Here is a 56,008-nt window from a genome sequence, read left to right on the forward strand (position 1 = left end):
ACCGCTTCGGACTTTCCGTAGCGGTAGATGTCGGCGTGGTCGAAGGTGGTGATCCCGATCTCCAGGGCAGCAGTGACTGCCGCCTCCGCCGCCTTAATCTCCGCGGCACCGTAGGGTTCCGGCTCCCAGGTGCCACCCAGGCCCATACACCCGTACAGCGGTCGGCTCGCCCTCTCATTCATCACGCCCTGACCTTACGACGTGCCGCAGGCGAACCAAAGTTGCGCCTGCCTCGGTCGTTCCCTGCCGGAGGAGCAGCAGCGTATCCATCGATGCACGCCCTCCCCCACGGTCAACTCCACTGCGGGTCGACCGGGGGTGGTTACAGCACGCAATGGGCCGCGGGGGCAGGCCGGTGGTGGAGCTGGGGTGCCAGGTGCGGTTCGGGGGGGCGTACCTGGACGGTGGGGGCTCTTGCTGGCGGTCAGGTGCGGCTGGTCGCCGAGGACGGTGCCCTGGAGGTGTTGGAGCCCCGCTCCGAGACGGCCCTGACACCGGCCAGTGCCCCTGGTCGAAGTCGAAGTCGACGGTGAAGTAGGAGGGTGACAGGGCCGGGCGCTGTCCACGGAATGGAGCACACAAGGGACGCATGGCCGGCCGCCGGCCGGCTGGACGGCGTGCCAGCGGTCGGCAGCGAGCGACCATCCCGTTCGTTCCGGCCACAAGACCACGCTCTGACTGCTTGCCCCACCGCACCGTGCATACAACGGCAGGGGTGGTGCCGATCAGAGCGGCCCTGGCGGTGGCCTCCTGGTGGCGGCCGAGGAGCGCCAGTGTACGGATCCGGGGGACGAGGGTGGAGAAGGCGGGACGGAGCGCAGGTCCTCCGTCAGAAGGTCTGTTTCTGTCCGTCGGATTCCGGTCGAGGACGCCGCTGAGTCGTGCTTCCACGCAGTCGGTCCCCCAGTGCTCTTGCTCCGCGTCCGCCGAGGCCCCCGCCGCAGCGTCGCCGATCTGCTGGCGGCGCCGTGGGCGGAGGCGGAGTAGCGGGGACCGGACGGGTCAGAAGTGCTCGGCCGCCCCCGGCGCCAGCGCGGTCCGTCGGGGCGCCTTGAACGGCGCCCGCCAGTCGCCCGTACCGATGTAGAAGGAGTCGCCGGTGCCGTCGGAGGCGAGGAGGTCCTGCCGTCCGTCGTCGTTCGCGTCGCCGATGGCGGTGAACTGGCGGAAGGCCCCCCAGCCGCCGCCGACCCGCACGCGCTGCGCGAAGGTGCCGTCGCCCTTGCCGAGGTACAGCCACAGCACGCCGTACCGGTCCCGGGCGACCAGGTCGCCGGCCCTGGCGCCGCCGAGGTTCCCGGTGGCGGTGAGGTCGTTGTAGGCCCCCCAGCCGCCGCCGATCCGCTGGCGCGCCGTGAACGGCGCCGCGGCGTTCCCGGTGCCCGCGTAGAGCCAGAGCACGCCCGTCCGGTCGGCGGCGACGACGTCCGCCCGGCCGTCGCCGGTCAGGTCCGAGCCGCCGGTGATCCGGTCGTACGCGTTCCACCCGCCGCCGACCCGGACGCGCGAGCGGAGCGGCTGGCGCAGGTCGCCCGCGCCCTGGTGCAGCCAGAGCACGCCGCTGCGGTCCCGGGCGACGACGTCGGGGAGCGGGGAGCCGGCGACGTCGCCGACCGACTCCAGGCGGTCGTATGCCGCCCAGTCGAGGTCGCCGCCGAAGGCCGCCTCCTGGAAAGCGGACGGGGCCCTGGTGGCCGGGTCGAGGACGAGGTCCACGGCCTTCGCGCGCCCGCCGGTCCGCGTCAGCAGCTCGGGCATGCCGTTGCCGTCGAAGTCGTGCAGCCCGAGGGTGCGGCGGACGGTGAACGTCCCGGAGTCGCCGACCGGCGCGCCGAGTCCGCTGAACTGCGTCGCCTCGAACTTCCAGCTGTATCGGCCGGCTTCGGCGGGACGGCCCGGGGTGTTGAAGTCCTCACCATTCCACGTGAAACCGATCGCGTCCTTCCCCATCGGCACCAGGTGGCGGATCACGACCGGCTCGTCGTGGCGGGGGCCGTCCGTGCGGGTGATCGTGACGCGCGCGGTCCCGATCCGCCCGGCCAGCTTCCATCTGAGGAGTTCCGTCCTCGTCCGGCTCAGGTCGATCGTGGCGGGCACCTCGGCGCCCCCGTACATCAGGACGGTCGGCTCGCCCGTGGCCGCGACGAGCTCCGCGACGGGCAGCTCCTCCGCGTCCAGGGTGAGCCGGTACAGTCCCTCGCCGTGCTCGACCGAGCCGCCCCGCGCCATCAGGGAGCCGTCCGGCCCCGGCACCAGCCAGGCCATCGTGTCGAGGACCCGCACGGGCGTCCCGGTGCCGTCCGCGCGCTCCGCCATCAGCGGACCGCCGCTGCCGAGCGTCTGGGGCCGGGTGGTCCCGCCGTGCACCAGCCAGCCGCCGAGCAGGGCGTACGGGCTGTGGGCCGGGACGCCGGTGCTCCGGACCGGTCCCGTCCCGCCGGTCCCCCGGGTGGCGACGGCCACGTGGGCCGGGTCCGTCTCGTCGGGCCACGCGACGTGCGACGCCGAGACGGAAACGGGCGCGCTGTTGTAGGGGTTCGACCGGGGGAAGTCGTCGGTGACCGCGCCCGAGGCGACGTCCAGGACGCTCCGCGTGTACCGGGGGGCGCCCTCCGGCCCGGCCACGACAACGAGGGCGGCCGTGCCGGCGGTGGTTTCGGTGACCCGGAAACCGCCGAGATCGGCGGGGAGCCCCGTCACCGGGCGCTGCTCCGGGCCGTTCGCGCCCGGGGTGACCAGCCGCCCCTCCACGGTCCCGTCCGCCTTCTTGACGTTGACGACGAGCGTGCCGCCCACGGCCCCCCGGTAGATGAGCTCTTCGCCGTCCTTCTCCAGCGCGTCGAGGTCCACGACGTACGGCCCCGACCCCGAGGCCAGGTCGCGGACGGTGAGCACCCGGACGTCCGCCACCGAGAGCGCGGGGGTCCAGGTCACCACGGTGTCCGAGGCGCCGATGGCGTACTGGTGACCGCCCGGCTCGTTCTCCACCACCTGCGAGGCGCCCGTCGCGTAAGAGGTCCAGCGCAGTTCGTACACGAGCTTGGTGAAGAAGCCCTTCTCCCCGCCCCCCAGAAGCTCCGCGTACCCCTTCGGGTACGGCACCGCCGTACCCTGCTCGGCCTGGGCGGCGAGCGGCGCGGACGACGCGGCGAACGCCGGGGCGGTCCCGCCCGCGGCGGCGAGGGCGACGGTGACGGCGGCGGCGGCGATCCTGCTGCCGCGTGGACGTGCGTAGATCATGTGTGTGGGTTCCCCTCCCCTGATGAAGATCGAGAGAGTACCGCTTTCGGCCGTTCAGACACGGCGGCGTTTCCGGGACGAGACGCAGAAGGAGTGGCCCGCCGGGTCGAACAGCACGCGCCACAGATCGGGACCTGGCGGCCCTTGCCGTGGGCCATCCCCGTGAACGCGGGCAGCAGTTGGCGTACGCGCTCACGGTAGTCGGGAGGAGGAGACCATTCCCGCGCGTGCGGGGAGCAGTTGTCGTACTTCTTGTTGGTCCAGAACACGGGGGGACCATCCCCGTGCGTGCGGAGAGCAGGCCCAATGACCTGCAGTTTTACCTGACGTGCAGCATCATTTGAACCACTCTCCCGGAAACCGGCAAACCGGACACCACTCCCTGGTACTGAATCCCTGCCGGCGCCCTCACCCGACCAGATCGCCCAAGAGGACCAATCTCACGAGGGCCAGGAGCGGACATAGCACCCCGATGACCCTCGCTCCCTCCTCTCGGCACACCTCTGAGGCACGGGGGATCACTGCCGTTGTCGCCGCCGTACTCCTCCCCGCCGGACTCACGCCCGCCGCGACCGCCGCCCCCGCACCGGTCCAGGACACCGCCTCCAGTTGGCCGTCGAGCGCGCCGAGAGCGGCCAGGGCACTCTCGGTGTCGTCTGGCTCGACTGTCCTGACAGCGGGCGCCTCGCCCACCCGCACCGGGCCGGGGCCTGCGCGGACCCGGGGGTCGCCGGCAGCGACTTCGACCGCCTTCCCGGCCGGGACAGCGCCGTCTGCTCGAACGACTCCAGCCCCGTCACCGTGACCGCGGACGGCATCTACCGCGGCGGTGAAGTCCGCTGGGAGCACGCGTACGAAAACGACTGCGAGCGTCAGCTCGCGATCGGCGACGTCTTCGAGTTCTCACGGATCTTCCGGCCCGAACACGGGCAGGACGCCTGCGCGCTGAGCGTGAGACAGGTGTCCTGCCCGCTGTTCGCAGCACCTTCAGCGGGGCCTGGCCTGCGTGGTCGTAGGGGTGGTGGCCTCGTCCGTCAGGCCCGAGACCACCACCCCTGTCGCCGTCTACCCGATCTCATGCTGTCGATAGCTCCGGCAACGCGCCGATGATCACCCGTTCGCCATGAAAGGCTCGTTGACCTGTGGAACCACATGTGCACGAGCGGGGACACAAGCCGGGATACAGAGCGGGACACGGGGACACAACTGCTGCAGCGGCCCCCGGACACGCAAGGGTGCACGAGGCGCGTCGACCGGGTCCCCGGGCTGCCACCTGCGCACCTACGGTGTCGGCGCTCTTCAAGCACCCGCATCTTGCCGTTCCCGGATCGTTTCCAGCACGTCCTGGAGGGTGAGCCGCCAGTGGCACCACTGAATGCGGTAGCCGACGTGGGTCTCGCGGTGCTGGTAGGCGATGCGCGTTCCGTGCGGCTGCGGCGGTACGCCGGGCGGCACCTGCGGGGCCATACCCGGCCACAAGCTCTTGTTGCACAGAGGCCTTCGGTGCGGATGGCGTGAGTCTCGGCCGCCCATGCTTCCTCGTGGGCGGTGTACCAGGTGAGGTGCTTGTCGGTGACCTCCCGCCATCAGAACATCTCCTTGCGGTGGTCCTTCCACCGGGACGGAGGGGTGCGGGGCACGCCGATGTAGAGGAGTGCCCCGTGCTCGTCGTAGAGCCGGTAGACCGGGATTTCTTCACCTCGTCCGTCCTCCGATGGTGTCGAAGGACGCTGACGCAGTCGGCCGGTCCCAGGCGCTGAGGCGGGGTGGCTGAGATCGCTGCCCGAGCGCCCGCCCCGTCTCTCGGTCCGCTCGGGGTCGGTGGCGCCCATGGCCCAGGTGTATTGATCAGGAGCGTTGTCAACGCCGGCAGGTCTTCGTGCCCCACCGCAAGGAACCGCCGGGCGGTGACTTCACCCGACCCCGCGCCCTCGGAGGCAGGCCCGGAAGCTGCGGGTGGAGCAGCCCTTGTCCGTGATCCCGTGGCCGGGCCGGGTGCGGGGCCTGCCCGAGCCGGGACACGGACGCGGATGCGGCCGATGACCGCTTCGGTTGGCGTGCGGTCGTTGCGGTCGCCAGCGGTGACGAGGAAGCTGAGCGGCCGACCTGCCCTGTCGCACGCAAGGCGGATCTTGTCGGCCGGCCAGCGTTTTTCGAGCTCCCTTTGGCGGCCGTGTGCTGATGAGTCCGTATGAGCGCGGAATCGATCGCGACCAGCCAGTCCCTCTCCGTCCGCGACTGGGCCACTGACAGCAGCCGGCCAAAGGTGTCGTTGGTGGCCCACCGGGCGAAACACCTCTGGACGATCTGCCACGGGCCGAGCAGATCGGTGCGGAACGTGAACACGATGCCCTCGCGCGCCTGGCTGGCGGTGGTCCCGCCACCGGCCACAGACGCAGCTCACTTGCGGCGCTTGTCAGCTGCAGGTGCGATCCTTCGCGGGGAGTCGGCCTGTCATCAGGTAGCGGGTGACGTCGGCGTCAGCACAGGACGGACGGCCGGTCACCAGCACCCCGTGGCCTTCGCCACCCGCGAGCGTGACCATGCGGGCGCCGTGCAGGGCGCGTCGCATGCCCTTGGCCATAGCCAACGGAGTCTGCGGGTCCCATTCGTTCTGCACGATCAGAGCGTCGACGTCGTTGTCCACCACCGTGGCCGCCTCACGCGGAGCGGACTTCCAAAACGCACAGGGTTGGATGTTGGCGCCGAAGTCGCCCGCCAGGGGGCGGGCGTCGCGGTCCCGGATGGCGTCGCGGCGGTACTGCTCGGGATCACGCGGCCAGGTCCGGCCCTCGCCGCACAGAACGGTCCAGGCGACCGACACCATGTTGTCCACGTCCGGCGCTTCGGCCGCCGCGGGCGCGGCAGTACTCGCCCCGGTCGGGGTCGTGGCGCCCGACGCTGCGGCCTTGAGCGCGGCGATGAACGGCGTGACGGCCTCGACCTGGACGAAGGCCCGGTACTGCGCACGGATCGCGTCGCCGTCGAACGGCTGGCCTTCCAGCATGATCGGCGTGCGGTCAGCACTCGCGACCAGGTCCCAGAACTCCGCGCGCACCGCCTGCGGAGTCGTGCCCAGCCCGTACGTCGCATCGCGGGCTGCGGCCCACACCGTCCAGCGGGTGAAGGCGAGCTCGGCCGCCTCGGTCGCTCCGCGCAGCACGTCCCGCCAGACCAGGGCCGGGTCGAGCGCGCTGTCGAGCACGAAGCGGTCCGTCCGCCGGGGGAACATCTGGGTGTAGACCGCGCCCAGGTAAGTACCGTACGAGTGCCCCAAGTAGGAGATCTTCCGCTCCCCCAGCGCGGCTCGGATCACGTCCATGTCCCGCGCCGTGTTCCGGGTAGTGATGTGCGGCAGCAGGTCCCCGGCCTTGGCCCAGCACTTGTCCGCCATGCTCCGGGCCCGGGCCACGTCCTGCCCGAACGTCCCGGCGGAGTAGGGATGGTTGAGGACCTGCTCGTCCGGGGCCAGACCGCAGTGGACCGGCGTACTGCGTCCGACTCCGCGCGGGTCGAAGCCGATCAGGTCGAAGCGCTCACGCACCTCCGCCGCCAGCAGCGGCGCCATCTCGGCCGGCATCGTCAGCCCCGGACCGCCCGGTCCGCCGGGGTTCATCAGCAATACCCCACGCCGCTTCGCCGCACTGCCCGCCTTCACCCGCGACACCGCTATCCCGATGCTCCGCCCGTGCGGATCGCCGTAGTCCAGCGGCACCCTCACCGTCGTGCACTCCAACGACGCCGGCTGGTCCTGCGCACAGCGCTCCCACCGCAGTTGCTGCCGCCCAAACCCCTCGAGCGGTTCCTGGGCCGCGAACGCGGCCGCCGGCGTGAGCGCCGCCACCACGGCCATCGCCGCCCCGGCAGCCAGGATGGAAGGCCTTCGTCCAGCTCGCAGCACTGCACCGTCCCCGTTTCGTGAAATTCGGTCTCTTCGGATCGCCTTCAGTCTCCGATCCGAAAAGACCCCGCCCCGTCCTGCTCCGGGATGGCTTCATGATCCGACTCAAGTACCGACGAGCACTCCACACCCCTACGGGTCCAGCACCACCAACCCTGAGCCGGGAAGACCAACCACGTCGGTCACCACCGAGCACCCAGCGGCACATCACCGGTGTGGTGGCCCGACTCGCGGGCAGCAGACACTGCGGCAGGCGACGCGTAGGTGGCACGACGCGTGTCGGCGACGAGCCCAACGGGCTCCCGGAAGCGGGGGCGGCCCGCGCGCGGGGACGCAGCGGGACAGACGGCGCAGCCGCCAGGGCCGGCGGCGACCCGGGGACCGGCAAACCCGCAGTGACGCGGCAAAACAACAACTCCGGCAACGCAGGTGGGCACAGCGGCGGACCCGGACACCTCACGTTGCCGTGCTGTCAAGTCACAGCCTCCTGGCCCGTGCAACGTGATCTGCCTATTCGAACGGGTGGGGTGAACGATGGTCGATGTTGTGCGCGTGATGGAGTCGTTGGCCGAGCCAGGTGCCTGCGACGGCCTGTGGCCCCACCGGAACGGCGAGAAGCGGCTCAGCCAAGCGTTCTACCGGGGAGCCATCGGCTACCCGGTGAAAGGCGGGGCTGCTTCCCGCCATTCGCCCAGGTCCATCGGAAGCCGTTCAAGACAACCGGGACCATCCCCGCGCGGAGAGCAGTACGAGACCGGCTGCGCCTGCAGCCCGCTCTGAAGCCACCCCGCGAGCACGGGGAGCAGGACGACTCCGTCGACAACACAAACCACCAGTAGGGACCAGCCTCCGGGCGCCTTCGGAATGCGAGTAGGGGCCGTCCCCGCGGGTGCGGGGAACAGCCGGCCGGGGTCATCTCCGGATCGTCGATGACGGGTCCAAGCTGTCGATGACGGGTCCAAGCTGTCGATGACGGGTCCAGGCTCGCGGGCGGCTGGCGCCGGGGCCGCAACGACAGGGGCGTGCTCCGCTGTCAGCGGCCTGTCTGGAGGCAGGTGGAGAAGGAGAAGTAAGTGATGCCGGTGGTGAGTGTTTAGGGCGGGCTGGGGCGAGTAGGCGGGGGTCACGACCAATCCGGTTACTTCACGAGGAGGTCCCAATGTCGGGCACAGAGAAGAGCAAGGCCCATGCCGAGCAGGCCAAGGGCAAGGTCAAGGAGACCGTGGGCCGCGCCGTCGGCAACGAGCGCATGACCGCCGAAGGCCGCGCCGACCAGAGCGAGGGCCACGCACGCCAGGCCAAGGAAGACATCAAGGACACCTTCCGGCACTGAGCCACCCCACACCCCGTAGGGCCCCGACCACTCCCCCGGTCGGGGCCCTACGGGTTTTGGAGCGCGTCGGCGCGCCTTGACATGAAGAAGTCTCCAGATGCAGCGTCGACCAAGTAGTGGGGAACAGGATGTGAACCTGTGTGGCCAGGCTGGGGCCGTCCCTGCGCGTGCGGGGAGCAGAACACGGCGGCCTCCAGGCGGGCCTGGTCCCGCGGGTCCACGCCGAAGGCGTCGTGGACGACACACCGCCCTGATCGTCGACGCAGGCCTCATCGCACGTCAGGATCAGACCCGATGAGGCCCGCTTCCGCTTGCCCCACCCGCCACGGCGGCTTTGCGGTCTGCCACGGCACGCGTGACCTGGAGCGCCCAAGGCGCCGACTCCCCCGATACGGCCTGACAGCGCCATGCCGGCGTCCGCCAGCGGGCGTCCTGGTCCGCACAGATCAGGGCCGTTCACTCCGTGCGCCGCCGCCTGAATCCCGGTATGAGCGGCACAGTCGAATCAGTCGCCGGCATCCGTACCGCGTTCGTCGTGGAAGTCGTCGACCACGACCGCCGCACCTGGACCTGGCGGGTGCGCCTGGCCCGCATCCAGATCCGGCTCCACCACGAGGCGAAGCCACAGGACCGCGGCAGCGGCACGAGCCCTGACGATGCACGGCCCGCGACGGGTACTACTCGCCTACGCGCCCCTCGCCCGGACCGCTCTGCACCGCCTCGTGCAGGCCTGAAGCCACGGTCGGCTGCCGGGGCCCGTCCGGCCCGGTGCACCGCGCACACCGGCCCCGCAGACAGGAGGAGCAGGGTTCCACTGCTGGGCCTGCGGGGCCGGTGCATCACCCACGTACCCCACGGTGCGCCCGATACACCCGATATCCCCCATCCGGGTGCGCAAAGGTGCTCTTTACGCGAGTGGGGCCCGGCCGTATCCGGCCGGGCCCCACTCACCTCGCGCGCGTGGCGCGCTGCTTGGCATCTGTCGCCTGTCTCCTACCAGCGGTACCAGCGGCCCTTGCGGCCGCCGCTGTCCGCGGTACGGACGACGAAGCCCAGCAGCCACACGACGAGCACGATCACTGCGATCCACCACAGCGCCTTCAACGCGAAACCCGCACCGAACAGGATCAGAGCCAGCAGAAGAACCAGAAGCAGGGGAACCATCGTTATCAACCTCCTGGCCACCGCATGCCCTTACCTCAGGTCGACATGCCCACAAAGAGGGAGTTATTTCCACGGCGCACGGGGCATACTCACGGGTTGCGTGCCATACAGCGCTCCCCCCGGCCCCACCCCCGTACTGTCGCGCGCGGGAAGCAGCCCGAGGTATGGGCCGACATGGCGCAGGCCCAGAGGCCATCCCCGCTCGCGCGGGGAGCAGACGACTGCCCGCATCGAGCGGTGCCGCCAGAAGGGACCATCTCCGCGGGCGCGGGGAGCAGACTCTATGACCTGCAGTTCTACCGTACGAACGGCTTCAGCTGAACCACTTTCACCGAAACCGGCGAACCGACCAAAGCTCCCCTCTCGTCTTGTTCGTTTAACAGGCAGAGCAAGCACACCTCTGTCCGCCTCATGGAAGACCTCACCCGGTCCGTCACCTGCATCTGGTCAGCAACCTCATGACAGGAGAGGACCCCACGCACGGGGCTGCCCCTGGGCGCGGCGCTCGCCTTCGGCCATGCGGCCCACACACCGAACTCGATGCGGTGATCCAAGTCCTCTGCCAGGCACTCGGTGTGCACCGGGCAGCCGGTGTACACCGTCTTCGCGTGGCTCTGCTGCGGGCTGCCCTGGGCGGACAGCTTCTGCGGTTCGGCGATCGGTGTCATGCCCAAGGCTGTGGACCGGCCCAGGCCGCCACCGGCCGTGCTTGTCGTACGCCTTATGCGCCCCTGCCTGCCGGAAGAGGGCACCGCAGGGAAGAGCGCGCTTCGGCCGCCGCCGTCCACGACTCGGGGGATGTCGGCAGACGGCGGCACTGCCGCCCGCATGTCCCCGAAGTCACACATCACAGCAGGTTTTCCTGAAAGCTGCATGGGGCGTGTGAGGGTCGGTATCGAGGGCACACGGAGGTGGAGCGGATGGGACCCGCTCGCCGGGCCTTGGGCCTCCCCCGCCCACCGGGCCCGGCATGGTGAACACCGGCCCGCGCCGATGGTGGTTGCGTGCGGGCCCACCAGGAGCCCCGGCCGTATACGGCCGGGGCTCCTCGGCATCCGCCGCAACACACCCGCTACCTGCGCGCAGTCAGCGGGCAAGACGGCCTGGCCGGCGGCACCCAGGCCACCTCGCTGCACGGATACACGCCGGGGCCGGTGCGGATGCGCCTGATACGCACGGTCAGTGAGCCCTTTCCAACCTGACGGCATGGCTTGGCAGTTGGCGGGCTGTGCGAACCGCTGAAACTCGTGATAGACGGGTTCACGACCAAGATCACCCGTGCCGACCAGGAGCTTCGTGTGCTTGTCCATCCTTCCCCAAGCTCTCGGCTTCGCTCGAGCAGGGGAGACCCCCTTCGATCGGTCTGCCCAGCGCCTACCTGCGCCACCTCGCCGGGCATCTCACGGTTCGCCGTCGCGAGATCGGCACCCGGTGGCGCCGCGTCACGCCGGGCCGTCAGGCTCCGCTGGTCCTGGCCCATCTGCGGTGCGGCGACACCCATGCCCGGCTCGCCGCCGGGTTCGGCACCAGCACCACGACGGTCTACCGCTACGTCACCGAGGCGGTCGGGATCCTGGCCGCTCTCCCCCCGAGCCTTCACCGACGCGGTGCGGACCGCGTCGGTGACGGCGTACCTGATCCTGGGCGGCGCCCTCCTCCCCATCGACCGCATCGCCGCGGACAGGCCGTTCCACTCCGGAAAACACAAGAGACACGGGATGAACGTCCAGGTCATCGCCGCCCCCTTCGGCCGGCTGCTGTAGGCCTCACCGGCCCTGCCCGGCGCCGTCCACGACATCCGGGCAGCCCGCGAACACGGCATCGTCGACGCCCTCGCCGAGGCAGACACCCCGTGCTGGGCCGACAAGGGATACCCGAGGTGCCGACGGCACGGCCCGCATCCAGCGTTGGGGGCGATGGGAGTCCCTCCCCGCAGGCCAACAGGCTGTGAACCGGCCCCACGCGAAGATCCGGGGCTCGTCGAGCAGGCCGTCGCCACTCTCAGATTCTGGCGACTCCTCCGCAAACCGTGGTGCTCGACCACCCAGATCACCAGACTCATCCAGGCCGCCCTCGCTCTTCATGTGCTGCCCAGGGTGAGGATGGAAAAGGCTCACTGCCGTCGGCGCGCTCGCCGTCGCGACCTGCGCCACTCTGATGGCCGGCAGCGCCGGAGCGATTTCACGGAGCGTTATCCGTTCATGGCGTCGATCCCCGAGTCGGTCCCGACGCAAGGGGTGAACGACGGCAATTGCGGGGCGTCGCTGATCGATCCCCAGTGGGTGCTGACAGCGGCTCACTGCGTGACGGGCGAAGGCCTGGTCCTGGAGGGCATCGTCCGGATCGGCAGCGAGGCGCGGAAGTCGGGGCGAACCGTCCGGGCCATCGAGCGGACGGTGGTTCACCCCGGCTTCGTGAGCGGTGACGGAAAGGGAGCCAACAAGCACGACATCGCGCTGGTCCGTCTCGACCGCCCGCTCTCTGAGAAGCCCATCAGGATCGCGGAGCGGGCCGGACGGCCCGGGACCCCGACGCGCACCCTGGGGTTCGGCACCACCGCCGACACCGAGTTCAGGTTCGCGGAGCGCCTGCAGGAGCTCGAGACGCGTACGGGTGCCGTCGGCGAGTGCACGCCCGGCTACGCGGACCGGGCCCGGCTGTGCACGATCAGCCGGGTGCCCGAGGCCATCGCGTGCTTCGGGGACTCCGGCGGGCCGCAGCTCCAGAAGGGCAAGTATGGGCGGTGGGAGCTGGTCGGGGCCACGTCGGGTCCCGGCGCCCCGGGGGTCGCCTGCTCGGCCGGGCCGGGTCTCTACGTCAACGTGCCCGTGTACGCGAACTGGATCCGCGCGACCCTCAGGCACGCCTCCTGACCCCGGTCACGGCTTCCCCTGGGCATGACGCAACCCCGGGCCCCGCCAGACGTCTGTCGAGATGAAGCCATGGTGTAGGGCGTCGGGAGCCGCTCCCGGTGCCCCACACGCACGGCAAACCGTTTCGCTCACGGCTATGGAGACCGACTCTTGAACCACGCCGACACCACGACGGCCGCCCGCCGCCGCCCGATACGAGCCTGCGCTCTCGCCGCGTCCACGGCGGCCCTCCTGGTACCGCAGACCCTGACGGGAAGCCCCGCGACCGCCGCCGCCCCCGACGCCGCTCAGGGCTCGCGGGGCGTCGCCGCCGTCACCTACAACCTGGGTGACCAGGCCTATCGGCTGCCGGGAACCGGCGAGCCGGTCGAGATCGCCGGCACCGTGCACTACCCGACGGATCTCGGAACCACGCCGCGGCCCCTCGTCGTCCAGCTGCACGGCTGGCACGAGACCTGCGCGGACCGGGCGGCAGCGGAGGCCCGCACGGCCGCCGAACTCGCCCAGGACTGGGAGGCGTACGAAGCCGCGAACCTGAAGCTGTTCAGCTGGCCCTGCGCACCCGGCACCCGCCCGATCGCCAATGACCGGGGCTACGACTACCTCGGCGAGGAACTGGCCCGCCGCGGCTTCGTCGTGGTGTCCATCCGCGCCAACGGCATCAACGCCTCCTCGGTATGGGGAGACGAGAACGCCTCCGCACGGGCAGAGCTGATCAACAGGCACCTGGCCCTGTGGCAGCAGCTCGGCACCTCGGGCCGTGGCGGCCTCGTCGGCGCGTTCCGCGACGCGACCACGGGCAAGCCGCGCCGCGTCGACTTCCGGCACCGCGTCGACCTCAACAAGGTCGGCACCATGGGCCACTCCCGTGGCGGCGCGGGCGTGACGTGGCAGGCGGCCGACCGTCACAAGTACCAATGGCCCACCGGAGTCAAGGTCAGGGCGGTCCTGGCACTGGCCCCCGCCTACAACGTCATGACCGAGGACATGACCGCGTACGAGATCACGAAGACTCCCGTGGCCGTGCTGCGCGGGACCTGCGACGGCCAGGTCGGTACTGAGGCCTTCTCCTTCGCCGCCGACGCCACCGCCCGGAGCACCGCCGGCTTCCACCAGGTCGCGATAGACGGGGCGAACCACAACTACTTCAACACGCAGTGGTCGCCGGAGAGCGGAGAGGTCGCCGCCCGCGACGACGCCGGACACGACGCCGACCGGCCCGGCCAGTGCACCGAACCCGGTGGCTCCGCCTACGCACCCCAGCTGACCGAAGCGGGCCAGCGCCGCGTCGGAGCGGCCTACGCGGAGGCGTTCTTCCGGCGGTACCTCACCGACGACACGCGGTCCGAGGACATGCTGAACGGCTAAAGGTTGTGCAGGGCGGCGACGGCCTGGACTGCACGGTGGAGGCCGTCGCCTCTTTGACGGCAGTCGCGCAGGATCTTCCAGTTCTTCATCCGGGCGAGGGTGTGCTCGACACGGGTTCGCACCCTTCGGTGTTCGGCGTTGTCCTCCTCCTGCCCATGCAGGAGGGGCGGCCGGCTCTCTTGCGGTGCGGGACGATCAGGCCGGTGCCGAGGTAGGCACCGGCCGCGATCGCGGTCGTTCCCGCCGCCAGGGCGGGCAGGTCCGACTCGCGCCAGACATGGGCATCGGCCTTGTTGCCCGGCGCCGGCCAGGGCGCTGCGATGACCAGGCGGGTGTCGGCGTCGATGATGACCTGCACGTTCGCGGAGAACCGGTGGTTGTGGGACGAGGCGCCGACCTTGCGGTCGCGGACCGGGATCAGGGTGCCGTCCATGATCCACAGCCGCTCGGTGTCCGCCAACGACCGCGGGGCCCGCTCGAGCGCCAGCAGCGGACGGAGCCGCTGGACGACCCGGCACACCGTGGCGGGCGAGATACCGAACAGCGGGGCGAGCTGCCGCATCGTGAGGTTCGTGCGGTAGTACACGGCCACCAGCAGGACCCGGTCCGCCAGCGGCAGACACCACGGCCGGCCACCGCCCGGCCCTCTGCCCCCTCGCTCCCGGACCACCTTCACCAACTTCACGGACCGGTCCATCCGCAAGCCCGTGAACGTCTCCACCCACACCGGCATGGCCGTCAAAGACCTCGTCGGCCCGCTGCTGACCCTGACCGTGCTGCTGCTCGCCTTCGTCCTGGTCACCGCCAACGGCTCCTACGGCAAGGCCGAAGTCGCCTCCCGCGGCGAGGCCAAAGCCGTCGACCAGCTCGTCGAGGCCGCCGAGTACGCACCCGCCGCACAACGCGCCGCAGTCCAGGCCGACGCCGTCTGCTACGCCCGCGCCGTGCGCACCCAGGAATGGCCCGCCATGGCTGACGGCAACGGCTCGGCCGCCCCAGCGTGTGGTCCACCGACCTGCGCCGCGTCTTTCGCCAGGTGGAGGGCAAGCCCGTCTTCGGCATGCTGGTCGCCGCCGACGACAGGCGCTCCGAGGAACGCGAGGAACGCCTGACCCAGGCCACCGCCAGCATCCCCAGCGCCGTCCTCTGGTTCCTGCTCGCCACCCTGGTCATCACCGTCGTGGCACTCGGCACCCGTCTGCCCCGGCGCAACAACCGCGGCCAGATCATCACCCTCGTGGTCATCACCGCCCTGCCGACCACCACGCTGTGCATCATCCGCGACGTCGACCGGCCCTTCGGCGGCATCATCGACGTCGAACCCACCGCCATCACCGAAATCGAACGCCAGGCCACCCGCGACTTCCTCGCCCACCGCCAAAGCAGCGACCTGCCCTGCGACGACCAGGGCAACCGCCGATCTGCCTGACTCCCGTCGCGTTGTCGGCCCGACCCGGCCGCAATGAGGCCGCCGTCCCATTTGTGCCTGACGGCGGTGAATGTGAGCGCGGCCTCAAGAGGCGAGGCCGACGCGGCCGGGTGTCAGCAGGTCTCGTGGACGACCTCGTTGATCACAATGTTCTCCACGGGGCGCTCGTTGTGCCCGGTCTCGGCACCCGCGATGGCGTCGACGACCTGCTGGCCTGCCTCGTCGGCCACCTCGCCGAAGACGGGGTGTTTGCCGGCGAGCCAGGCGGTCGGTCCCCCCATGATGAAGAACTGCGAGTCATTGGCGCCCGGACCTGCGTTGGCCACGGCCGGCAGACAGGGCTTGGTGAACGCCGGTCGGGGCCGGCCGCCTGGCCCCCCGTACGGCCCTGGAGCAATCGTTCCTGCGGCTTCCCTCGGGGTGAACTCGGCCCGACAGCGCCTGCCCTGTGATCTGCACGGGACATGCTGGGCCGGACCTGCTCACCCTGCTGCAAGGAGCCTCGATGCGCCTTCGTACGACCCTGGCCGCCGTCCTCGGCGCGCTCACTTTCACCCTCGCCCTGCCGACCTCCGCGTCGGCCGCCACCGGTGACTTCTCTTACCAGTACGTCGGCCCCAGTGGCCTGCCGCAGACCGTGACCCTGCACGACCCGCAGAGCCCGGGCTGCGTCCCGCTCGCAGAGGTCGCGGACCCCGGCTCCTCCGAGCCCGCCTTCGCCCCGCACAACGACACCGACGAGTGGGTGACGGTGTTCACCGAGCCCCACTGCACGGGCGACTCCTGGACCCTGCGCCCGCACGGACAGCCCGCATCCGACCGGCTCACGCTGCGCTCGGTGTTCTTCACCGGCCGCCACTAGGACCTGTCCTGGCCACACGCCGCCTCAGCACCGAGGCCGGCGGCCTACCGGACGGCGCGAGCATCGGTGCCGTGACACGACGAGGCCCCGGAGCACTCAGAACTGCTGTAGGAATGACTTCAAGCGTCTCCAGCAGATGAGTGAGCACGCGAGGCTGAGGAACGCTTCGTGGATGTCGCCGCGTACTTCCCGACGGATCCGCAGCCGACGAAACCAGTGCAGGTGGGCAAAGGTCCGCTCGACGACCCATCGATCGCTGCCGAGGCCCGATCCGTGGGGGACTCCGCGGCGGGCGATGACGGGTTTCACGCCCAGGGCCCAGGCCAGGCGCGCCGGTACTTTTCGTGGTCGTGACCACGGTCGCCCAGCACCGTCTCGGGCCGGCGGCGGGGGCGGCCGCGCTTGCCCCGGACCGGCGGGATGGCCTGCAGGAGGGGATGAACTGTGTGACGTCGTTGCGGTTGCCGCCGGTCAGGGTGGCTGCGAGCGGAATGCCCGTGGCGTCGGTGATCAGGTGGTGCTTGCTGCCGTTTCTGCCCCGGTCAACGGGGCTTCGTCCGGCCTTGGCCCCCCTTTCAGCGCCCGTATGTGAGAGCCGTCGACCACGGCGCGGGAGAAATCCAGGGCGTCTGCTTCGCGGAGACGCGCGAGGAGGGTTTCGTGCAGTCGCGGCCAGACGCCGGCTTCGGTCCACTCCGCCAGGCGGCGCCAGCAGGTCATGCCCGACCCGAAGCCGAGTTCCTGCGGCAGGTGTTCCCAGGCGATCCCGGTGTGCAGCACGAACAGGATGCCCTGGAACACCAGCCGGTCCGGATGCCCCTTCCGGCCAGGATGCCGGACCCGCCGCTCCACCTTCGGCAGCAGCGGCTCGATCACCACCCACGACTCGTCGTCGACTTCCCACGGCTTCGGTCGAGCCACCCCACACCCCCGGATCACCGGTTCCGGAGTGATCCAACCACCACGAAGATCATTTCGTTGGGGGTTCCAAGGGGAACAGCGGACAGACACCCGGCACAACCGGTGCACGACGGAACCACCCCCGCGAGCAGGGAGCAGGGTGGTGCGGTTCGTCATGGCGCTGCTCCCCCGGGGCCATCCCCGCATAAGCGGGGAGCAGGCATCGGCGACTGGGTCACATCGCACGGCTCGTCATCGGTTTTCCCCGGTGCTCAGTGCCTCGCGCCGGCGTCAGGAGCGCGCGAGCCGGGCCGCGAGATAGGGCGCGGTGGCGCTGCGGCGGGCTCTCGCCACCTTGGTCGGCGGGCCCGCCGCGACCACCCGCCCGCCTGCGTCGCCGCCGCCCGGGCCGAGGTCGATGACCCAGTCGGCGGTGGCGATGGTGTCCAGGTCGTGTTCGACGAGGACGACCGTGTTGCCGGCGTCGACGAGCCGGTGCAGCTGTCGCAGCAGGAGCGCGATGTCCGAGGGGTGCAGTCCCGCCGTCGGCTCGTCGAGCAGGTAGAGGGCGTGTCCGCGGCGGGCTCGCTGCAGTTCGGTGGCCAGCTTGATGCGTTGTGCCTCGCCGCCGCTGAGTTCCGTGGCGGGCTGGCCCAGTCGGAGGTATCCCAGTCCCACCTCGCGCAAGGTCTCCAGGCTGCGGGAGGCGGCCGGGACGGAGGCCAGGAATTCGGCGGCGTCGTCGACGGACAGTGCCAGTACTTCCGCGATGTTCTTGCCGCGGTGGGTGACTTCCAGCGTTTCGGCGTTGTACCGGGCGCCTTCGCAGGTCGGGCACGGCGCGTAGGTGCCGGGCAGGAACAGCAGTTCCACCGCGACGAACCCTTCGCCCTGGCAGGTCTCGCACCGTCCTTCGGGCACGTTGAAGGAGAATCGCCCGGCTGAGTAGCCGCGCGCCTTGGCTTCGTCCGTCGCCGCGTACAGCTTGCGCACCGCGTCGAACATCCCGGTGTACGTGGCCAGGTTGGACCGGGGGGTCCGGCCGATGGGCCGTTGGTCGACCAGGACCAGACGGTCGAACGACTCGACCCCCGACGCGTCCCGGACGTCGACCTCCAGTTGCGCCTCGTCGGGTTCCTCGGGAACGAGTCCGAGGTGGCCGCGGACGACCTCGGCGAGCACCTGCGTCACCAGCGTCGACTTTCCGGAACCGGACACACCCGTCACCGCTGTCAGTACGCGCAGCGGTACGTCGACGGAGACGTCGTGCAGGTTGTGGCGGGAGACGCCCCGCAGGTGCAGCCAGCCGTGCGGTGCGCGCGGGCGGTGTTCGAGCGGCCGGGCGCGCCCGAACAGGTACTGGCCCGTGGCCGATTCCCCGACCTGCTCAAGACCGGCGACCGGGCCGCTGTACAGCACGCGTCCGCCGCCTTCGCCCGCACCGGGGCCGATGTCGACCACCCAGTCCGCCCGCCGTACGACGTCCATGTCGTGCTCCACGACGAACAGCGAGTTGCCCGCCGCCTTGAGGCGGTCCAGTACGTCCAGCAGCGGTTCCGCGTCAGCCGGGTGCAGGCCCGCGGAGGGTTCGTCGAGGACGTAGACGACGCCGAACAGGCCCGAGCGCAGCTGGGTGGCGATCCGCAGGCGCTGCGCCTCGCCCGGTGACAGGGTCGTCGAGCGGCGTCCGAGGCCGAGGTATCCGAGGCCCAGGTCGAGCAGTACGTCGATCCGTGCGACCAGATCGCCGCAGATCCGGACCGCGGCCTCGGTCGTCTCTCCGGAGCGGGCGGTCGGCGTGGTGGCGTCGGCCTGGGGCCGCCCTGCGACGGGCCGCAGTAGCGCCACGACCTTGGTGAGCGGCATCGCGTTGATCTCGGCGATGGAACGTCCGGCGAAGGTGACGGCGAGCGCCTCGGGCCGCAGTCCGCTGCCGCGGCACTCGGGGCAGGGCACGCTCCTGACGAACCGGAGCGCCCGTTCGCGCATCTTCTCGCTCTTGGAGTCGGCGAGGACGTGCATGACGTGTTTGCGGGCGCTCCAGAACTTGCCCTGGTAGCCGTAGTCGACGCGGTTCTCCTCCGGCTCGATGTACACGGTGGGCTGTTCGTCCGTGTACAGCAGCCAGTCCCGGTGCTTCTTCCTGAGCCTGCGCCACGGTCGGTCGATGTCGATTCCCAGGCCGCTCACGACGCTGCGCAGGTTGGCGCCCTGCCAGGCGCCCGGCCAGGCGGCGATCGCCCCCTCGCGGATGCTCAGCGAGGGGTCCGGGACCAGCAGGTCCTCGGCGACGTCGTGCACGATGCCCAGTCCGTGGCAGTCCGGGCAGGCGCCGGCCGCGGTGTTGGGCGAGAACGACTCGGCTTCCAGCCGTGCGGCCCGGGGCGGATAGGTGCCGGCGCGGGAGTACAGCATGCGCAGCAGATTGGACAGCGTGGTGAGGGTGCCGACCGTCGAGCGCGAACTGGGCGACCCGCGTCGTTGCTGCAGGGCCACGGCCGGTGGCAGTCCGGTGATCTCCTGTACGTGCGGGGCGCCGAGCTGTTGCAGCAGCCTTCGGGCGTACGGTGCCACGGACTCGAAGTAGCGCCGTTGGGCCTCCGCGTAGAGCGTGCCGAACGCGAGTGAGGACTTGCCCGAACCGGAGACGCCGGTGAAGGCGACCATCGCGTCCCGCGGAACGTCGACGTCGATGTTCCGCAGGTTGTTCTCACCGGCACCCCGGACGTGCACGAAGGGGTCGGTCGCGTCCTCGTTCACCCTTCCTGATTACCTGATCGCGCCGGGGTCCGCGCGACAGGCGCCGTCACCGGGCCCGCTCGCACGAGCGCTCGGAGCCGGTACGGGACGCTTCCAGGCCGTATGTCTTCTCCCGCGGGAAGCGTGTCTGCCTGGGGCGCCGTGGAATCCGCAGCGCATCGGTCCTGCCTCGATGGGGGGAAAACGGCTCGCCGCGCGGGCGGGCCAGGTGGCAGGGGGGCGGCGCATGGGGCCCCGTATCGGATTCGTGCCGACCACGACGCTCGCACGGTCGTGGTCCATCAGGCGTACTCGCCTGTCATCGCTGACGCGGCACTGCGGGCGGGCCGCTTCGTCGCACCGTTCTCATTTCACCGGATGACGTGGATCAAGCCGTCGTTCATGTGGCTGATGCACCGCGGCACCTGGGCCCGCAAACCGGGCCAGGAACGTATTCCCGCGGTGCGGATCACCCGGAAGGAGGGGAGGAGGCCCTGTCCCGGGCCTCATGGACGAGCGCCGACCCGGCGGGGGTGGCCCGGGCAGCCGTACACGTCCAGTGGGACCCTGAGCGTTCGCCGCGTGGAGTGGCACTGAACCACTACAGCATCCAGGCCGGCATCGGCCGCCACCTGATCCGCACGTTCACCGACGACCGGGGCGTCAGTCTCACGGACCTCGCCCCTCTGGTCCGCAAAGCCTCGGCGCTGATGCAGGCCGGGCATGCCGCCCAGGCTCAACGGCTGTTTCCCGTCGACCGCGTCGACGGGTGCACCCGTCACCTGGGCAAGTCCTGACGGTCTTCGCCCTCCGCTGGTGCGGAGGGGGCGCTTCGCACGGGGCCGGTACCCGTCCGGTCCCCTGTACGGGGCGGCGCAGGCCGCAGGCGCGGCGCCGGGTGATGATGGAGGCATGTCCGATCGTGACGACTTCCTGAGGTGGGTCAGGACCGCGTTGTACGAAGCGGAGGTCGCGCTGCACAACGGCGACGCCGCTCCCCGACGTGCGCTGTGGTCGCGCACCGAGCCGGTGAGCGTCCTGGGAGCGTGGCGCAGCGCCGCGGGCCGTAAGGAGCTCGACGCCCTTTTCACCAGCCTCGCGAAGACCTTCTCCGATTGCACCTCGCACGCATTCGAGCTGCAGGCCCACGACGTCAGCGGCGACATGGCCTACACCGTCGGCCTGGAACACACCTCCACCTCCGTGGACGGGCAGCCCCGTACGTACACGCTGCGCGTCACCCAGGTGTACCGCAGGGAAGACGGCGCCTGGCGGGTCGTCCACCGGCATGCCGACACAGTGACCGGCTGACGAGGAGCAGCCCGCGGGGCGGGCGCCGGAGCGGGGGTGCGCAGGGGCCCTCCTCGGGAGCGTGGGGCCAGCACGAGGGGCCGGGCCGTGATCCGGTCCGGTCCTGGTGGCGGTGGTGTGACGGGGTGGGTCAGTCGTCGGGCGTGGTGTTGACCGTGCCGCAGTTCCAGCACGTCCATTCGCCGAGCAGCTCGTAGGGGGGCGGTCCAGAGCCCCTTCGGCCGCCCGGTGATGACGTTGATCTCCCGGCAGGTTCCGCAGTGGGACTCGAAGTCCTCCATCGGGTCAGGACGGCGGCGCCCGGGGCCGGCCTCGGAGCGTGGTCGACAGGCCCAAGATGGCGCAGGGCGCAGCGGTCCGGCGGCGAGCAGTCAGTTCTGGCCTGGTCTGGCCAACTGGCGACGCGAGCATGGCCAAGCCTGGAGAAGGGCCGGTCATGGATGCGGGGGCCGCGGCCGTACCGGCTGCCACTGTTGCGGGGCTGGCGAGCGCGATCGGGGTGACGACGAGCGCGCTGATCACCGGTCGTACGGCTGTGGTTCAGGCGTACGAGGCCTCCCGTCCGGAGCGCGAGAAATTGGCCGCGGAGAGTGCTCGGCGTGCGTTCGAAGCCCGTCGTGAGGGCTATGCCCACTTCCACGTGGTCCTCGTGGCGGGGGTCCAGAAGATCATCGCGCTTGCAGAAGGTACCCGGACTCTTGCAGCGGCTACGGCGCCGACCGCCGATGAGACGCGGGAGGCGATGCGGGAGGTGCGGAGGAGCCTGCACAAGGACGTGCTCATGCTGGGCAACACGAGCGTGGCCGACACAGCGCAGTCGGCTCTCCAAGAGCTGGAGAGCGCCTTCCGGGCCGCTTCCGCCCCGGCCTCCCCCCGTGGCGCGGAGGGTGGTGTCGCAGCGCTGGTGTGGGAGGAGCGCTATGTCTGTCTCGAGGATCGGCTCCAGGAGCTCGCCACGTCCATGGGGGAGGTCGTGTTCGGTTTCGCGCCGTCGTAGTCGGAGCAGGGCCGGACTTCCTGCGCACCGGGAAGCGGGCCTGCTGGGAGGGGGCACGGGGCCGGCCGTCGCCATAGGCCGGATACCTGGTGGAACCGATCGATCCGGTCCACCTCGGCGGGTCCGGACTCGTCGTCCTGGACATCACCGGCCCGGCCGAGGCAACCGTGCAGGCCGCCTCGGCCGAGATCACCAGCCGGTGAATGGCCTCGGGCGTCCCGAAGGTCCGGCGTGTCCCCGGGGAGCCCGGAGCGAGAGCGCGGCTGTACGCCGATCGGAGGCGCTCCGGCACCTTCCGATGGCCGCCGGGCCTACTCACCGCTGGAGCCGGCACCGACGACCACGGCGATGAGGACCAGGACGACGGCGGCGAGCTTGATGACGTCCGCGGCCGGCCAACCCTGATTCAGGGCGAGGACCAGGACGGCGGTGAACCCGTACGCCCAGGTGCGGCGGGCCGGACGGGGGGAGTTCGGGGTGGGCACGGGGGCCTCCTGAAGTTCGGTGATCGGGCTGGAGACCCACGGTGCGGGGTGGTGAGATTGTTCGCCTGGGGCGACCTGCGAAAACCCAGGTGACTGGTCATAGATCGCGGACAACGGGGGCGTTGTCCAGGGGACACGGGATGCGAGGGCGGGGATGGGACGACCGTTAAGCGAGCTGAAGGGCCGCACGGGGGAGGCGAACGATCTGGCGCGGTGGCTCCGCAGAGTCACCAACGGCGTCCCGGTCCGGGCTTTGGAGGAGGACTTTCACTATTCCAAGTCGGTGTGGACCGACTACCGCAACGGCAGCAAGCTCATCCCCGACAAGCTCTTGGACCAGGTCGTCGACAAACTCGTTCCCCAGGACATGCGCGAGCGCGTACGGGAGAACGGACACCGGCTCCTGGCCGCCGCGCAGGAAGCGGAGCGGCAGCCGGCCCCGCAGATCGCGCCCGCTGTAGCGGGCGTGCACCACGGCCGGGCACCGATGCCGGTCGCGCTCGCGGACGTCTTCCTCCGTCTCGACGACGCCCGGCTCCAGCAGATGGAGGCGATGCGCAAGCTCGCCGAGTCCGAGAAGCGGTGCACCCAGCTCCAGGACATGGTGTCGTTTCTGCAGGGCCAGTCCATCCAGCTCACCGCGGAGCGGGACCGTGCCCTGCAGGAGGCACGCGAGGCACGCGACCTCCAGCACGCTCTCGAACAGTCGGAGCAGTTCCGCGTGCAGGCGGAGGGCCAGTTGCAGCACGCCCGTCGGGCGGCTCAGGAAGCCTACGATCTGCGCCTGGCCGCCGAGGCGAAGGTAGCGAGGGCGCAGGCTCAGGTGCGCGGAACCACGAACGTGCCCCTCGGCACCGGGGATCTGCTGCCGCAGCCGGCAGGAGGCGGCATGGAGCCGCCGTCCATGGACCGGATCGCCGAAGTCCTGCAGGCGGCCGAGGACCAACTCGCCGCGCAGGACGAGGAGCTGGACGAGCTGCGCTCAGAGCTGGGTCTGGACCAGTCCTCGAAGGTCTCAAACGCCCCCACGGTGGTCGAGGGGCAGGTCGTTGCCAGCCGGCCGGAGGATGACCCGCAGAAGGCCGACGTCGTTGTCCGCCCGCCTGGACCGGACAATGCGAACAACCCTCTGACCAGCGCGGACACCGCGCTTCCAGCGGCGGCGAACGAGATTGTCACCGCGCTGGCCACAGCGTCGTTCCCCGAAGATCTGGGACGACAACTGCAGGTGCTGCGGGACCGGGCCGACGTGATGTGGACGGTGGCGGCCATGACCGACATCGTCAACCGCGCGCAAGAAAGCCACGAACCACCGCTGCCTGCCGGCGCGGTCTTGGGGTGGATCACCGGAGAAGTCCTCCCCCAGACCTCTCGGGGCCTGGGCGAACTGGTGACGGCGATGGGCGCCACACCGGAAGAGACCGCCGCGTTTACCGCTGCCCTCTACAGGTTGACCGTCCAAGGGCAGGTGGACACGTTCACAGAGCCGACTGCCGACGACGGATTGCTGGTCTGGTTCACCGCTGAGGTGGACATGGTGTCCGATCGTCAAGGCTTTGCGGCGAGGCTGCGAGTCATGCAGGCCCGGGTGGGACTTGCAGACGCTGACGGCGAGAGCCGCATCGCCAGACACGTCTTCGGAACCTCTCGCACCCAGGCTGCAATGGCGGTCGACGGGTGGCTGAGAGGATCCTCGGTCCCCGACGAGCACCGGTTGGTTCAGCTGATGACGGCGATGGGGGCCACCCGGAGCGAGACGGAGGCTTTTCTGCGCGCCCGAATCAGAGTGCTGCGTGAAGAAGGCGTCGTTGGAAGCTTGCCCACCTCTGAGGACGCCGAGAGCAAGCTGAGTGCCGCACCACCGACGCTTGCCGGCGCCACCACGTCCCTGGACCCCGCCGACACCGGGACGGTTCCGGTGGCGGATCCGGTGCCCGTCGCGGGTCTCGACCCGATCGAGTCCGGCGCCGACGACGGGAACCTCGACCTGGCTCTCACAGCGCATTCCGAGGCCGTGGGCTGGCGCTGGTACGCGGCGCGTTCGGCGATCCTCGGCGGCGTGGCGACGATATGGGCGGCTTTCACCACGGCTCTCCAGGCGGACCCCGGTCCAGCGATCTGGAAACTGGTCCTCTTCGCCGTCATCACCTTGATCGCCTCCGTCGTGCTCTGGTTCGAGTTCGCGCTGCCGTCGCCCTCTCATCGGACGCGGCTCAGGGTGCACGTGCTCCAAGTCGTCGGTGTGGTTGCCGCCGTCGTCGCCAGCCTCACCATCCCGTGGTTGCCGAGCGGGAACGTCTGGGGCCGTTGGGTGGCCGACCTCATCGGGCTGCTCTAGCCGACGGTGCCGGACGAGCCGAAACAGGCAGGCCCCGCCGAGTCGGCGGGGCCTGCCTGTTTCAGGAGGCGGGTATGTGGTGGGCGATCGATTCCTCGCACGGGCCGTCGGCGTACGGCGCGAGCGTGTCGGCCTCGCCCCGGACCATGGAAGGACCTCGGCGCGGCTTCGTGCCGACCCACTCGGAGACGCACCGGCAAGCGGCTTCCGGGGCCGCAGCACCCACTCCCCGGGGCCCTGGTCGGCCGCGTCCAGATTTTCGGCGAACGCATCGCCGGCCCAGGAGTGCGCTGCGGAGCCGACCCGGCTGCCCCCGCTCGACCGGCAGACGGTGGAGGACCTCGCCGGGCGGCTGCTCGCCGCCCGCACGCCGGTCCTCGTCGTGGACTTCTCCGGCCGCGACCCCGAGACGGTGGCCCCCCCTCGTGGCGATCGCCGAAGCGTTCGGCCTGGCCGTCGTCGACCGCGGCAACCGCCTCAACTTCCCCTCCACGCACCCCCTCAACATCAGCCACACCAGCACCGACGTGGTCGCCGACGCCGACCTCGTCATCGCCCTGGAGGTGCAGGACCTCGTCGGAGCGCTCGGCTCCTTCCTCCCCCTGACCGACCAGGGACTGCCCGCCAACGGCGCCGACGTCGTCACCATCGGCTTCAACGACCTGCTCACCAGCAAGTGGGCCGCCGACTACCAGCAGTTCGTGCCCGTCACCCGGTCCGTCGCCGCCGACACCCGGGCCTCCCTCGACGCCCTGTGCGCCGTGGCCGAGGACCCGGCGGGCCCCTTCACCACCCCCGACTTCACCGAGCGCCGCGACCGGCGCGCCGCCGCCCTCGCCGACGCCCACACACGCGCCCGCGCCGACTGGGCGCGCCAGGCCGAGGAGTTCAAGCAGCGCGAGCACATCCACGTGGCCGGCGCCGTCGACGAGATCCACCGGGCGGTCCGGGACGAGGAGTGGGTCCTCACCAACACCGGCAGCCTGACCGTCGACGGCTGGGTCAAGAAGCTGTGGCCGCTGGAGCGCCCCGGCAGCTACCTCGGACTCAACGGCGGTGGCGGCCTCGGCTACGGCTTGGGCGCCTCCGTCGGAGCCGCGCTCGCCCACCGCGACACCGACGCCCTGTGCATCGACCTCCAGTCGGACGGCGACTTCCTCTACACGCCCAGCGCCCTGTGGACGCTGGCCGCGCAGCAGGCGCCGTTGCTCGTCGTCGTCATGAACAACCGCCTCTACCTCAACTCCACGCAGCACGCCGAGCGCATCGCGGGCAACCGCGACCGCGACATCGACCGCGCGCACATCGCCACCAGCTTCTACGACAACCCCGTCGACTTCGTGACCATGGCCCGGTCGTACGGGATCCACGCGCTGCCCCGCGTCGAGAAGATCGGCGACGCCGCCCCCACCGTCAGTGAGGCGGTCCGGCACCTGAAGGCCCACCGGGGGCCGGTCCTCGTCGAGATCCTCATGGACTGACCCTCCGGCCGCGTCTCCCGCACCCCGTCCCCCCGCTTCCCACCGCCCCACCCGCCCCGACGCCCCAGGAGTTCCCACCGTGACGGTGCTCTTCGAATGCATCCACGACCAGGCCCGCCACATAGGTCTGGGCATCCCCGACGCCGACGCTCCGCTCCGCCTGCACCGCCTGCGCGAGGAGGACGACCTCGCCGCACTGCTCGCGGGCGGCGCCGACGAGGAGGAGCGGACCGCCGCGCTCACCGCTCTCCTGGCCGACCGGCCCGCCGTCGAAGTGGCCGCGGAGGCGCGCCACCTGGTGCGCACCCGTCCGCCCCTGCTGCCCGCTCACATCGGTGACGCCCTGGTCAGCGGCTTCATGATGACCCACAACGTCAAGATCGACACCGACACGCAGGGCCAGCCCAACTGGTTCGTCAAAGGCCTCGGCGACATCCTCCGGATGCCGGGAGAGCCCCTCTCGGTGCCGGCCGACGCCGTCGCCGTGTGCGAGGAGGCCGAGGTCGTCCTCGTGTACGTGGGCGACGCGCAGGGCGTACCGCGCTACGCGGGCCACACCTTCGGCAACGACCTGACCGACATCGGCCGCTTCAAGCAGCACGCCGGCCACCTCTCGTACGCCAAGCTGTGCGACGCGGGCATCACCCCCTGGTTGCACCTGGGCCCCCCGCCGCGCACGGCGACCGGCGAGGTCGTGATCGAGCGCGCCGGCGGCCCGGCGTGGAAGGGATCCTTCACCACCGGCAGCGACGCCATCCACTACGACGTGGCGGCCATGATGGACCGCCTGTTCGCCCACCGCTCCCTGCACCGGCCGGGCCGGGTGCACTACGTGTACATCGGCGCCGACCGCAGCAGTTTCCACGGTGGTTTCCGCACCGCCGACGGCGACCGGGTCACCATCGACGTGACCAGCCACGGGGTCCGGTTCGAGCACCCGCTGGCCTGGGTCGGGCCCGCCGCCGGGAGCGGCGGGCAAGGGTGGGGGCGGTGAGCGCGGCGAGTGCGCCGCGCCGGCTCAGCGACGTCGAGGCGGCGTTCGCGTACACCCACGACCTGATGGCCGGCACCACGCAGGTCACCACCCGGCTGTCCCTGCGGGGGGCCGTGCCGGACGCCGCCCTGGAGCGGGCGGTGCTCCGCTGGGAGCAGGACGTACCCCTGCTCCGGCTGCGGATCGAGGAGCGACCCGACGGGCTGTGGTTCCGGGAGGCGCCGGGAGGGGAGGCGGGCCGGCTGCGGTGCGGGCCGCCCCCCGGGGCCGGGACCCCCGACGACGTCCTGCGGGCGGAGCTGAACGAGATCCTGCCCGCCGGGGGGCCGCTGTGGCGGCTGCGCGCCGTCCGGGCGGCGGGAGAGACCCACCTGTTCTTCACCCGCAACCACGCCGTCTCGGACGGGCATTCGACGGGAGCGGTCCTGCGGGTGCTCCTCGACCACCTGTCCGACCACCCCGGCTTCGATCCCGGCCGGGACCTTGCCGCGGACCCGCGTCCGGCGCCCGCCGGTGCCGGGCCCTTCGAGGACGTGCACCGGCTTCCCCCCGACGCGGACGCGCTGGAGTACCGGCCGCCGTCCGCGCCCGCCCCCGCGGCCGTGCCGTGGGCGGCCGACCCGGCACCCGTGCCGTTCGACGCGGCCGCCCGGTGGGCCGACCGTGCGGCCGACTTCACCGCGCTGGAGCTGTCCGCGCGGCAGACCGCGGAGCTGAGGTCCTGGTGCCGGGCCGAGGGGGTGACGGTCAATCAGTTCCTGGGTGCCGCCTTCGCCGAGTCCTGGACCCGGGTCGCGGGCCGTACGGACGTCCGGCTGCTGACCGCGGTCTCCCTGCGGGGCCGCTACCCGGGCCCGCTGCCCGACGTCGGCTGCTTCATCAGCGTGGTCGGCGTCCCGGTGGTGCCGCACGCCGACGGCACCGCCGAGACCGCCCGGCGGTACGGCGCGGCGCTGCGGGACGCGGACGCGCGGTGGCGGCCGCCCCGGCGCGGGCACGCCGAGATCCGCCGGGCCGTGGCCCGGGCCGCGGACGCGGCCGAGGCCCCCGGGATCTGCCTCACCAACGTCGGTGTCGTCGATCCGGCGCTCGGCGCGCACGCGGGCCGCGTCACCGGGTTCCGTACGGTCGTCAACCGCACCGGCGCCAACTACGGGCTGGTCCTGCACGCCTCGACCTTCGCCGGGGCGCTCTCCCTCGCCCTGGCCCACGGGACCCCGGCCACGGGCTCCGCGACGGCGCGGGCGGTGGCCCGGGACCTGCACGCGCGCCTTCTGCGGCCGGACGCTCGGCTCGGCGTCAGTCCGTCCGCAGCGCCAGCTCCAGCAGGCCGGGGAAGCGCGCGTCGAACTCCGGCCGACGCAGCCGGTTGAGCCGCTTGGGCCCGGCATCGCGCTGCTCCAGGAGCCCGGCGTCCCGCAGGACCGCGAAATGCCTGCTCAGGGTGGCCTTGGTCACCGGGACGTCGAAGCTCCCGCAGGAGCGCTCCCAGTCGCCGGCTTCGGCGAGTTCCCGTACGAGCGTGCGCCGGACCGGGTCGGCGAGCGCGAGCAGGGCCGCCTCCAGCGGTACCTCGGCCGGATCGGTGTGGACCGGCGGGAGCCGGTGGCCCGGGCCCGGGCCGGGGGGTGCGCCCGCTGCCGTCATGGCGGTTCTCCGTCCGTCGGGGTGACCGGATCGCGCCGGTCACCGATTGCAGAGTGTTCGACGGTGTGCGTACACTCCCGAGTGTTCGTCTCGTAACGAACATTCTACGGCTGCCGCCCTGTTCCCGCGCCGCCCGGCCTGACGGACCCGCACCGCGCCCCGTCTCCCCACCCCACCCCACCCCCTCGCTCCCCCAGCCCTCCACGGAAGGACGAGCACGTGACTCGCCATGAACCCCCCGCCGCGACCCGGCCCGGCCCCACCCTCTTCGCCGCCTGCCTGGGCTTCGTGGTCGTCATCCTCGACGTCAGCGTCGTCAACGTCGCCACCAAGGCCCTCACCGCCGAATTCGGCGGCAGCCTCTCCGGCCTGGAATGGGTCATCAACGGCTACACCCTCACCTTCGCCGCCTTCCTCCTCACCGCAGGCGCCCTCGGCGACCGTTTCGCCCCCCGGCGCATCTTCGTCGCGGGCTTCGCGCTCTTCGCCGTGACCTCCCTGGCCTGCGGGGCCGCTCCCACGCTCGTCGCCCTGATCGCGGCCCGCGTCCTCCAGGGAGTCGGCGCCGCCCTGATCGTGCCGTCCTCGCTCTCCCTGGTGAACACCAACTTCCCCGACCCGGCCCGGCGCACCCGCGCCGTCAGCCTCTGGGCCGCCGCCGGCGGCCTCGCACTGGCCCTCGGGCCCGTCGTCGGCGGAGTCCTGGTCGACTCCCTCGGCTGGCGCTCGATCTTCTACGTCAACATTCCCATCGCCGCCGTCGGCATCCTCCTCACCCAGCGCTACGCCCAGGCCGCCCCGCCCCGCGACCCCTCGCGCCGCCGCTCGCTCGACCTGCCCGGCCAGCTGCTCGCCATCGCCGGCCTCGGCGCGCTGACCGCCGCCATCGTCGAGGCCAACACCCGGGGTTGGGGCTCCGCCCTCGTCATCGCCTGCCTGGCCGTGTTCGCCACCGCCCTGATCGGCTTCCTGACCGTCGAGCGCCGCAGCGCCGACCCGATGCTGCCCCTGCACCTCTTCGGCCGCCGGGCGTTCAGCGCCACCTCGCTCATCGGCGTCCTGCTCAACTTCGCCTTCTACGGCCTCATCTTCGTCTTCAGTCTCTTCTTCCAGCAGGTGTGGGACTACTCGCCCATCACCGCCGGACTCGCGTTCCTGCCCATGACCGGCACCATCATGGCCGCCAACCTGGCCTGCGGCCCGCTGGTCAAGCGGTACGGCGCGCGCACCGTACTGCTCACCGGCAACATCCTCGCCGCAGTCGGCTACCTGACCGTCGTCCCGGCCGTCGGATCCGGCTCGTACCCGGCAGTGATCGTCCAGTTCCTCGTCGCAGGATTCGGCATCGGCCTTGTCGTCCCCGCCATGACCAACGCCATGCTCGGCGCGGTGGACCCGACCAACGCCGGCATCGCCTCCGGCGTGCTCAACGCCTCCCGCCAGCTGGGCGGCCTCATCGGCGTCGCCGTCATGGGGCTCCTCGTCGGCCAGGCCGCCTCCGGGCACTTCCTGACCGGGCTGCGCGCCGCCCTCGTCTCCGCCGTCGTCGCGCTGGCCGTGGCCGCCGTACTGAGCGCCACCGGGATCCGCAGGGCCCAGGTCCCCGCGCCCGCCACCCGCGCCGCGGCCCCCGCCACGCGCTGACCCCCGCCATGCGCTGACCACCACCCGACCCGAAAGGCCCGCCGTGCCGCACCTCGTCCTGGAGTACTCGGGCAACGTCCGCGACTCCTTCGACCCCACCGCCGTCCTCGCCGAGATCCACACCGCCCTCTCCGCCGCCGGGGGCTTCCGCCCCCAGGACTTCAAGAGCCGGGCCCTCCGCCTGGACACCTACGCCGTCGGCGACGGCAGCCGCGAGCAGTCCTTCGCCAACCTCGACGTACGGACCTTCGCCGGCAAGTCCCCCGAGAACAGGGCCGCCATCGCCGAAGCGGCACTCGCCGTCCTCACCCGGGCCTTCGCCCGCACCATGAGCGAGACCAGCTGCGACGTCTCCGTCCAGGTCACCGAACTGGACCGCGCCTCCTACGCCCGGGCCCGCTCAGAGCACGCCTGACACCACCCGTCCACCCACCCCACCCGACGCACCCCACCAGGAGTCGAACACCATGACCAGCTACGAGGGCCGGCGCGCCCTGATCGTCGGCGGCACCTCCGGCGTCGGCCTCGCCACCGCCCGCGCGTTCGCCGAGCGCGGAGCCGAGACCGTCATCGCCTCCCGCTCGCCCCACAAGATCCAGGCCGCCCTCGCCGCACTCGCCCCGCTCGCGGGCAAGTCCACCGCCCAGGCCCTCGACATCCGTTCCGACACCCAGGTCGAGGAGTTCGCCGCGGCCGCCGGCACCTTCGACCACGTCGTCGTGTCCGCCGCCGAAACCCCCATGGGGCGCGTCGACGCGCTCCCGCTGGCGGACGCGTACGCGGCCATGGACAGCAAGTTCTGGGGCGCCTACCGCATCGCGCGCTCGGTCACGATCGACCCCGAGGGCTCTTTGACCCTGGTCGCCGGCTACCTCTCACAGCGTCCCGGCAAGGCCTCCGCCCTGCAGAGCGCGGTCAACGCCGCCATGGAGGCCCTCGTCCGCGGCCTGGCCCTGGAGTACGCCCCGCTCCGGGTCAACGCCGTGTCACCCGGTCTGCTGCGCACCCCCCTGTGGGGCGGCCTCACCGCCGAGGCGCGCGACGCCATGTACGAGGCGGCGGCCGGCCGCCTCCCGGTCGGTCGTGTCGGCACCCCGGCCGACGCCGCGGCCGCCGTCCTCTTCCTCGCCGACAACCCGTACACCACGGGCTCGACGGTCTACGTCGACGGCGGCGGCACCATCGCCTGACACCGACGCCCCGGCCCGCGGGCGGGGACGGACGCCCGTTCCGACGCAGGGCGCCGGACGGTGCCGTGGCAGCGGGCTGCCCCGTCGGCACCACGTCGACGGCGTTGCGGAGCGAGCCCCGGGTCGGGCCTTGCCGGCGATCGGTGTCCACCGTCGCGAACGGCCGAGCACGGCACCACCGTGGTCGGGGAGATGGCGGCCGACGTGCTGTGGGAAGACCTCGCTGCTTCGGCATGGTCGGTACCTGCCGGACGTCGGTGTCGGGTCCACTCGATGCACGGTCACCGGAGTGCGTCCGACTGCTCCTCGGCGAGGGCGACGGCCGCCTCCAGCTCGTCGGCGGCTTTCACCACGGTGAGCGGATGGCCGTCGACGAGCCGGTCCAGGTGCTCGTGCACCTGCCACAGCAGGCCGACCAGGCCCTCCGGCAGTGGCACCGCGCGGGCGGCGACCCCGCCCACGTGAGCCTTCCAGTCCAGCTCGGGCCCGGAGGTGTCGTAGGCATCGAGGTCGTCGCGGTCGACGTGCCGCCAGTCGATCGGGAAGGTGCGCCCGCCGCGCCATCCGCAGGTGCACCTGCCCCGCATCGCCGTCGGCGTCGGTCTGCGGAACGATCCGTCGTACGTCCACCAGTCCGTCGACTCGTGGAGGTGGCCGCCGCTGCCCAGATCGAAGTGGACCGGGCCCGGCTCGGTGCTGTCAGCCGGCGGCGCCCCGACCTCGCCCTCGTGCGACTCGAACCCGTCACGCTTCCAGGTCGTCCCGGTTCGCCTCCTCGCCGGCGCAGGGTGCTCCGAGCGGGCCGCCCGCATCCACGGTGGAGCATCGAGGCATCGCCGCGCAGCAGAGTCGGCATATCCCGGAGGCAATCGGTTGCGCGTCCTGCGCGCACGCCTCCCTGGAGGCCGACGCTCGCTACGGCGTCGGGTCGAGCGGGACGATGCCGGTGGTCGCGTACAGGTCGGGCACCAGCGACAGGACGGTGACGGGCTCGCCCTCGCGGACCGCGTTCCAGGCGACGGCCGCGGCATGGGCGACCGGCCACTCCGTATCGGGCCAGGCCATGGCGTCGACGGCGTGGCCGGCGGTGAACGCGACGCTCTCGGAGAAGCGGAGTCCGGTGGCGTGCTTGCCGGCTCCGGGAACCCGGCGCTCGGCGGCGAGCGCGGCCAGGGAGGGGACGAGGATGCGGCCGGTGCCGCGCGATGCCTCGATGTACAGCCCGGTGAAGAACGGGTCCGCCTGGTACAGCGCGGTCAGGGCGGAGTGGTCGAGGACCGCGGTCAGGTTCACGCGGCCCGGCCCTGGTGGGCGCGGATCTTCGCCCAGGCGTCCCGGCCGGCCTGCTTCACCTGTTCGGTGAACTCGACGCCGAGCTCGGCCGCGGCCTCGGCGGCGCGCTGCTCACGCTCGGCGGCGGTGAGCTCCTTCGACGCCAGCTCCTCGATCAGGTCGGTGATCGTCGTGCCACGTTCCTCCGCCAGCAGCCGCAGTCGGTCACGGACGGCCTCGCTGGTCTTGATGCTCGTCGGCTTGCCCATACCGCGATTCTACCGCCGGTAGAACTCGATGGGGCGCCTCCTGCCGTCGGGGACCCGCTGGGATACCGGGGCGGGGCAGGAAGGGGATGCTGCGCAGCTGCATCAGCAGCGAGTACATCGGTTGCCCGGCCACCCCGGCGTGACGAGGGTGATCACTAGCCCCCTCGGCATCCTGGCGCGCCTGTCCGCCAAGGTGTTCGACTGCCCGCGCGCGCTAGAGGTCGGGGCCGCCGCCGTACACGGGCACGTGATCGGCGAGCACGGCGACGTCGGCGTCATCTCCACGGTTGCCCCGCCCCGGCGCCCGTACGACACATACGCGCCGAGTTCGCCGCCCGGCCCCGGCGGATCGGCATCGGCATCGACCCGCACCCGCTCCGGCCCTGCCGGCGCCGCCCTGACCGCCTTCACCCATGCCCGCGGCCTCGCCGACGGCGTCACCGAGGCATCGACGTGCCAGGACGGCGGTCCGGCTCGGCATGCCGGTGCTGCCGTCACGGGTCGGTCCGCACCGCCGGATCCGAGCGGGCGGCGCCACCCCAAGGCGACCGGGGGACGGAGGCCGAGCACACCGCGGCCGCGCAGCTCCTCCTGGTCGGGGAGGCGGAAGCCGGGAGGCTCACCGAGCAGGTCGGCCTGGACGGCACGGATGCGGTCGGGGACCTGCGGCCCGGTGCCGAGGACGCGGCGTGCGGTCACGCGGCCTTCGGACGGCCGGGCCACGTCGCGGCTTCCGCCACGCGGCCCCCGCCGAGGGTTCAAGATCACGGCGGGTGGCCGGTAGGTGACCCGCTGTCAGTGGCGGCCCCTACATTGGTCGATTGCGCGGGAAGCGCGCGCTCGATCAAGGGGAGGGGGCTTCGGCCTTGCCGTTCGTCAAGGGGTACACCAAGCAGGACGGGACAGTGGTGCGGGCGCACTGGAGGGCGCCGGCGGGGACGAGTCAGCAGACTGCGCTGGCGATCGGGATCGTGGCGGTCGTGTTCCTCTTCGGCGGCTCCGGCACGTCGACGGACAGCGGGACGGGCACGGGGCGGTTACCGGCGCCGCGGTCCTCGTCGGCGGTGACGTACCCGATCAAGTGGCCGGGTGGGGAGAAGACGGCGCCCCGCCAGGCCCCGGCGCCGGCCCCGACCGTGTCGTATCCGATCCGCCGGCCGGAGTGGGAACAGACCGCGCCGCGTCCGGTGCCGACGGTGTCGTACCCGATCAAGTGGGACCGGAACGGGGACGGGCGGTGAGCCGGCGCCCGGCCCGGCGGCGGTCGCGGAAGGCCGACGGCACCGAGCAGCTCCTTCTCGCCCTGGGCGGCCTGATCATCGCGGCGGCCGTCATCGCGGCGGTGGTCGACTTCGTGCGCGCGCACCCGTGGGTCCCGATCGTCCTGGTGCTCCTCGCCGGCGGGGCGGTGGCGGCCTGGACGGTCGCCCGGCAGCGGGCCGCACGGTGGGAGCGGGTGCGTTCCCGGGGGCTGCGGTACGCGCTGACGCAGCTGGACGCGCTGCACCACCGGCAGTTCGAGCACGCGGTGCGGGACCTGATGCGGCGCGACGGGTGCGCGAACGCGGTGCAGGTCGGCGGCGCCGGGGACAACGGCGCGGACGTGAAGGCGACCGACCCCTACGGGCGGCGCTGGGTGATCCAGTGCAAGCACCGGCGGGCCGGGCTGTCCGGGGCCGCGGTGGGCACCCCGGACCTGCAGGTCCTCAACGGCACCGGACGGCCGGTGCACAAGGGCGACGTCGTCGTGCTCGTCACCAACGGCCGGTTCTCCAAACCTGCGCTCGACTTCGCCCGCTCCCAGCGGCTGCACCTGGTCGACCGCACCATGCTGGGCGAATGGGCGAGCGGCTCACGGCCCCTGTGGGAGCTGCTGCGGGCCGTGCCACCGCCTCGCCGCCCTCCGTCGACCTGAGGGGAGCTGTACCCGACCGTCCACCGCCCGGCCACCGGCTGCCTCCGGCTCGGCCTGACCGCGCCCGCCGGCACCGGCGCCGTCCCGGGCCGACGAATTCCGACCGACCCCGACGACTGCACCGCCGACACCCTCGACGACGCCCTGCACGCCGCGCGCACGGAGCCGGCCGCTTGACCGGCTCCCGTCGCACGCAAGGAAACGGCCGGCGGGGCCCAGCCGGAGGACCGCCACCCGAAGACGGTGAGCAAGCCCCGTCGGCCAGCAGGCCCCCGGAGGAGAACCAGTAACCACGGTAGCCACAGGCACCCCGCCCCCACGCCCGGCCGGGACGGCATCACCTTCGCCGAGGTCGTCACGATGTTCCGCAGACCGCACGCCCGGTCAGCTCGATCTGCCCCATCAGCCGGCGCTTGCGTTGACCACGGTGTGGAATGCGGCCGACTCCTGCGCCGTTCTCGCCGGTCACTACGACCTGATCATGACTGCCGGGTATACGGCTACGGCGCACCCGCCCCTGCATGTCCTGGCCCGTGTCGCCCGACTACGCCGAAGCCTCGGCCCCTGCGCCGGGGGCGAACCCGCTCCCCTGTTCGGCGAACACCTTGATCGCGGCGCCCATGAAGTCCGCCATCTCGGGGTGGTAGGAATCGTGGAACGCCCTCATGGCCTCGTCCTCGGCGTAGAAGAGCGACATGCCGACGTAAGCCTCCCTGGAGGGGGTGTAGAACCGGCAGACGATGTCGAAGTGCCTGCGGACGAGCTCCTGGATCTGCTGGTCCCCGGGCAGGGAGCCGCCGTCCAGGAAAGCCGTGATCTCCCGGTACAGGACGTCCCAGTCCTGGTGGACCCGCTCCCTGTCCACGTGTTCCCAGTCATTGGTCTGGGCAAGGCTCTTCGCCTGCTCCTCGGCCAATGACCGGCGACACTCGTCCTCGTAACTGTTCCCCACGGCACCGGTTCCCATCGTTTCGTCACCCCTCCGGTGGATCCCCAAGAGGCCGCCGACATGTCGGCATCGACCGGTCGCCGATGATCAACTGCCGGTCCAGGCCGAACGGTGACACACAGGCACCGGGCCGGCAAACCATTTCTTGGATCCTCCGGCGCTCCGTACCGGTCAGTCGGCGACGGAAAGGCACGGGGCGTACAGCACCCGACCTCCGAACCACCGGCCGAATCCGGCGATCAGGGTGGCGTCGTCGACCTCCTCGGCCGCTACCCGTGGATATCCGGCAGAAGACCGTCCAGCACCGGCCCCAGCAATGGAGGGGCCTCTTCTCCACGGCTATCGCGTGGGAAAGGTGTGTCCTCGTACGGGAACGGCTTGCCCTCGTGGAGTGACCCGTGGAAACGAAGGGCGTCCGTTTCGCCTGGTCCCCATCCGCGGCCACACCTCCGGCCCCGTCTCTGCAGGTCGCAATAGGTCCTGGCTGCCTTTGCGACGTTCCGGGGTGCCTCTCGAACCGTGGACCGGCAGGGCTTCGATGCCGGAGGGGAGGTTTGCCTGGACGAGATCGGCGCAGACGTTGGGCTAACACAGTCTTTATGCGACGAAGTGGAGAGGCGTTATGGGCATCATCGCGTGGATCCTCATCGGTCTGATCGCCGGCGCCATCGCCAAGGCCCTGATGCCGGGCAAGGACCCCGGCGGCATCATCATCACCATGCTCATCGGCATCGCCGGCGGCCTGCTCGGAGGCTGGCTCGGCAAGGTCATCTTCGGCGTGGACTCCATTGACGGCTTCTTCGAGATATCCACCTGGATCGCCGCCATCGTCGGCTCCGTCATCCTCCTCGCCCTCTACCGCCTCATCACCGGCAACCGACACACCCACCGCCACGCCTGATCGACCCCAGGCGCACGCCCTACAGCCCCGAACGGCTCCTTCTCCCGTTATCCACGGGGCGGGAGCCGTCGGCATGTACGGGCCCGTCCGCTGCACTGCAGCCGGTCCGCTCTGCAGGGACGTCTCCCCAGCTCACGTTCTTGTGCAGGACGCGAGCGACGCCCCGCAGAGCCGCTCGGCCATCCGCGGGCAGCCGCCCCGGATGCCGATGACGCCGCGCAGGTCGGGACGGCAGCAGCGGAGCAACGCGTTTCCGCAGGTCATCAGTCACAAGATCATCTGGCATCCGCACCACTCTGCCGCCGCCAAGCTCGACCGCCACGTTCCTGTACCGAACTCATTCTGAAACGATCAGCAGCGAGTTGGTATGTGATGGCTGTGGGGCTGTGTTTGCCTGATGGGGGTCGTGGTCAGGCGTTGGCGGTGCGGTCGGAGACGAGGCCGGCGATGGCCCGGTAGGTGTCGGGCGCCGGCACCAGCGGCCCGCTTTCTTGCCCGCCCCGGACGGCGTGACGGCGGCCCTCGAGTCAGGCCTCTCAGGACGCCGCCAACCCATGCACCAGGCAGGCCAGATGACGCTGCGAGATTCCCGTGAACAGCCGATGCGCCGGCACCGCCCGATCGACCATGATCACCGCAACCGGATCATGTCACCCACCGGGCACGGCGCCTGACCCGCTATCACGCACCAGTTCGCAAGCAAGGCGGGCCGGGCCCACTGGAGGTCGCGGGGATCACCTTCGCCAACGGCGGCGACAACATCGGCGTCTACATATCCGTCTTCACCACTGCCGGCGTCGGCGAGATGAGCGCGTAGGCCGCCGTGTTCCTCGCGCTCGTTGCTGCGTGGTGCGGGGCCACATCCTGCTGCCCCTGCTCCTGATCGCCGTCGGCCTGCTCCTCCTCATCGAGGGACCGGTTCGAATCCTTCACGCTGCCCAGGTGCCTCCCGAACCGGAGCTCCGGCACGACTTCCGTGGAGTCGAGCCGATCCTCGACTGTCGGGCGCGGGTCAGGGTTGTGTGGTCTGCATGAGCGTTTCTGCTTGTACGTGCGGGACGGCTGCGACCGTGCAGGCCGCGCGCACGAAGGCGGCGACGGCTGGGGAGCGGGCGTCCTGGGGCCAGGCGACGGACAGGGTGGCGTCGGGCAGGTCGCCGACCGGGCGGTAGGAGATGCCGGGACGTGGGTAGCGCTGGGCTACGGACATGGGCGCGAAGAAGACGATGCTGCCGGTCTCGACGAGGCTGAAGATCTCGGACAGGTTCGACGCCGGTCGTACCGCGCCGGGTCGAGGCAGCTGCTCGACGGGGCGCCCGTGGTGTGCGGGCACGCCTCCTGGGGTCGTGCGGCCGGTCAGGTCGTCAAGGCAGAGCGCGGCCTGTGCGGCCAGCGGGTCGGCGGCGGCCAGGGCGACAAGGAGCGGTTCGGTCAGCAGCGGCTCGCTGTCCAGTCCGCGGTCGTCGAACGGTGACAGGACGAGTCCCACGTCGGCGCGGCCGTCCCGCAGAGCCTGCGGCTGCTCTCCGAAGCCTCCGAGGACCAGTTCCGGCGGCAGTGAGGCGTCGTCGGCGTTGTAGGTGTCCAGGAGCCGCGGCAGCAGACCGCCGTCGATGTCGGCTTTGAGGGCGATGCGCAGTCGCGGCGACGAACGGCCCGCCTCCCGGACTCGGTGGGCGGCAGCGGTGACCGTCTCCAGCGCCCTGCGGGCATCGTGCAGCAAGACCTCGCCGGCCGTGGTGAGTTCCACCTGCCGCGTGGTGCGCCGGAACAGAGTGACGTCGAGCTGCCTCTCCAGCTCCCGGATCGCGCGGGACAACGGAGGCTGCGCCATGCCCAGTCGCTCAGCGGCGCGCCCGAAGTGCAGTTCCTCCGCGACGGCGACGAAATACCGCAGCTGTCGCACCTCCAGATCACTCATACCGTCAGGGTATCAATGCTGATCGAGTCGGTCTTTCCCGTTCGCCGTCCTGCCGGGTTGTACTCGGGGGCGGCGACATCCGCAGCTGTCGCCGCCGGAGCGTCTTTCGCGGAGGTACGTCATGATCGTCATCACCACACCCACCGGTGACATCGGCCGACAGGTCGTGAACAGGCTCTTGGACGCCGGGGAGGCAGTCCGTGTGATCGTCCGCGATCCCTCCCGCCTGCCGAAGCGCGTACGTGCAAGCGCAGAGATCGTGCAGGGCTCTCACGGTGACGCCGACACGATCGCCAAGGCGCTCGAGGGCGCCGACCGGATGTTCTGGCTCGTGCCGCCGGCCGGTTTCCGCGATGCCGGCGACGCCAGGCACCACTACCTGGACTTCACCCGGCATGCCGCCCAAGAGGCCGCGAGGCGGGACGTGCGCATGGTGGGCGTCACCTCCTTGGGACGCGGATACCCGGGCAAGGCCGGGCTCCTGTCGGCCGCGCTGGCCATGGACGAGATGATCGAAGCCAGCGGCGTTCCCTACAGGGCCCTGGCCCTGCCGTTCTTCATGGAGAACCTGCTCCGCCAGGCCCAGGAAATCAAGGAGTGCGGAACGATCACCATGGCGAACGCTGTCGACCGGCCCCTGCTGACCGTCGCCACTCAAGACGTCGCCGATGCCGCCGCAGCCCTCCTTCTCGACGCCTCCTGGAGCGGCCAGGTACGCGTCCCCTTGGTCGGCCCCGACGACCTGACCCCCGACGCCATGGCCGACGCCATCTCCCAGACCCTGGGTCGCACCGTGCGCTGTCGACAGGCCCCGCTCGCCGACTTCCAGGCCACGATGGTGCAGCGCGGTGCGAGCCCGGCGCTGGCGCAGGACGTGGCCGACATGGTCCAGGCGCAGAACGACGGGATCTACGACGCCGAAACCCGAGATGCCGGCACCGCCGCCGCCACCGGATTCCGCCAGTGGTGCCAAGACGTCCTTGGTCCGGTCGTCCATGCCTGACACCTCAACCCCCTTCGGCGCACTGCTCGACCTGCCGCGCTCATGCCTCTTTCGACCGTCGTCCCCCAGTCGAACAGTCACGAGCCGGGGCGCTGCCCAAAGTGGGGTTCTGGCACGGGTCCCGTGTAGCAGTGACTGAGCGTTGCGAGCCGGAGGGGGCTGCCCTGCTGGTGACGACGCCCTCGCACTCCTCGGATGGTGACCATGACGCTCACCACCTCGCCCGTCATGAGCACCCAACGCACAGGACTCCTCAACCCCGCCCAGACCGCCCGCCAGGACAGACACGTCTTCCACAAAGACCTCACCACCGAGGCCGGCGTGAAGACCGGCACCACGAAAGTCACCATCGACACCACCACTTACGAAGGCCACCCCCGCGTCACCGGCCCCCTCGCCCTCGCCCGCGCCCTCATCACCGGCATCGGCCACTCCCAGGGCTACGGCTGCGGCCTGCTCACCCTCGCACCACCCACCAGCACCACGAACGGCTGAAAGAACCGCGCCCAGAAGCCTCCCACACAGCCTCTCCGCAACCAGGCAGACTGCCTGACGGACCCGGCACCTGACGAGGGATGCCCCCGTCACCGCCGCAAGGAGGGGCCCGGCCGTATTCGGCCGGGCCCCTCCTCACCTCGCGCGCGTAACGCCCCTCGCGCCGCCTACCAGCGATACCACCGGCCCTTGCGGCCGCCGCTGTCCGCGGTACGGACGACGAAGCCCAGCACCCACACGACGAGCACGATCACTGCGATCCACCACAGCGCCTTCAACGCGAAACCCGCACCGAACAGGATCAGAGCCAGCAGAAGAACCAAAAGCAGGGGAACCATTGTCATCAACCTCCTGGCCACCGGGTGCCCCTACTTCAGGCCGACAATCCCACGAGCAGAAGTTACTTCTGTGCGCCACGGGGCATATGCGCGGACGCCGTGCGCCGTGCCCGCCCCTCCCCCACCAGCCCAGTCCGTCGTGCGCCGCAGCGGCACTTCCATCCGGTAGGTCTCCCCCGGCGGCGGTCCGGCACCGGGGTGCTGACGACTTCTCTCCCGCTGCCACCAGCCGACGGCATCGAGGCGCAGCTGCGCCGGCCCAGCATCGACCTGGCTGAATGGTCCGACGGGCCGAACTGGCTGTGAACGAGCTCGCCGTCGACATCGGCTCGACATCCACGGTGTCCCGCAACCAGATGCCGACCCGCATACGCGAGGGACCACCCCCGTACGAGCAGGGCGCAGCCGCAGCGGCCAGCCCTCACCGACCTCGAAAACAGCCTGGTACTCACCAGCCGTTGTGTGCTGACGGCATCCCTCGCCGTTGGGCAAGGCAGACGACGAGGTGCCCCAGCCTTAACTCATCCTGGAGATAGTCCCGTTGCGGCATGAGCGTCACCAGACCAACCAGCCTCTCAGCCGCGGAAGCGGGCGGTGGGCGCCGGGGCTGATCGTGCATCCCCGCTCGGCGAGCGGGGGCCTCATCTCGCCGATGGCGCGGGGGAGGGTGGAGCGGTCCACGCCGAACCAGCAGGTCGGCACATCATGAGCGGCACCGTGACGGAGGGGGCGGACGTCCAGCACGTAGCGGGAGAGGGCGTCGGGGTCGTAGGCGCGCAGGGCGGCGGGGTCGGGGGCGCCGCGCTCCGGTATCAGGCTGTCGATCGTCGGCATCGCCTGATGCTAGCGATCCGGGGCAGAACCGATCACGGGGTTTCGACGTGCCGAGCCCCGCTTCGGAAACGGGGCTTCCATGCGTGGAGGGGGTCGGGGTCGGCGGGGTCGGAGGGCGCATCGGGCCTCGGCGGCGTCCTACAGTGCCTCAGCTGGTCGTTGCGGCGAAGGGTCCGTTGTCCGCGAAGGCGAGTTTCGCGAAGTTCTCGGCAATCCGCTGGTGGCCTTCGGGGCTGGGGTGGAGCGCGTCCGGCAGCGGGAACCGGTCGTGGTCGGTGTCGCCGTAGAGGTCGAGTCCGTTGAGGTGGTGGAGGTGGGGGTCTTCGGCGGACCGCTGCTCGACGATGTCGGCCAGGACGTCGCGGACGATCGTGAGCGTCAGCCGTCCGGCGGCGGTTTCGCCCGGGTCGCCGGTGGCCTTGTACTTCAGTGTTCCGCTGGAGAGGTCCGGCACGAGCGGTCCGGGGGTGTTCTCGTGGGTCGGGCAGAGGATCGGCGAGATCAGCAGCAGGGGGGTCGTGGGGTGGCCCTCGCGGATGGTGTCGAGGAAGCCGTGGACGGCGGGGGCGAAGGCGCGCAGGCGCATGGCGTCGGTGTTGACGATGTTGATGCCGAGCTTGACGCTGATCAGGTCTGCGGGGGTGTCGCGCATCGCCCGTGCGGTGAACGGGTCGGCCAGTGCGCTGCCGCCGAATCCGAGGTTGACCAGCTCCACGTCGCCCGCGGAGGCGGCCAGGGCGGGCCAGATGGTGCTGGGGGAGGCGGCGTTGGATCCGTGGCTGATGGAGCTTCCGTGGTGCAGCCACACTCGGCGCCCCGTGTCGGGGGCCGAGGTGACGGGGGCGTCGGTCCGCAGGGCGATGACCTCGGTGATCTCCGTGTGCGGGAGCCAGATCTCGATGTTCTTCTCGCCGGCGGGGAGGTCGGTGAAGTGGGCGGTGCCGGCCGGGCCCTGGGTGAGGTGCGCGGTCTGGGTCTGCATGTCGGTGATGGTGCACAGGTTCCCGCCGGGCACGGTGGTCCGGGCGGTGAGCAGGCCGTCGACCCGGAGGTCGTAGACGCCGTCGGGCGGAGGTGGGAAGCCCGCGTAGACCCGCTTGGTGGGCAGGGTGTCCAGGTCGATGGTGGTGGCGCTCGTGCGGAAGGCCAGCCGGACACCGGAGGGTTGGGCCTCTGCGACGGCCAGCCGGTCGTCGGGGATCTGACGGCGCGCCCGGGCGGGCAGCCGGTGCGGCAGCAGACCTCGGGCTGTCACCTCCACGTCGAGGTGTCCGCGCAGGAAGTCGGCGGTGACGGGGGTGGTGATCAGGTTCCGGCCGGTACTCATGACCTCGGGCCTCCGCACTTCTGGGGTGGGGCTGTCAGGACGGTGGGCGCGTGCGGCCGATGCCGGTGACGCGGTTCGGCCAGGGCGCGGAGCCGGTCCGCAACGCGGTGTCGAGGCGGTCAAGGGCCCAGGCCCAGGACTGCTGCGCGGCGACGTCCGTGTGGTCGAACGCTCCGGCCGCCCCGGGGGAGGCGTAACCGTGGAAGACGCTGCCCGGCATGCGGACCGCGTGCGTCTGGTCCGGCCCGGGCAGATCGTAGCCGCGAAGGAGCGCCCGCGTCATCCGTGCGTGCCGGACGCCCGCGCCGGCCATGGGGGTCTGCGGACCGAGCCGGTACCGGGCCGCTTCGTAACGGCCCGGGTGCGCTCGGGCGTAGTCCCGGTAGGCGTGCGCGAAGGCCGTCAAGGCGTCCTTGCCCGCACGCCCGGCGACCACTTCGGCGGCCCGGTCGGCGAGTTCCTCCGGGGCGAGCAGCGCGATCCGGGTCTTGAGCTCGTGGGAGTTCTTCACGTGCGCGTACGGGCTCGCGGGTGTCACGTCCAAACGCCGGGCGAGCGCGGACAGGGTGACCTCGCCGAAACCGACGTCGGCGGCGGGGTCCGCACCTGCGAGCGTCAGCCGCTCCGGGTTCGGTCCTGCCCGCACGCAACCGTCACCTGTTCTCGCCACGCCTGCGATCAGCCCGGGTCTCCCCATGGCCTACAGGCGACCGTCGGCTTCGCTTCCATGGCGAGGGGCTCTGCCGCTCCCCCGTCTGCGGCGGCGGGTCGTGCTGCCGGGGTTCTGCCGGGGCCCGCTCTGGACCGCCGGCCGGATCCACGGTCATCGGGCTGTCTCCGCGGTGTTCGTGGTGGCCAGGCGCCGGTTGTACTGGATCACGTCGTACTGCTGGTCACCGGAGACCACGACCTCCCGGCGCGAGGGGGTGGCGGGGAAGAAGTCGTCGGCGTCGAACGGTGCGTCGGCGGCCACGTACGCCTGCCCCTGCGGGAACGCGTACATGGTGAACCGCGTCTGCGCCGACGCGGGCAGTCCTCGGGGGTACTCGTCGGCGCGAGGGTAGGCCGTCGTGTAGACGGAGACCGACTTCGCCCCGCTCGCAGGACGGACGATCCGCGCGTTCGGGGCGGGGCGGGTGTTCGCGCCCGCCGGGTTGTGGATCCATCCTTTCCTCCCGCCGAACCAGATGGCCGTCCAGTCCCCTCGCACGTCGGCGACCACGAACTCCTGCCCCCACATCGCGGTGGAACCCCAGTCGTCGATGTGCTCGGTTCCCGCCGAGCCGTCCGGACGGAGGGCGAGGTCGGAGACGAGCGGGGCATCGGCACGGGGCTCCGTGCGGACGTGGAGGAAGTTCGAAGGCTGTGTCTGGGTGCGGCACGTCGGGGCGCACACCGTCACCCTCTGCGCGTTCTCGCCGTACTTCGGGGCGATGGTGATCGCCTGTCCGATGCCGATGGCCCCGCCCTTCTCGAGGGCCTCGGCGCCGACGAGGGCCATGAACTTCTCCCAGTCCCAATAGGGGCCGGGATCCCAGTGTGCGTCCGGCACGCGGGCCGGCCTCGGCGGAAGGACGTTGTCGTGCCCGATGATGTGCTTGCGGTCCAGGGGGATGTCGAAGCGCCTGGCCAGGTAGACCACCAGCGCGGCAGTCGCCTCGTACTGGGCCGGAGTGAACCAGGTCGGCCCCTGGGCGGCGTATCCCTCCAGCTCGATGCCGACGCCGTGCAGGTTCAACCAGTAGTTTCCGGCGTGGAACGCGATGTCCTTGGTGGCGACCATCTGCGTCGCCGCACTGCCGTCGGCCTTCATCACGTAGTGCGCGGAGGCCCCGCTGGCCGGATCCTGGAACCAGCTGACTCCCCCGTCGTACGACCCTTCGAGGTCATGAATGACGATGAAGTCGATGTCCAGGCCGTTCGCGTTCCGCGAGGACACCTGGTAGTTCGAGACGGCAGCGGGGGCGAACCGGCAGTTCAGCCGGCTCGGGCACTCCGGCGCCACCGCCGCGGTCTGCGTCCGCAGCCCCAGGAACGCGAGCTGTGACCTCGTCGGACGGATGGACGGCGCCTTCGGCAACGACACGCTCCGGCCGTCCTTGCGCACCCTGTGCCTGCCGCCGCGGATCGCTTCGAAGACGCCGTCGGCGAACCGTCCGGCAACGGTGGTGTCGGGGGCTTGGCTGTAGCGCGCCACGGCCCCGTACCAGCCACCCGGGTCGAGCGGCATCCGACGGGTGATCCGCCGTTGGTACGAGGCGAGCAGGGCAGCGCCGCCTCGAAGGTTCTGCAGTTCGTCCCGCTTGAGGGTCTCGGGCGCGACGCCGATCATCGCGGCGGCAGCCTGCAGCGTGTGCTCGGACGGGTCGTCGGTGCCGGTGGCGTCCACCGGCCCTTCGCCCGGGCGATGGGCGTAGGTTCCCCCGGACGTCGTGTCCGTCAGGTGCATCGGACCGTAACCGCCCTTGGTGCTCGGGCGGCCTTCGTTGGCCTCCCACCACGAGGACTCGTAGCTGACGCCGAGAAGCACTTCCTTCGGCACGCCGAATTCCGCCGCCGCCTGCTCGGCCGCCTGCTCGAAGCCCCCGGGGGCCGCGTCGGAGGGCCGGGCGTTCCCGGCAGTGGCGCATCCCCAGATGAGGGCTGCCGCCAATACCGCAGCACCGAAACCCCGGTGCCGACTGTGTCTTCCGGTCACACCACGTCCATTTCGCTCTGGCGTACGTCGTTCGGTCGCGGCCGACGGTGCGGCCGCCACCATCCTTCGGAAGCGAGCCTTTCCCGGTTCCACCGACACGCCCGACACGCGCGGGCCCGTCACCGCACCAGCGCAGTCGTCCCCGCGTGCGGACCCGACCGCGTCACCGGGCGGGACCGCGGGATGCCCGTACCGGACGGTCGCCCTGCTCGGCGGTCGTCCGGTACGAGCCTTGTGACCGGCGGACGTCATGGGCGCGGGTGACGGCCCGGGTGGCTCCGTTGCCGTTGGCGCCGGTTCGCGAGCAGCGGCAGCGCGGCGTGACGGCGCTCAGGCGCGGTGGGCGGCTGCCGCCCTCTCGATGAAGGACCGGATCGGTGGGTTGGTGTCGCCCTCGTTCCACACCGCCACCACCCGGCTCGGCGCCATGCCGTCAGCGCGGTCCCGTCGAACGACGCCCGGGTCAGCGCGACGTCGACCGGTCCGGTGCGCAGCCCGCAGGTCAGATCGTTCTCGCGGACCCGGATGTCGATGCCGAGGCGGGCCCGGCGGAAGGCGGCGACCGGCCGGGTTGCGCCCGGGTCCGTGCCGTCGTCGAGAATCCCGACGGTGATGGTCGTGGTGCCGGCCTCCGCGCTCACGCGTATCCGGACGCGGTCGGCCTGGTCCTACCGCCGCCGACCGGCATCGCGCTCCCGCTCGCTCTGGTTGCGGCCATCGGCCTCGTACTCCTGCAGACCGGCGCGATCGCTGTCCACCTGACCGGTCAAGACCGCCGGATCGCGCTCAGCGCCTCCCTGACCGTCATCGCGGTGGTGACCATCGGGCCGGCCACCGCCTTGCAACCGTCCTCGGCGCGGTACCCGCGCGCGGTGCCCTCGTCCTCGTCGGGCGATGACCGGGGCTCATCGAGCCCACGGCCCCTACCACTTCGGCGGCAACGGTACCGCCTGTGCCGAAGTCGGCTGGTCGGGATGCAGTCCGAGTCGCCGAAGAGCATCCGCGCGGAAGCGGACCGCGATCGTGCCGTGCCAGTGTCCGTCCGAGCGGACCCCGCACATCAGATCGACCCTGACCTCGTCGTCGGTGAACGGATGCCAGTCGATGCCTCGGTCCCGCAGTCAAACCGCCGTCAGCCGGCCCGGCCGCGGGCCACCGGCGACGTTCTCGAAGCGGAAGAGGGTCACCCATTCGACAGACTGATCGCACATGCCGTCATGATGCCCGAGCGCGTGAGCCCGCCGCTCGGCCTTTCCCCCTCCGCTCAGCAACCTGTGGCGCACGCCGGGGTGCCGCCCGTGACGACCGAACCGGCCGCCGCGCCCGCACCGGCCGTCGCCGGGCCACGGATGACGGATCGTCTGTCCACCTGGCTCAAGCGTTCTGGCTCACGTTCTGTGGTGCCGTCACGCCGAGTGATCCCCCAGCCCTCGACATGCGAGGCGGCGGGGCGCTGGGGCTCGCATGATCCCTGGCGGGACGGGGTTCGTAGCGCAGTGGTCGTCGCGCCTTCACCGCATGGGGGAGGACGCCGGTTCGCATCCGGCCGGCCCCGTCCTGCTTGTTTTCGGGCAGCTTCCTGCGACATTCGGAAGCACCCGTCGTTACTCAGAGTGGCTGTTCGCAGAAGCTGTGCCCGAACCGGTTCTCGTGGACGAAGCCGGTACGCCCGCCGTCCGGCGCCCGGACGGCTCTCATCCGCCGACGGTCCGCGTCCGGCGGGCGGTCGCCGCCTTCGCGTACAGCAGGTGGGCGATGGCCTCGGTCGCCAGGAGCAGGACCACCAGCCACGGCGCCAGCGCGTCCGTGCCGAGGACGACCAGGAGGGGGATGCCGACGCCGGGGACCGCCCAGGACGCCACCTCGCGCACGGGCCGACCGAAGCGCAGGCCGATCGCGGCGTGCGCCGCGTGGTAGAGCGCGAGGCCGCCCGCGAGCGCCCACACCGCGCCGCGGGGAAGGTGGTCGTGGCCGGACTCGTCCACGGCCGTGGCCAGGCCCGCCGCCATGGAGATGACGGCGGCGGTGACGAAGAAGTGCAGGAAGCCGCCCACGTCACGGGCGAGGAGGTACGCCTCACGGGTGCCCGCGGCGCCGATGACCCGCTCGGCCGCCGCCGAGGCGAAGTCGAAGTACGACCACCACAGTGCGGCCAGCAGGACGAACCCGAGCACCGCCACGACGCCGGCCTCCGCGGTCCAGGTGTGGTCCGTGGAGGTGATCAGGCCGAGGACCGACTCGCCGAGCACGATGATCACGAAGAGTCCGACCCGCTCGACCAGGTGCCCCGTGTGGACCCGTCCGGGAATGCCCCTGCCCCGCGCGGTCAGCAGCAGGACCATCTCCGCGAGCAGCAGCCCGGCCCAGACCGGGTAGCGCCAGGGCGCGGGAACGGCCGCCGAGCCCGCCCAGAGCAGTGCGGAGAGCAGGCAGTAGGTCAGCGGGCGCCAGCGCGGGACCCGGACGGGCGCCGGGAAACGGGTGGCGGGCCACCACAGGGCGAGCAGGACCAGGCGGGTCCCGGCATAGCCGAGCGCATAGGCCGGTCCCCGGTCGCCGTCGGCCTCGGGGACGGCCGCGGCCATCACCGCGAGACACAGCATGGCGGCCAGCATGGCGAGCCGGCGGCGGGCGCTGTCGTCATGGAAGAGGTTGGCGGAGACGGTGAGGTTGGCCCACATCCACCAGGGCGGGAAGTAGAGGCCGAGGAAGACGCCGAACTCGTGCCAGCCGGGGTCGCCGTGCAACCCGTGCGAGAGCTGGGCGACGAACGCGACGAAGACCAGGTCGAAGAAGAGCTCCAGCCATCCGGCGTGCCGGGGCTCGGCCTCGGCTCCGGACGGGTCTGCGGGAGAGGGCGGCGGTGCCGCGGGGTGCGAAGTGCTCATCAGGCCATCCGGGTGAGGATCCGACCGGACACGAACTGCTGCATCAGACCACGGATCCGCCCCCGTACTCCCGAGCGGCCCGCCGAACGCCGGTGTGTGTCGAGCCGATCGTGCCGCACCGCACCGGTGACGTGCGCACGGCCCGTTCGGCGGGACTCGGCCAGGCCGTCTCTTCCGGATCCCGTCGCTTGAGCCCGCGTCGTCCGGTGCCGTGCATCGCGAGGCGGAGGGGCCCCCGCGTACCGGGCGTACTCGGGGCCTCGACGACGGAGCGAGATGCGGCGCCGGACGGCGCGGGTCGGGCAGGATCCGAAAGAGACGCCCCGGCCGTGCCGGATTGGTGCCGGAAGATGTCGAGAGGGCGCTCCCGGCTGCGTCCCATGGGTACCGGCGGTCCCCCGGTGGTACGAGGAAGAAGGAGAAACCGGCATGGCGATTCAGCGGATGGACAACGTCGGCATCGTGGTCGAGGACATGGACGCGGCCATCGCGTTCTTCGTGGAACTCGGTATGGAGCTGGAGGGCCGGGCGGAGGTGGAAGGTCTTTTCGCTGACCGGTGCACCGGACTCGACGGCGTTCGCTGTGACATCGCAATGCTCCGGACACCTGACGGTCACAGCCGGCTCGAACTGGCGAAGTACCGCAACCCCGCCGCGATCAGTACCGGGCCGCGTGACCGGCCGCACAACGTCCTGGGCACGCACCGCGTCATGTTCGCCGTCGACGACATCGAGGACACCGTCGCCCGCCTGCGCACTCACGGCGCCGGACTTGTCGGCGAGCTGGCGCAGTACGAGGACAGCTACCGGCTCTGTTACGTCCGCGGCCCAGAAGGGATCATCGTCGGACTGGCCGAGCAGCTCGGCTGAAGGCCGGCGGGGGAGCCGGTGCGCCCACCGATCGGGCCCGCGTCCGGCCGTACCCCCGCGCAGGCAGGGGGTTGAGTACGGCAGGGACGACGACATCGCCGAGCCGGTGACCGGCACCTACCCCGACGAGCCCCGCCCCGCTCTGCTCATCCACGCCGAGGCCCGCGAGACGATCGGGCTGCTTCGGCTCCTGGAGCACTCGATCCCGGCGGCGGGCTCGGCCGACCGGGCAGGCTCGCCGCTGACCTCCTCCGCCGTCCGCCCGCCTCGTAGCCGTGCTCCTCTCGCCACAGCGGAACAACGTGGCACGACGGCCCTGGGCGCCGGGCAGTCCCGGCGCCCGACCAGGGGTGAGGGGTTTCAGGCGCGGGCCCCGGCGGCGCCGTCCAGTTCCGGAACGCGACGGCGTAGTGCCGCAGGTGGTGCTCCAGGGCCTCGCCCGGGCACGTGACGGCGAAGTGGACCATCAGGCTGTCGGTGACAAGGTCGTGGGCGGCATCGTGACGGACACCGATCGGGGGGACGACAGCGGTGACCGGCTGCGCCCGGGAAGGCGGGTGCTCTTCATTCCCACCACGGTTCCGGTCCGGCCAGGACGGCGAGAGGAGTCGCCCGCTCCCCCTGTAACGGACAGCGGGCGACAAGACGCGGCCTGGTGAGGGCATCGGTCAGGGGGTGTCGCCCGTGTAGTAGAAGCGGCAGGCGATGCCCGGGCCCGGCGTGCGCGGCTCGTCGGGGCGCGGGTCGTACAGCGCACGCCCACCGGGCCATCGGGAGAGCTCGGTGGGCAGGGCCACGCCGTCGTCGATCTCCTCGGCCCGTCGGCCGTGGACGTCCAGCAGCAGGCCGTCCAGCGGGCCGCCGACGAGTTCGGCGTAGGTCCGGTCCGGTCGCGGACCCGGGTCGGGATCGTCGTGGTCACGGCCGTAGACCCGACCGCGCAGCAGCTGCTCGTCACCGTTCATGCCGACCAGCCTTCCAGCCGCCACCGACAACACGGTCCGGGGCCGGTCCCAGCGGTGGGGGCCTCTTCCCCACGGCCATCACGTGGGGAAGACCCTCATGCGGCTGACGGATCAAGGGGACCTCGGTCGCCGATCCTGCTCATGGCCGACGCTGAACCCCTGGGCCTCGGCGAGTGACCACCGATGGGCACCACCCGGCCTGAACGGCCGGCGGAACCGCACCAGGTCGTCCTCCCGGGAGCAGACCGGGCAGACGGCACGGGAACCGGGCCACCCGTCTTCCCCCTCGAAGACGAGGTGACCACAGCAGGGGCAGGGGCGACGCGCATCCACCAGGCCGGTCCGGTCTGTGCCGGGAACGGTACGTGCTTACGCGGCGCCGTCGGCGAGGGGCTCGTCGGGGAGCTCGCCCTCGCCGAGGCCGCTCTCGTCGAAGCCGCCCTCACCGAGTCCTTCCTCCGGCATCATGGCGCCGGCGAAGCCGCCCATGATCTCCTCCAGGTCCAGCTCGGTGGCTCCGGCCGGAGCCACGGGCCTGACGCCCCCGCTCGTCCTCAGCACCAGGCCGAACTTCTTGACCTCGGCGTTCTCGGCCAGCTTGGCGAGGTCGACGCGCACCTCGGCCAGCGCGCCGTTCTTGAGCGTGAAGTCGGCCGCCACCTTGGCGTCGGGGACGTCCTTCAGGTCCTTGTCCGACGGCAGGTCCACGCCGGGCGGCAGGTCCTTGACCAGCGGACGGATCTCGCCGAGCAGTTCCCCGACCAGGGTGCGGAACGGAGCGGTGGCGGTGATGTGCTCGGTGCCGTCCTCGCCCCCGGCGGTCTTGAACTCGACCTCACGGGCGATGACCTCGCGAAGGGCCTTGGTGAGCTTCTTCTGGGTGCCGGCGTCAAGGGTGGGGTCCGGGGACGGCGCGGTGCCGGGCTCCTGGCCCATCTCCCGGCCGGCCTTCTTCATCTCCTTCGTGTCGAACGTGACCCACTTGCCCTCCAGCGCCTTCTTGAGGCCCTCGGCCCCCGGCGGCAGCTGGTCGGCGGTCGGCAGGGGGGCGCCCATCGTCTTGCCGAGGGTCTTGACGTCGGACCGGACGTAGGCGCGGTCACTGATGGTCCGGTACTCGAGGAGGTCACCGTCGGGGGAGCTGACCTTCACGGCCGTACCGACGAAGTCCTTCTCCTCGGAGTCGCCGATCGGCTTCTTCGACTCCACCGTGACGCTGACCTTCAGACCGCTGACGAGCTCGGCGGCCTCGGCCGGGATCTCCTCGCCGGGCTCCGGGTCCGACGAGGCATCCATGCGCTTGAGGGTCTCGGCGTCGACGTCCAGGTCCAGCTCGAAGGAGATCGACTTCTCCTTGCCCAGCTTCTCGAAGGCCTTGTCCAGCTTCTGCCCGGCGGACAGCTGCTGCACCGTGCCGCAGGCGGCCGAGCCCACCAGGACGGCGCCGACGACTGCGGTGGCGGTGAGGGTCTTGCGTATGGCGGTGATGATGGTCTCCTCGTAGGTGCGATCACCCGTGTGATCGTCAAGGAGACTCACGGCCCCGCCGGAAGGTTGCCCCGTCGCGCCGTTTTCCCGTCACCGCTCCCGGGTCCCGCCGACGGCATCAGGCCGTCACTCCGGGACAGCCCACGGTGTCGGCGGGGACATCGCGCCGGGCGACGCCGGTTCGCAGGAGGTACAGCACGCCTGCGAGCGCTCTCCTGTCGGGAATGCGCAGACGTCCGTGGTGGCGACGGCGCTCGGGAAGGGATGGCGCTGAACGACCTTCCCGGCCGACCGGGCTGCCGACGGACAGGGCCGCCCAGCGGATTGCAGAACTACTCGGGCAGGACCCCTGACATGAGCCCGAGGCCGTCACGGCTGGCTTTCTGAAACGATCAGTCACTCCGTAGACGACAGGGCGACGGCAGGACTACGATCTACGCTGACATCGCGTGTCGGTCACCGGCCGGGTGAGGCATGGAGGTGTCGGGACATGCCTTCGGAGGCATTCCTTGTCAGTCGAGTTGAACCACACGATCGTCCACGCCCGGGACAACCGGGAATCCGCAGAATTCTTCGCGAACCTGCTCGGCCTTGAGATCACCGCCGAATGGGGTCCGTTCATCGCGGTCGGCCTGAGCAACGGCGTCACGCTGGACTTCGCCACCGTCCCCGCGGACAGCATCACCCCCCAGCACTACGCCTTCTTGATCTCCGAGGAGGAGTTCGACGCGGCGTACGCGCAGATCAGGCAGCGCGGCATCGAGCACTACGCCGACCCCCACCGGAAGCAGCCCGGCGCGATCAACCACAACGACGGCGGCCGCGGCGTGTACTTCATGGACCCGGCGGGCCACGCCATGGAACTCATCACCGTGCCGTACGGCGGCTGGCCCTCGTAACGACCTGCGCCGAGGGCCGCACCCCCAGCGCGAAGCGGGTCCCTCGACCGCTGCTCGTGCCCCGTGCGATCACCACTGACGCCCTGCGATACCGGCCCTGCCGCCCAGCGGGCACCATCGGCACCAAAGGAAACGGCGTCTCAGGACACGAGACGGGTGACCGGCCCGCACCGACGACCAACGGTGCGGGCCGGTCAGGACCTGGGTGTTCATGCCGTACCGCTTGTGCGTGCCGGAGGAGTGCGGGGTGTCGGCGGCGGACCTGTCGATCGGCGGCAGCGTCCCGTCGGGGATGGCAAAGGCCGGGCGGCGGGCGTGCAGGGCTTCGGCGAGAGGGTGGGGGGCGAGTCGCGCCGCCGGCGTGGACCGGTCTTCCGGCGGTGTGCGGGCAGCCGGACGGCAAGGTGCCGCGGGTGAGCGTTGGACGGATCGATCGCCGACGGGTGGACGAGTGCGCGAAGCTCCTGGTGAGCGGTGGAGCATCGCACCCATCCGGCTCACCGTGGTGGCGGTGTGTCCGGGGCCGGGTGAGGGTGGGCTGGGGTGCGACGCCTGCGTCGGCCAAGCCCTCTCCCACCGCCCAGAAGGAGCACTACCGTGTCCGAACGTCACACGCTGATTCGCAGTCTGCACGATGTGGGCCTGGCCGCTTGGTTCGGCGGCTCGCTGATGGGTGCGGTCGGCCTCAACGGTGCTGCCAGGAGTGAAGGCGGTACGAAGGAGGCCACGGACCGGATCGCCTCTGCCGGCTGGGCGAAGTGGACGCCGGTCAATGCCGCTGCCATCGGTGTGCACCTGTTCGGCAGCGGGGGGCTCCTGGCCGTGAACGCCCACCGCGTCGCCACCCAGCAGGGCGTCGCCGCCTCCACCGCGGCCAAGACCGTCGTCACCGCGGCGGCCCTGGCAGCCACCGCCTACGCCCGCGTACTGGGGAAGAAGGTCGAGCTGGCCTCTTCCTCCGATCCCGAGGACGCCGAGAAGGCGAGCAAGCACCCCGTCGACCTCGACAGGGCACGTCGGCAGCTGGCCTGTGCGCAGTGGGTGGTACCGGCGCTCACGGGGTGTCTGGTGGTGCTCAACGCCCTGCACGGCGAGCAACAGCGGCCCGCCGAGCAGGTTTCGGGCATGTGGCAGCGCGCCGCGGCCCTCTCCCCGCACCTGCCGGCCGGGATCAGCTGCCACCTGCCGCACTGACGTCGGTCGGCATCCGGGCCCTCACCCTCGTACAGGTCGGACCGCAAGTGATCACGTTCTCGGAGCACCTGACCGGATCGAACCAACCGTCCCGCCTTCAGCTGCTCCGCCTTCGCCGACCGGCCAAGGACTCGTGGTCAGCCGTCCACAGTCGGGGCGTCAGGGCCCACCGGATCGGCGGGGCGCCGTGAACCGGGCGGCCCGGCCCGTGGTGGTGGTCACCGGAGCGTCCAGCGGCATCGGCCGCGGGGTGGCGCAGGCACTCGCCGCCCGCGGGGCCGACCTCGTACTGGCGGCCCGCACCGAGCGGACCCTCGTCGCGGTCGCGCGGGAGTGCGAGCGGCGAGGAGGACGGGTACTGGTCGTCCCGACGGACGTCGGCGACGAAGCGGCCGTCCGTGTCCTGGCCCGAAGTGCCGTCGAAAGGTTCGGGCGCATCGACGCCTGGGTGAACGCCGCGGCCGTGTGGAGCTACGGCCTGTTCGAGGACACTCCCGGCCCTGTGTTCCGGCAGATCGTGAACACCACGCTGTTCGGCCAGGTCCACGCGGCCCGGGCGGTGCTGCCGCAGTTCAGGTCCCAGGGCAAGGGGGTGCTCGTCAACATCGGCTCCCTGTACGGACGGCTCTCGTCCCCCTATGTCTCACCGTATGTGACCTCGAAGTGGGGCTTGCTCGGTTTCTCCGAGGTGCTGCGTCAGGAGTTGCGCGACGCTCCTGGCATCGCCGTGTGCGTCGTTCTGCCGGGCGCGGTCGACACGCCGATCCATCGTCATGCCGCGAACTACACCGGTCGCCGGATCCGGCCGCTGCCGCCTGTGACGTCGCCGGAACGAGTGGTGGCCGCGGTGGTGCGTGCCGTCGATCGCCCTCGGCGTCAGATCGTCGTGGGACGAACACAGCGTGTCGGCGTCTGGGCGCACGCTCTTGTGCCCGGCCTGTACGACCGACTGGTCGGGCCCCTGGTGGACACGTTCGCCGTACGGGGCGGCCCGGTCTCCTCGCACGACGGCACCGTGTTCGCCCCCGACCCCCTGCCGTGCGCCGTCGACGACGGATGGCGTCGGCACGACCACCGTGTCATCGGGAAAGCCGTGGCGGGGGCCGGGGGCTTGGCAGCACTCGCGATCGCGGTGAAGGCTCTCGGTCGACGACGGTGACGAGCGGCGTCCGTCTCCGGCCTTCGGGGCGGGACGCAGGAGTGCGGGGCGTGCGTCACGCGTCCCTGCCACCCCCTGAAGGGGTGTCTGGACGGAGGAGCCCACCCGGCAGCCAGCCGGGCGCTACCTCCAAACCCAGCCCTGTGGGGCCGGGTCAAGTTGACTACCGTACGGAGGGGCCGTTCCGTACCGTGCGGAGCGCCGGAAGGGGACTCGTGATGGCCGGTCTGAGGCTGGGGCCGCTCCTGCGGTACGTCGACTGGGAGTCGGGCACGAGCGCGACGGTGTGGGTCGAGACCGACCGGGCGTGCACGGTGGAGGTCCGGTGCCCGGGCGGCGCGGGGGGTTCGGCGCCGACGTTCCGCGTCGCCGACCACCACTACGCGCTGGTGGTCGTGACCGGACTCGCCCCCGGGTCCGCCACGGCGTACGAGGTGCTGCTCGACGGCGAGCAGGTGTGGCCCCTCGCGGACTCGTCCCGGCCGCCCAGCACCATCCGCACGCCGCCGGTTCCGGCGGCGGACGCGGTGGTCGCCTTCGGTTCGTGCCGGTGGGCGGCGCCCGCCGTGGGCGAGTCCGACCCGGTGGGCCCCGACGTCCTCGACACCCTTTCCGCCCGGCTCGCCGCCGACCCGGAGGCCGAGCGTCCCGACGTCCTCCTCCTCCTCGGCGATCAGGTGTACGCGGACGAGACGTCCGCCGACACCCGCGCCTGGATCGCCCGGCA

At 71.3% G+C, this 56,008-nt stretch carries 52 protein-coding genes, 1 tRNA gene and 6 pseudogenes (1 of these 59 cut by a window edge); 30 read left to right on the forward strand and 29 right to left on the reverse strand.

What is annotated here, in order from left to right; translation table 11 throughout:
• Positions 1–182: aldo/keto reductase (locus ACZ66Z_RS30305; protein WP_469938598.1), on the reverse strand; the 182-nt coding region annotated here is incomplete at its 3' end.
• A gap of 820 nt (positions 183–1,002) precedes the next feature.
• Positions 1,003–3,240: an FG-GAP repeat domain-containing protein gene (locus tag ACZ66Z_RS30310; RefSeq protein WP_469938599.1), complete on the reverse strand. Its 2,238-nt coding sequence runs from the start codon at positions 3,238–3,240 to the stop codon at positions 1,003–1,005.
• Positions 3,241–3,849: 609 nt separating this feature from the next.
• Here ACZ66Z_RS30310 and ACZ66Z_RS30315 point away from each other — a divergent pair.
• Positions 3,850–4,350: an SSI family serine proteinase inhibitor gene (locus ACZ66Z_RS30315; RefSeq protein ID WP_469938600.1), complete on the forward strand. Its 501-nt coding sequence runs from the start codon at positions 3,850–3,852 to the stop codon at positions 4,348–4,350.
• A 1,306-nt stretch (positions 4,351–5,656) separates the two neighbouring features.
• Here ACZ66Z_RS30315 and ACZ66Z_RS30320 read toward each other — a convergent pair.
• A complete protein-coding gene (locus ACZ66Z_RS30320) occupies positions 5,657–7,093 on the reverse strand; it encodes an alpha/beta hydrolase (RefSeq protein WP_469938602.1) in 1,437 nt (478 codons plus the stop codon).
• 1,207 nt (positions 7,094–8,300) lie between these two features.
• Between ACZ66Z_RS30320 and ACZ66Z_RS30325 the strand changes: the two genes are divergently transcribed.
• The gene (locus tag ACZ66Z_RS30325; RefSeq protein ID WP_469935861.1) at positions 8,301–8,474 is read left to right on the forward strand and encodes a CsbD family protein; all 174 of its coding nucleotides are present in this window, start codon (positions 8,301–8,303) and stop codon (positions 8,472–8,474) included.
• 993 nt (positions 8,475–9,467) lie between these two features.
• Here ACZ66Z_RS30325 and ACZ66Z_RS30330 read toward each other — a convergent pair.
• Complete coding sequence (locus ACZ66Z_RS30330; RefSeq protein ID WP_011113206.1) at positions 9,468–9,638, reverse strand: DUF5670 family protein; 171 nt, start codon at positions 9,636–9,638, stop codon at positions 9,468–9,470.
• Between the two features lie 296 nt (positions 9,639–9,934).
• Entirely contained in the window at positions 9,935–10,306 is a 372-nt protein-coding gene (locus ACZ66Z_RS30335; protein WP_469938603.1) for a WhiB family transcriptional regulator, read from the reverse strand.
• A gap of 689 nt (positions 10,307–10,995) precedes the next feature.
• Here ACZ66Z_RS30335 and ACZ66Z_RS30340 point away from each other — a divergent pair.
• The 3 genes and pseudogenes from ACZ66Z_RS30340 to ACZ66Z_RS30350 form a co-directional block, all read left to right on the forward strand.
• Positions 10,996–11,725 (forward strand): annotated as a pseudogene (locus ACZ66Z_RS30340) (transposase family protein); the annotation flags it as partial.
• Between the two features lie 114 nt (positions 11,726–11,839).
• The gene (locus ACZ66Z_RS30345) at positions 11,840–12,511 is read left to right on the forward strand and encodes a S1 family peptidase (RefSeq protein WP_469938728.1); all 672 of its coding nucleotides are present in this window, start codon (positions 11,840–11,842) and stop codon (positions 12,509–12,511) included.
• A 150-nt stretch (positions 12,512–12,661) separates the two neighbouring features.
• Positions 12,662–13,879, forward strand: a complete 1,218-nt coding sequence (locus ACZ66Z_RS30350; protein WP_469938605.1) for an alpha/beta hydrolase — start codon at positions 12,662–12,664, stop codon at positions 13,877–13,879.
• Here ACZ66Z_RS30350 and ACZ66Z_RS30355 read toward each other — a convergent pair.
• Positions 13,876–14,612 (reverse strand): annotated as a pseudogene (locus ACZ66Z_RS30355) (transposase family protein). The gene ACZ66Z_RS30350 and the pseudogene ACZ66Z_RS30355 overlap by 4 nt on opposite strands.
• Here ACZ66Z_RS30355 and ACZ66Z_RS30360 point away from each other — a divergent pair.
• Positions 14,587–14,991 (forward strand): bestrophin-like domain, encoded by a 405-nt coding sequence (locus ACZ66Z_RS30360; protein WP_469938607.1) that lies wholly within the window; start codon positions 14,587–14,589, stop codon positions 14,989–14,991. The pseudogene ACZ66Z_RS30355 and the gene ACZ66Z_RS30360 overlap by 26 nt on opposite strands.
• The gene (locus ACZ66Z_RS30365) at positions 14,940–15,308 is read left to right on the forward strand and encodes a bestrophin-like domain (RefSeq protein ID WP_469938608.1); all 369 of its coding nucleotides are present in this window, start codon (positions 14,940–14,942) and stop codon (positions 15,306–15,308) included. The genes ACZ66Z_RS30360 and ACZ66Z_RS30365 overlap by 52 nt, the downstream gene beginning before the upstream one ends.
• A gap of 113 nt (positions 15,309–15,421) precedes the next feature.
• Here the strand turns inward: ACZ66Z_RS30365 and ACZ66Z_RS30370 are convergent, their stop codons facing one another.
• Positions 15,422–15,706 carry a peptidylprolyl isomerase gene (locus ACZ66Z_RS30370; protein WP_469938730.1) on the reverse strand — a complete coding sequence of 95 codons (285 nt, stop codon included), beginning with the start codon at positions 15,704–15,706 and terminating at the stop codon, positions 15,422–15,424.
• A gap of 107 nt (positions 15,707–15,813) precedes the next feature.
• Between ACZ66Z_RS30370 and ACZ66Z_RS30375 the strand changes: the two genes are divergently transcribed.
• Complete coding sequence (locus tag ACZ66Z_RS30375; protein ID WP_469938609.1) at positions 15,814–16,170, forward strand: hypothetical protein; 357 nt, start codon at positions 15,814–15,816, stop codon at positions 16,168–16,170.
• A gap of 96 nt (positions 16,171–16,266) precedes the next feature.
• On the opposite strand, the pseudogene ACZ66Z_RS30380 reads toward ACZ66Z_RS30375, so the two are convergent.
• Together ACZ66Z_RS30380 and uvrA are read right to left on the reverse strand one after the other, a co-directional pair.
• Positions 16,267–17,091 (reverse strand): annotated as a pseudogene (locus ACZ66Z_RS30380) (IS5 family transposase).
• 270 nt (positions 17,092–17,361) lie between these two features.
• Positions 17,362–19,830, reverse strand: a complete 2,469-nt coding sequence (gene uvrA / locus ACZ66Z_RS30385) for an excinuclease ABC subunit UvrA (protein WP_469938610.1) — start codon at positions 19,828–19,830, stop codon at positions 17,362–17,364.
• 243 nt (positions 19,831–20,073) lie between these two features.
• On the opposite strand from uvrA, the pseudogene ACZ66Z_RS30390 reads away from it, so the two are divergent.
• The 4 genes and pseudogenes from ACZ66Z_RS30390 (at position 20,074) to ACZ66Z_RS30405 (ending at position 22,320) form a co-directional block, all read left to right on the forward strand.
• Positions 20,074–20,606: pseudogene (locus ACZ66Z_RS30390) on the forward strand (DUF4291 family protein).
• Between the two features lie 115 nt (positions 20,607–20,721).
• A complete protein-coding gene (locus ACZ66Z_RS30395; protein WP_469938611.1) occupies positions 20,722–21,120 on the forward strand; it encodes a YybH family protein in 399 nt (132 codons plus the stop codon).
• Between the two features lie 436 nt (positions 21,121–21,556).
• Positions 21,557–22,117 (forward strand): hypothetical protein, encoded by a 561-nt coding sequence (locus ACZ66Z_RS30400; RefSeq protein ID WP_469938613.1) that lies wholly within the window; start codon positions 21,557–21,559, stop codon positions 22,115–22,117.
• An 89-nt stretch (positions 22,118–22,206) separates the two neighbouring features.
• Positions 22,207–22,320, forward strand: a complete 114-nt coding sequence (locus tag ACZ66Z_RS30405) for a DUF6207 family protein (protein ID WP_469938615.1) — start codon at positions 22,207–22,209, stop codon at positions 22,318–22,320.
• A gap of 108 nt (positions 22,321–22,428) precedes the next feature.
• Here the strand turns inward: ACZ66Z_RS30405 and ACZ66Z_RS30410 are convergent, their stop codons facing one another.
• Entirely contained in the window at positions 22,429–22,602 is a 174-nt protein-coding gene (locus ACZ66Z_RS30410) for a hypothetical protein (protein ID WP_469938616.1), read from the reverse strand.
• Between the two features lie 154 nt (positions 22,603–22,756).
• On the opposite strand from ACZ66Z_RS30410, the gene ACZ66Z_RS30415 reads away from it, so the two are divergent.
• The 4 genes from ACZ66Z_RS30415 (at position 22,757) to ACZ66Z_RS30430 (ending at position 28,788) form a co-directional block, all read left to right on the forward strand.
• A complete protein-coding gene (locus ACZ66Z_RS30415) occupies positions 22,757–24,940 on the forward strand; it encodes a hypothetical protein (RefSeq protein ID WP_469938618.1) in 2,184 nt (727 codons plus the stop codon).
• A gap of 425 nt (positions 24,941–25,365) precedes the next feature.
• Complete coding sequence (locus ACZ66Z_RS30420; RefSeq protein WP_469938619.1) at positions 25,366–26,421, forward strand: thiamine pyrophosphate-dependent enzyme; 1,056 nt, start codon at positions 25,366–25,368, stop codon at positions 26,419–26,421.
• A gap of 79 nt (positions 26,422–26,500) precedes the next feature.
• Positions 26,501–27,415, forward strand: a complete 915-nt coding sequence (locus ACZ66Z_RS30425; RefSeq protein ID WP_469938621.1) for an FAH family protein — start codon at positions 26,501–26,503, stop codon at positions 27,413–27,415.
• Positions 27,412–28,788: a phthiocerol/phthiodiolone dimycocerosyl transferase family protein gene (locus tag ACZ66Z_RS30430; RefSeq protein ID WP_469938622.1), complete on the forward strand. Its 1,377-nt coding sequence runs from the start codon at positions 27,412–27,414 to the stop codon at positions 28,786–28,788. Before ACZ66Z_RS30425 ends, ACZ66Z_RS30430 begins: the two co-directional genes overlap by 4 nt.
• On the opposite strand, the gene ACZ66Z_RS30435 is transcribed toward ACZ66Z_RS30430, so the two are convergent.
• Positions 28,715–29,062, reverse strand: coding sequence for an ArsR/SmtB family transcription factor (locus ACZ66Z_RS30435; RefSeq protein WP_469938624.1), 348 nt, complete (start codon positions 29,060–29,062; stop codon positions 28,715–28,717). The two genes, ACZ66Z_RS30430 and ACZ66Z_RS30435, sit on opposite strands and share 74 nt — an antisense overlap.
• A gap of 219 nt (positions 29,063–29,281) precedes the next feature.
• Here ACZ66Z_RS30435 and ACZ66Z_RS30440 point away from each other — a divergent pair, with 219 nt between their 5' ends.
• From ACZ66Z_RS30440 to ACZ66Z_RS30450, 3 genes are read left to right on the forward strand one after another with little or no spacing between them, the layout of a single operon-like run.
• Entirely contained in the window at positions 29,282–30,706 is a 1,425-nt protein-coding gene (locus ACZ66Z_RS30440) for an MFS transporter (RefSeq protein WP_469938625.1), read from the forward strand.
• Between the two features lie 43 nt (positions 30,707–30,749).
• Complete coding sequence (locus ACZ66Z_RS30445) at positions 30,750–31,121, forward strand: 5-carboxymethyl-2-hydroxymuconate Delta-isomerase (RefSeq protein WP_469938627.1); 372 nt, start codon at positions 30,750–30,752, stop codon at positions 31,119–31,121.
• Positions 31,122–31,173: 52 nt separating this feature from the next.
• Positions 31,174–31,896, forward strand: a complete 723-nt coding sequence (locus ACZ66Z_RS30450; RefSeq protein WP_469938628.1) for an SDR family oxidoreductase — start codon at positions 31,174–31,176, stop codon at positions 31,894–31,896.
• A 281-nt stretch (positions 31,897–32,177) separates the two neighbouring features.
• On the opposite strand, the gene ACZ66Z_RS30455 is transcribed toward ACZ66Z_RS30450, so the two are convergent.
• The 4 genes from ACZ66Z_RS30455 to ACZ66Z_RS30470 all read right to left on the reverse strand — a co-directional run bounded on the left by ACZ66Z_RS30455 (position 32,178) and on the right by ACZ66Z_RS30470 (position 34,650).
• On the reverse strand, positions 32,178–32,708 hold the full coding sequence (locus ACZ66Z_RS30455; RefSeq protein WP_469938629.1) for a hypothetical protein: 531 nt from the start codon (positions 32,706–32,708) through the stop codon (positions 32,178–32,180).
• 103 nt (positions 32,709–32,811) lie between these two features.
• Positions 32,812–33,189, reverse strand: coding sequence for a PIN domain-containing protein (locus ACZ66Z_RS30460; protein ID WP_469938631.1), 378 nt, complete (start codon positions 33,187–33,189; stop codon positions 32,812–32,814).
• Entirely contained in the window at positions 33,186–33,437 is a 252-nt protein-coding gene (locus ACZ66Z_RS30465) for a hypothetical protein (RefSeq protein WP_469938632.1), read from the reverse strand. Before ACZ66Z_RS30465 ends, ACZ66Z_RS30460 begins: the two co-directional genes overlap by 4 nt.
• A 943-nt stretch (positions 33,438–34,380) precedes the next feature.
• Positions 34,381–34,650, reverse strand: coding sequence for a hypothetical protein (locus ACZ66Z_RS30470; protein ID WP_469938633.1), 270 nt, complete (start codon positions 34,648–34,650; stop codon positions 34,381–34,383).
• A 24-nt stretch (positions 34,651–34,674) separates the two neighbouring features.
• Here ACZ66Z_RS30470 and ACZ66Z_RS30475 point away from each other — a divergent pair, with 24 nt between their 5' ends.
• The gene (locus ACZ66Z_RS30475; RefSeq protein ID WP_469938634.1) at positions 34,675–35,352 is read left to right on the forward strand and encodes a restriction endonuclease; all 678 of its coding nucleotides are present in this window, start codon (positions 34,675–34,677) and stop codon (positions 35,350–35,352) included.
• A gap of 544 nt (positions 35,353–35,896) precedes the next feature.
• On the opposite strand, the gene ACZ66Z_RS30480 is transcribed toward ACZ66Z_RS30475, so the two are convergent.
• Complete coding sequence (locus tag ACZ66Z_RS30480; RefSeq protein ID WP_469938635.1) at positions 35,897–36,304, reverse strand: TipAS antibiotic-recognition domain-containing protein; 408 nt, start codon at positions 36,302–36,304, stop codon at positions 35,897–35,899.
• A 619-nt stretch (positions 36,305–36,923) separates the two neighbouring features.
• On the opposite strand from ACZ66Z_RS30480, the gene ACZ66Z_RS30485 reads away from it, so the two are divergent.
• Positions 36,924–37,202 carry a GlsB/YeaQ/YmgE family stress response membrane protein gene (locus tag ACZ66Z_RS30485; RefSeq protein WP_123458838.1) on the forward strand — a complete coding sequence of 93 codons (279 nt, stop codon included), beginning with the start codon at positions 36,924–36,926 and terminating at the stop codon, positions 37,200–37,202.
• Positions 37,203–37,334: 132 nt separating this feature from the next.
• Here the strand turns inward: ACZ66Z_RS30485 and ACZ66Z_RS30490 are convergent, their stop codons facing one another.
• The 3 genes from ACZ66Z_RS30490 to ACZ66Z_RS30500 all read right to left on the reverse strand — a co-directional run bounded on the left by ACZ66Z_RS30490 (position 37,335) and on the right by ACZ66Z_RS30500 (position 39,123).
• Entirely contained in the window at positions 37,335–37,466 is a 132-nt protein-coding gene (locus tag ACZ66Z_RS30490; RefSeq protein WP_469938636.1) for a hypothetical protein, read from the reverse strand.
• A gap of 504 nt (positions 37,467–37,970) precedes the next feature.
• Positions 37,971–38,135 (reverse strand): hypothetical protein, encoded by a 165-nt coding sequence (locus tag ACZ66Z_RS30495; RefSeq protein ID WP_469938637.1) that lies wholly within the window; start codon positions 38,133–38,135, stop codon positions 37,971–37,973.
• Positions 38,136–38,214: 79 nt separating this feature from the next.
• Positions 38,215–39,123: a LysR family transcriptional regulator gene (locus tag ACZ66Z_RS30500; RefSeq protein WP_469938638.1), complete on the reverse strand. Its 909-nt coding sequence runs from the start codon at positions 39,121–39,123 to the stop codon at positions 38,215–38,217.
• Between the two features lie 121 nt (positions 39,124–39,244).
• Between ACZ66Z_RS30500 and ACZ66Z_RS30505 the strand changes: the two genes are divergently transcribed.
• Together ACZ66Z_RS30505 and ACZ66Z_RS30510 are read left to right on the forward strand one after the other, a co-directional pair.
• On the forward strand, positions 39,245–40,126 hold the full coding sequence (locus ACZ66Z_RS30505) for an NmrA family NAD(P)-binding protein (protein ID WP_469938639.1): 882 nt from the start codon (positions 39,245–39,247) through the stop codon (positions 40,124–40,126).
• Between the two features lie 204 nt (positions 40,127–40,330).
• On the forward strand, positions 40,331–40,621 hold the full coding sequence (locus tag ACZ66Z_RS30510; protein WP_469938640.1) for a type I-E CRISPR-associated protein Cas6/Cse3/CasE: 291 nt from the start codon (positions 40,331–40,333) through the stop codon (positions 40,619–40,621).
• Between the two features lie 167 nt (positions 40,622–40,788).
• On the opposite strand, the gene ACZ66Z_RS30515 is transcribed toward ACZ66Z_RS30510, so the two are convergent.
• From ACZ66Z_RS30515 to ACZ66Z_RS30540, 6 genes and pseudogenes are all read right to left on the reverse strand, one after another.
• Positions 40,789–40,959 carry a hydrophobic protein gene (locus ACZ66Z_RS30515; protein WP_467479590.1) on the reverse strand — a complete coding sequence of 57 codons (171 nt, stop codon included), beginning with the start codon at positions 40,957–40,959 and terminating at the stop codon, positions 40,789–40,791.
• A gap of 555 nt (positions 40,960–41,514) precedes the next feature.
• Complete coding sequence (locus ACZ66Z_RS30520) at positions 41,515–41,793, reverse strand: hypothetical protein (RefSeq protein WP_469938642.1); 279 nt, start codon at positions 41,791–41,793, stop codon at positions 41,515–41,517.
• Positions 41,794–41,941: 148 nt separating this feature from the next.
• On the reverse strand, positions 41,942–43,120 hold the full coding sequence (locus ACZ66Z_RS30525; protein ID WP_469938644.1) for a GDSL-type esterase/lipase family protein: 1,179 nt from the start codon (positions 43,118–43,120) through the stop codon (positions 41,942–41,944).
• Between the two features lie 34 nt (positions 43,121–43,154).
• Positions 43,155–43,766 carry a TetR/AcrR family transcriptional regulator gene (locus ACZ66Z_RS30530; RefSeq protein ID WP_469938646.1) on the reverse strand — a complete coding sequence of 204 codons (612 nt, stop codon included), beginning with the start codon at positions 43,764–43,766 and terminating at the stop codon, positions 43,155–43,157.
• Between the two features lie 177 nt (positions 43,767–43,943).
• The gene (locus ACZ66Z_RS30535; protein WP_469938648.1) at positions 43,944–45,773 is read right to left on the reverse strand and encodes an N-acetylmuramoyl-L-alanine amidase; all 1,830 of its coding nucleotides are present in this window, start codon (positions 45,771–45,773) and stop codon (positions 43,944–43,946) included.
• A gap of 476 nt (positions 45,774–46,249) precedes the next feature.
• A pseudogene (locus tag ACZ66Z_RS30540) lies at positions 46,250–46,486 on the reverse strand (LysR family transcriptional regulator); the annotation flags it as partial.
• Between ACZ66Z_RS30540 and ACZ66Z_RS30545 the strand changes: the two are divergent.
• Positions 46,472–46,660, forward strand: a pseudogene (locus ACZ66Z_RS30545) (DoxX family protein); the annotation flags it as partial. The pseudogenes ACZ66Z_RS30540 and ACZ66Z_RS30545 overlap by 15 nt on opposite strands.
• 640 nt (positions 46,661–47,300) lie before the next feature.
• Positions 47,301–47,373 (forward strand) — tRNA-Ala (locus tag ACZ66Z_RS30550).
• Positions 47,374–47,512: 139 nt separating this feature from the next.
• Here the strand turns inward: ACZ66Z_RS30550 and ACZ66Z_RS30555 are convergent.
• The gene (locus tag ACZ66Z_RS30555; protein ID WP_469938649.1) at positions 47,513–48,706 is read right to left on the reverse strand and encodes a low temperature requirement protein A; all 1,194 of its coding nucleotides are present in this window, start codon (positions 48,704–48,706) and stop codon (positions 47,513–47,515) included.
• A 429-nt stretch (positions 48,707–49,135) separates the two neighbouring features.
• Here ACZ66Z_RS30555 and ACZ66Z_RS30560 point away from each other — a divergent pair, with 429 nt between their 5' ends.
• On the forward strand, positions 49,136–49,576 hold the full coding sequence (locus ACZ66Z_RS30560; RefSeq protein WP_469938650.1) for a VOC family protein: 441 nt from the start codon (positions 49,136–49,138) through the stop codon (positions 49,574–49,576).
• Between the two features lie 668 nt (positions 49,577–50,244).
• Here the strand turns inward: ACZ66Z_RS30560 and ACZ66Z_RS30565 are convergent.
• The 3 genes from ACZ66Z_RS30565 to ACZ66Z_RS30575 form a co-directional block, all read right to left on the reverse strand.
• Entirely contained in the window at positions 50,245–50,541 is a 297-nt protein-coding gene (locus tag ACZ66Z_RS30565; RefSeq protein ID WP_469938732.1) for a hypothetical protein, read from the reverse strand.
• A gap of 111 nt (positions 50,542–50,652) precedes the next feature.
• A complete protein-coding gene (locus ACZ66Z_RS30570; RefSeq protein WP_469938651.1) occupies positions 50,653–50,874 on the reverse strand; it encodes a CPCC family cysteine-rich protein in 222 nt (73 codons plus the stop codon).
• Positions 50,875–50,910: 36 nt separating this feature from the next.
• Positions 50,911–51,951, reverse strand: coding sequence for a hypothetical protein (locus ACZ66Z_RS30575; protein ID WP_469938734.1), 1,041 nt, complete (start codon positions 51,949–51,951; stop codon positions 50,911–50,913).
• A gap of 587 nt (positions 51,952–52,538) precedes the next feature.
• On the opposite strand from ACZ66Z_RS30575, the gene ACZ66Z_RS30580 reads away from it, so the two are divergent.
• The 4 genes from ACZ66Z_RS30580 to ACZ66Z_RS30595 all read left to right on the forward strand — a co-directional run.
• Positions 52,539–52,928, forward strand: a complete 390-nt coding sequence (locus ACZ66Z_RS30580) for a VOC family protein (protein WP_469938653.1) — start codon at positions 52,539–52,541, stop codon at positions 52,926–52,928.
• Positions 52,929–53,525: 597 nt separating this feature from the next.
• Complete coding sequence (locus tag ACZ66Z_RS30585) at positions 53,526–54,122, forward strand: hypothetical protein (protein ID WP_469938655.1); 597 nt, start codon at positions 53,526–53,528, stop codon at positions 54,120–54,122.
• A gap of 214 nt (positions 54,123–54,336) precedes the next feature.
• The gene (locus ACZ66Z_RS30590; protein WP_469938736.1) at positions 54,337–55,281 is read left to right on the forward strand and encodes an SDR family NAD(P)-dependent oxidoreductase; all 945 of its coding nucleotides are present in this window, start codon (positions 54,337–54,339) and stop codon (positions 55,279–55,281) included.
• Positions 55,282–55,499: 218 nt separating this feature from the next.
• Positions 55,500–56,008 carry the 5' end (the start) of an alkaline phosphatase D family protein gene (locus ACZ66Z_RS30595; RefSeq protein ID WP_469938657.1) on the forward strand. 1,186 nt of this gene lie beyond the right edge of the window, so the window shows 509 of its 1,695 coding nt (coding positions 1–509); it begins with the start codon at positions 55,500–55,502; its stop codon lies beyond the right edge, outside the window.

The organism is Streptomyces sp. NPDC107498 (genome assembly GCF_055582805.1).

What these genes read in the sequence shown, in the direction of transcription:
- ACZ66Z_RS30465 (WP_469938632.1), bottom strand. Translation starts at nt 33,437, where the DNA reads ATGGGCAAGCCGACGAGCATCAAGACCAGCGAGGCCGTCCGTGACCGA.
- ACZ66Z_RS30335 (WP_469938603.1), bottom strand. Translation starts at nt 10,306, where the DNA reads ATGACACCGATCGCCGAACCGCAGAAGCTGTCCGCCCAGGGCAGCCCG.
- ACZ66Z_RS30520 (WP_469938642.1), bottom strand. Translation starts at nt 41,793, where the DNA reads ATGCCGACGATCGACAGCCTGATACCGGAGCGCGGCGCCCCCGACCCC.
- ACZ66Z_RS30525 (WP_469938644.1), bottom strand. Translation starts at nt 43,120, where the DNA reads ATGAGTACCGGCCGGAACCTGATCACCACCCCCGTCACCGCCGACTTC.
- ACZ66Z_RS30515 (WP_467479590.1), bottom strand. Translation starts at nt 40,959, where the DNA reads ATGGTTCCCCTGCTTTTGGTTCTTCTGCTGGCTCTGATCCTGTTCGGT.
- ACZ66Z_RS30560 (WP_469938650.1), top strand. Translation starts at nt 49,136, where the DNA reads ATGGCGATTCAGCGGATGGACAACGTCGGCATCGTGGTCGAGGACATG.
- ACZ66Z_RS30310 (WP_469938599.1), bottom strand. Translation starts at nt 3,240, where the DNA reads ATGATCTACGCACGTCCACGCGGCAGCAGGATCGCCGCCGCCGCCGTC.
- ACZ66Z_RS30555 (WP_469938649.1), bottom strand. Translation starts at nt 48,706, where the DNA reads ATGAGCACTTCGCACCCCGCGGCACCGCCGCCCTCTCCCGCAGACCCG.
- ACZ66Z_RS30510 (WP_469938640.1), top strand. Translation starts at nt 40,331, where the DNA reads ATGACGCTCACCACCTCGCCCGTCATGAGCACCCAACGCACAGGACTC.
- ACZ66Z_RS30565 (WP_469938732.1), bottom strand. Translation starts at nt 50,541, where the DNA reads ATGAACGGTGACGAGCAGCTGCTGCGCGGTCGGGTCTACGGCCGTGAC.
- ACZ66Z_RS30365 (WP_469938608.1), top strand. Translation starts at nt 14,940, where the DNA reads ATGCTGGTCGCCGCCGACGACAGGCGCTCCGAGGAACGCGAGGAACGC.
- ACZ66Z_RS30455 (WP_469938629.1), bottom strand. Translation starts at nt 32,708, where the DNA reads ATGCGGGCGGCCCGCTCGGAGCACCCTGCGCCGGCGAGGAGGCGAACC.
- ACZ66Z_RS30485 (WP_123458838.1), top strand. Translation starts at nt 36,924, where the DNA reads ATGGGCATCATCGCGTGGATCCTCATCGGTCTGATCGCCGGCGCCATC.
- ACZ66Z_RS30325 (WP_469935861.1), top strand. Translation starts at nt 8,301, where the DNA reads ATGTCGGGCACAGAGAAGAGCAAGGCCCATGCCGAGCAGGCCAAGGGC.
- ACZ66Z_RS30395 (WP_469938611.1), top strand. Translation starts at nt 20,722, where the DNA reads ATGTCCGATCGTGACGACTTCCTGAGGTGGGTCAGGACCGCGTTGTAC.
- ACZ66Z_RS30375 (WP_469938609.1), top strand. Translation starts at nt 15,814, where the DNA reads ATGCGCCTTCGTACGACCCTGGCCGCCGTCCTCGGCGCGCTCACTTTC.
- ACZ66Z_RS30490 (WP_469938636.1), bottom strand. Translation starts at nt 37,466, where the DNA reads ATGACCTGCGGAAACGCGTTGCTCCGCTGCTGCCGTCCCGACCTGCGC.
- ACZ66Z_RS30400 (WP_469938613.1), top strand. Translation starts at nt 21,557, where the DNA reads ATGGATGCGGGGGCCGCGGCCGTACCGGCTGCCACTGTTGCGGGGCTG.
- ACZ66Z_RS30345 (WP_469938728.1), top strand. Translation starts at nt 11,840, where the DNA reads ATGGCGTCGATCCCCGAGTCGGTCCCGACGCAAGGGGTGAACGACGGC.
- ACZ66Z_RS30320 (WP_469938602.1), bottom strand. Translation starts at nt 7,093, where the DNA reads ATGGCCGTGGTGGCGGCGCTCACGCCGGCGGCCGCGTTCGCGGCCCAG.
- ACZ66Z_RS30500 (WP_469938638.1), bottom strand. Translation starts at nt 39,123, where the DNA reads ATGAGTGATCTGGAGGTGCGACAGCTGCGGTATTTCGTCGCCGTCGCG.
- ACZ66Z_RS30435 (WP_469938624.1), bottom strand. Translation starts at nt 29,062, where the DNA reads ATGACGGCAGCGGGCGCACCCCCCGGCCCGGGCCCGGGCCACCGGCTC.
- ACZ66Z_RS30415 (WP_469938618.1), top strand. Translation starts at nt 22,757, where the DNA reads ATGGGACGACCGTTAAGCGAGCTGAAGGGCCGCACGGGGGAGGCGAAC.
- ACZ66Z_RS30330 (WP_011113206.1), bottom strand. Translation starts at nt 9,638, where the DNA reads ATGGTTCCCCTGCTTCTGGTTCTTCTGCTGGCTCTGATCCTGTTCGGT.
- ACZ66Z_RS30505 (WP_469938639.1), top strand. Translation starts at nt 39,245, where the DNA reads ATGATCGTCATCACCACACCCACCGGTGACATCGGCCGACAGGTCGTG.
- ACZ66Z_RS30450 (WP_469938628.1), top strand. Translation starts at nt 31,174, where the DNA reads ATGACCAGCTACGAGGGCCGGCGCGCCCTGATCGTCGGCGGCACCTCC.